Genomic DNA, 57,671 nt, shown 5'->3' with positions numbered 1-57,671 from the left:
CCGATCCTCAGGCACTGGCTGAATATGAGGCGGTGATCATGCCGTTTATCGTAGGTGAAATCAAGGAACGGTTTGATTACATTGACGATGCTACCGAGGATGAATATGCCGTGCTGGACGCTCCGCTGCTGTTTGCGGTAAGGGACTTCGATGTGTTTGATATTTCAATCACGGTGGAGATGCCCCGGGAGCTTCAGATCGAGCGCGCCATGGAACGTGACAGCCTGACCCGCACTGAAGTGGAAGACCGGCTGAACCGCCAGATGTCCAGGGAACAAAGAGAAGCCCTGGCTGACTATGTCATCATCAACGACGGCAGCCTGGAGGAATTAAAAGATAAAACGCTGGCCGTCTTTGAACTGATTAAGCAACGGGGGATGAATGGCCGGTAAGATGAAAAAAAGTTCCAGCAGGAGGATTGTTGAGCTGAGCATTCTGTTTCTGATCGGAACCTGGCTGCTCATCGCCGCTCTGAGAGCTGGATCAGAAATGGCGGTGCCATACGCCTATGATGACCTGATTGATACTTATGCTGAAAAATACGACCTGGACAAGTCTCTGGTGGCTGCTGTTATTTATCAGGAATCCCGTTTCCGGCCTCAGGTTGTCAGCCGAACCGGTGCCACCGGGCTCATGCAGATTATGCCGGATACCGGAAAATGGGTTGCCCAGCAGCTGGAAGTGCCATTTGATCCGAACCGGCTGAAAGAACCGGAGTACAACATTCGGATGGGCACATACTACCTGTCCTATCTCATGGATAAATACCAGGAAGATGAACAGCTGGTTCTTGCGGCCTACAACGCGGGCCCGGGCAATGTGGACAGCTGGCTGAAAAACAGCCGCTATTCAAAGTCCGGCCGACTTACGCAGATTCCTTTCCGTGAGACGCGCGAGTACGTACCCAACGTAATGAAGATGAAAGGAGTATACCGGTCCTTGTATGCCGGTAAATTTCGACAGCCATGAAACGAGATTTTCTGGAGGAGGATATGTATGACCTGGTCCGGGACCATTTCACGGACCTGGGCTACCGTGTCCAGGGTGAGGTGAAATCCTGTGATGTCACGGCTTTGAAAGAGGACCTGCTCATTATTCTGGAACTGAAAAAAAGTCTGTCCATGGAACTTCTGATTCAGGCTGTGAAACGCCAGCGGCTGGGGGATCTGACCTACATCTGCATTCCTAAGCCAAAGAACTATAAGAAAAACCGCAAATTTCAGGAGATCCTCTATCTGCTGAAGCGCTTGAGTCTTGGTTTGATATTCTGCGAGCCGGATCGTCAATTTATCGAAGTAATCCTGCATCCGGAGGATTATAACCTGGAACGATCAAAAAAGATCAATAAAAAGCACCGGGAACAGATCATCAGTGAAATGCAGGCGCGAACGACCAGTCTGAATAAAGGCGGATCCCGCGGGCGCAAGCTGATGACGGCATACCGGGAAGATGCCATCCGGTTATTATGGATCTGCTCCCGGCGAGAAACCATGGCTCCGCGAGACGGAGTGAAACTAGGCATCGTTAAGACGCCGGCGATTCTAAGGGACAATCATTACGGCTGGTTTCATAAAGTGGAACGAGGCTGTTATGGCTTGACAGAGTCCGGTCACAAGGCACTGGCAGATTATGATCAGATCCTGCCTGAACTGACTCAGGACCTGCTGCTTCAGGATCAGACGACTCAGGACCTGCCGCAGGATCAGATGACTCAGGATCAGACCATTCGGGACCTGCATCCGGATCAGACGACACAGGAAATCAGTTCGCGACAGCTGTCCTTGACGAAGTCGCCAGAGCAGGCGAGCGCAAAGCAAACCAGACGGACCAAAGCAAGCAAAGCCAACAAAGGTTAATCAAAGTAAGACCAGGGACTGCAGGGAGATTGTTTCTAGCAGGTTTGGTGAAGCCGTCAGGATTCTGGAAGCGGCTACAATGAACCAGATCGAGTTCAAATAAGAAATCAGCAGCAAAGCCGCTCCGGGAGCGGTTTTACTGCTGGATATGAAGGGAATATCAGTATGATCAGGTTAGAGAAAATAAACACCGGAAACGTTTGGGAAACCGTCAAATTATCCGTTCACGAAACACAAAAGTGCTTTGTGGCGACGAACACGCAGAGCATTCTGGAAGCCTATGTGACAGTCGCAGAAGGAAAAGTGGCTCAGCCGTTTTCTATTTATGCACAGGATACTCTGGCGGGTTTCCTCATGATTGGATATGACTACTTCGATGATGGGGAAGAACCTCAAGCAGCCCACGGGAACTATCTTGTGTGGCGACTGATGATTGATCAGAAGTACCAGGGACAGGGATTTGGGAAAGCGGCCTTGAACACTGCATTGGAGTACATCAGAACCAGACCGTTTGGAGATGCTGAGTATTGCTGGTTATCCTACGAACCAGAGAATATCGTGGCAAAGTCGCTCTATGCCTCAGTCGGGTTTGTCGAAAACGGAGAACGGTGCGGTGAGGAAACGGTCGCGGTTTTAAAACTGTAAAGGCCTTCACCGCAGACGGTTCAACGCAATACCATATAAGGCAATGGATGAATGGAAAACCTAGGGGATGCAGGATCTGGCCTGTTCAAAAGGACCGGAGCGCCTGAGATTCCGGAATGAATGATTCATTTGCACACTATTCAGACCTTATCCAATGCCGCATTCAGATCATTATGAATTCCTTTTGGCAAGCCATTTCTCAGGTTTTTGGCAGCAGCAGAAAAAAAGAAAAACCTGAAAAAAGTGGTTGCATTCTATCAAGTGGATGATATAATAGAGAAGTCAGAAAAAGCGGGAGTGCTGGAATCGGCAGACAGGCACGTCTCAGAAGCGTGTGTGCAACGCACGTGTGGGTTCAACTCCCATCTCCCGCACCATTTTTTCTGTTAACATCATATATTGGCGGGAGTGCTGGAATCGGCAGACAGGCACGTTTGAGGGGCGTGTGTGCTACGCACGTGTGGGTTCAAGTCCCATCTCCCGCACCAATATGATCATCTTGGACAGATTGCTGTCAGGATGGTTTATTTTATTTTTTGGGCAGTGATGAATTACAGCGCTTTCTCACCGGGGCTGAAGCATAAGGACAGCGGACGAATCTCCGGAAACAAAGGAAAACCCTGAATTCTTCAAGGCGAGTTGTAGAATAAAGTGAAATAAAGTGGCCCATAGCTATGCGGTATAATGTAGGTGACTAAACAAACATTAAGGAGCAAAGCTATGAGCCACCTCTATTCTAACACCTCGGTCTCCAGAAAGAAATACTCTCATTTATCCTACAAGGATCGTCAACAACTCGAGGGGATGGTTCGATCAAACCATCTTCTTGCGAAGCATAAACAAATGACCCAAAAACACATGGCGACGGTCTTACAATGCAGTGAGGCTACTGTAAGCCGGGAGTTGAAAAAAGGGCGAGTTGAACTCATGAACTCCGATTTGACCCTCTATGTGTCCTACTCCGCGGATATCGCACAGGAGGCATATGATTATGCCGCCACCAACAAGGGACCTGCCCTCAAAATTGGCGATGACCATGAGTTTGTTGCTTATGTAGCTCATAAGATCCTTGAAGAGCGCTGGTCTCCGGATGCTATTATCATGGACTTGAAGAAAAAGGAAATCATGCCATCCAAGACCCTTGTTTCAACCCGTACTCTGTATAACTACATCAGCAAGGGGTATATCACGGATGTTTCCAATCAAAATCTGCCCCGGGAAGGGAACCAGACCAGGCGTACGTATCGTCGGGTTAAACGTGCCAATAAGGTGTTGGATGCCCCTGGCATCACAGAGCGCCCAGTGGAAAGCACTGAACGAAGTGAACCCGGGCATTGGGAGATGGATTGCATCGTATCAGGCAAAGGCAAAGGGCTCGCAGCCCTTCTGACGCTGAATGATCGGATGACAAGGGAGAGCCTGGTCTTTAAGATTGCACGGCAAACCCAGGACGAAGTTTTGAAGGTACTTAACCGGCTGGAGCGTAGGATGGGGCGAGTCAAATTCAGTGAGATGTTTAAATCGATCACCGTGGATAACGGCTCTGAGTTTCTCGACTGGAAGGCACTGATTCGATCGGTGACAGGCAGTAAGAAGCCACGGACAAGAGTTTACTTTTGTCATCCGTACAGTTCTTGGGAGAGAGGAACCAATGAGCAGAACAATGGGCTGATCAGGTACCACATCCCAAAGGGGGCTGCCATTAAAGATTATAGCCATGCTCAGATACAGAAACTTCAGGAGTGGCTGAATAATTACCCAAGACGGGTATTGGGCGGATTGACAGCATACGAGGCAAAGGCCCTGTATCATTCTGGCAGGATGTAGCATCCCTCGACGGAGCCCACCGGTCAAGGTCAGGCCCAATCGGGTTAACAACCCTGACCGAAGGGCCCCGTCGAGGGGAAGGACACCATCCAGAATGAAACTACATTTATGTTTGCTTAGCTAAAAAAGTCTTTCACTTTAAGTTGCAATTCGGACCCTGAATTCTTCAAATAAATAGTTGTTGCAATCCGCCCAATGGATGATATAATAGAAAAGTCATAACAAGCGGGAGTGCTGGAATCGGCAGACAGGCACGTCTCAGAAGCGTGTGTGCAACGCACGTGTGGGTTCAACTCCCATCTCCCGCACCAACAGGATCATCTAAGACAATTTATTGTTTCAGATGATCTGTTTATTTTTTTTGGTTCATATTCTGATCTGCTTCGGGATATGGGCAAAAGTCGATGAGTGTGACGGCCTGGCAGTCTCCAGGTTCTCTCGGATGATTTCATGCAGTTTTTCAAGGAACAGTTTCTGATCTTCAAAGCTCAGATGGGCCAGATTCAGATAGATTGGCCGGCCGGTCTCCAGAATGATCTCCAGTTCTTCCTTCACGGCATACAGCCGTCGGATGTCGTGAAAGCATATGGTGAGGTTGCGCAGCAGGGAATAGTGAATTTTAAGATGATCTGAATACAGGTAAATATAGGGGCTGCCATGCTGTTCCCAGGAGTGAACTGCCAGAATCAGACATAGCAGTCCTGACAGGATCAGTGTTAGCCCCTTCGCACTGTTGATGGGATAACGGTAAAGCCAGATCAGCGCTGGCGTGCCGATGGCTGCCGCGCCCCACAGCAGGGTGAACAGAAGACTGGTTCGCAGCACGCGGTAACGCAGGATAAAAGGTTTTTCAATGGAGGATGATTTCGGTTGGTAATTCATGGTCGGGCCTCCTTTCTTGATTCTATTATACTATCTGAACCAGCCGAAGACATCGAAGGGAGTCCGTAAGGCGGCTGAAAGTGCCACACATGAGAGTTGACTGTAATGGTTCAGGCAGGGCGCCGTTCGGTGGCCTTTTTGGTTCTGGTATGCTTTCACTCGATATTGGTTGATAAGCTGTTCAATTCAGTTTATATTTTAGATAAGACTGTTCTGGAAAGCCCTTTGGCAAAGGCGCTCGCCGAGGCGTTAGCATAACCTCAGCCAACGCTTCTCACCTGACTGGAGAATTTGTACTGCCCGAAGGATCATCCTTCTGACCTTCACAGATAATCGGCTCAGACTGAAGAGCACGAGCAAGCCTCAGTGCAGTGATGAGCGGACTGACCTGCAGAGTAAGACTTCAACGCTAAACGGAACGTTACTTAAATTGACTGGGGTTCGTTCCATCGGATCAAGTTGCAACTCCGATGGAGTTTCAACCAGAATGATGGACCAGTAACCGCATTAGAACAATGGGCTGAATAACCGCATCAGACGAATGGAGTGAAAAATGGAAGACAAGAGAAAAATCCTGGTCGTAGAGGATGAACGCAAACTGGCACGATTCATCGAACTGGAATTAAAACACGCCGGTTATGATGTTGAAACCGCCAATGAAGGGCAGACCGCGATCATGAATATCATGAATAATCAATACGATGCCATCATTCTGGATCTGATGATCCCGATTATCGATGGCATCGAAGTTTGTCGCCGGGTCCGCAAGTTCTCCAATGTCCCGATTATTATTTTGACCGCCCGGGATGGGGTAAAGGATAAGGTGGAGGGGCTGGATCTTGGCGCCAATGATTACATGACCAAGCCTTTTGAAATGGAAGAACTCCTCGCCAGACTTCGGGTCATTTTCCGCAAGGAGGAGGAGGTGAAGGACAAATCCCTCATCCTGAGTGTGGGAGATCTGATGCTGAACAAGGAAACTTACGAGGTTCGGCGGGATAGTGACCGGAAGGAACTGACCAAGAAGGAATTTGATCTCCTGGCCTATCTGATGGAAAATCAGGGCATCGTGCTGTCCAGGGAAAAGATCCTCAATCAGGTATGGGGATTTGATTTTGAAGGGGAAACCAATGTGGTGGACGTCTATATCCGATTCCTGCGCAGCAAAATCGATGACAAGTATGACAAGAAACTGATCCATACCATGCGGGGAGCCGGGTACACGATCCGGGACATCGATGAAAATTAAGCTCCAGACGAAAATTTCCCTGAGCTATGCCCTGATCTTTACAATGGTGCTCCTGGCGATGAACGGAGCTGTGTTTTTAATCGTTCGGTTCTATACCGACAGCAGCGACAACATCCAGCTGGCGCGGACGCGCACCATCGTGGAATCGGTGCTCCGGGAGAAGGGCCAGTTCAACCAGGCCGATCTGAAAGAGCATGGGATTCGGTTTCCTCTGGTTGTCCAGGTAAAGACGGATGATCAGGAGTTCACTTCGTTGGATGGAGTGATGATCACAGAGGAGAAAGGCTTCAACTTCCTGCAGTTCGATTATCTGGGAGAGATGGCTTCTCATCGCGCCCGAGTGATCCAGACTGAATTCATCGGGCCTGACCAGGTCAGCCATCAACTGACAATCGCCAAAAGCATTGAAGAAACAGTATACAATCAGCGAGTGACCATTGTAACCTCAGCCATTGCCTCATTTCTTGGAATGCTGCTTTCACTGGCGGTGGGCAGCTATATGAGTCATGAAAGCTTCAAGCCCATCAACAACATGCGCCGATCGGTTGATTCCATCGGAGTGCGAAATATGGGGGACCGGATTCGGGTTCCGGATACAGGGGATGAGCTGACTGATTTGGGCAATACCTTCAACTCTCTGCTGGATCGAATGGAATCTGCTTATACCAAGCAAAGCAAGTTTGTATCGGACGCATCGCATGAACTGCGGACTCCGCTGACGGTCATCAAGGGATACGTCGAACTTCTTGACCGCTGGGGCAAGGATGATCCTGAGATTCTGAACGAGGCCATCGCCGCCATCAAGGAAGAAACCCACAATATGAACAACCTGGTAGAAAATCTACTGTTCATCGCCAAGGGGGAAAACAGGAAGCTCAATGTGGTCCCTGAGGAATTCGAACTGCTGGATGTGGTAGAGGAAGTCTGCCAGGAAACCCGGATGAGCCAGCCTCAGAAAAATATCGAATTCGAAGGACAGTCCATTCTGATCGAAGCTGATCGGAAAATGATCAAGCAGCTGCTGCGGGTGTTCATAGAAAACTCCGTAAAATTTACCCGGCCGGATGGAACAATACGAGTTGTCCTGGCCAAAACCAGTCATCAGGCTATTCTGAAGGTCTGGGACAACGGGGATGGAATTGCACCCAAGGACATCCCGCGGGTGTTTGAGCGGTTTTTTGTGGCAGACAAGGCGCGTACCAAGGATAAATCTGGTTCGGGGCTTGGACTGTCTATCGCGAAGTGGATTATTGATGTCCATCGGGGAAAAGTCAGCCTGGACTCAAAATTAGGCGAATTTACTGAATTTGCAGTCACGCTTCCTTTGAAATTCCAGGGCGATCTTCCGGATCTAACCCCTGCGCCGCCACCGGCTGAAGATCATTCAGGCAAACCGATTGGATAGATATGGATGAAAAGAATGCAGCATGAAAAAAAGCAAAGTCTGAGAAGTATCTCGGAGCTTTGCTTTTTTAATAGAAATGGTTCCAATCGCAAGCCAGCGTAAATGACACAAGAATCCAAAGAGCCGGTTTGATCAAGGGCGGTTCATCAGGTGAGGGATCTGTCTGATTCTGAAGACGACGGTGTTAGGCTTTTTTTAGCTTCTTGCGCTGCTGCTTCAGATGGTTGTATTGTTTTACCTTATAATATTTGCGGCCGCCGGTATAAAGTACCTGGAGCAGGAAGCCGATCAGAAGGCCAATGAAAATCAGGGAATACCAGGTGCCTTGCAGGGATGGCAGTTTCATGTCATAGATCAAATTGTCCCACTGGCGCAGGAAGTAGAGGTTCTGACCTCCCCAGGCTCCGAAAAATGTGCTGTAGGCCAGGAGTTTAAAGTCCATGGTCAAAAAGACCAGGATGATGACTCCGAGACTAAGATATAACCAGCTGTAATTCCCCAGAATCGACGGGATGGACATAGGATCCAGAAGTTCCAGAGGATCCAGAGTATATGTGTAAATTTCCCAGCCGATATGTGTCAGGACAAAGATTAAGATGGGAAGAGTCCGTAATATGGTCGACAAGATAATAAGCAGGGTTTTCCCCACATGTTTCAAATTGCCACCTCCTCGTAAATAAAAATTTGGATAAAAACTCGAAAAGGAAAGGGTTAAGACTACAAACATTATACTATATTCTCTTCAAAAAGCACGGACTGGAATAACAGAGGTTCACGCTCTATGGTTCAACCCCTGGAGGCTCCCTTTACCAGCGTGAGGAAATTTGCTAAAAAAAGTCGGGATAAGATATACTTGGTATGGCAGGATTCACTGGATTGGGTTTTCTAAAGACCGGGAACCTGCACAACTCTAACTTTGATTTGAGGAGACCATATACTGTATGAAACAACGAACCAATTTCGGACGGAGATCTCCGCTCCATCAGATATCCTTGCTGCAGCTCACTCTTTATGGGATGGCAGGAACCTTTGCTGTCGACTTTTCTTTCAGCATGCTCAAGATTCCCTTCACTCTTTTCAGTCTGTTCTATTTCGATCCGAGCCGAATCATCAACAGAGGCGAAGTGTGGCGACTGCCAGCCTTTCCCTTCCTTCACCACAGAACCGGTCTTGATTTCACATCCATCATCTGGTTTGCCTTCAGCATGCTGATTTACCAGGTAGTGATTCGCACTCTGGAAAATAGAGTAGGGCGGTATAAGGCTAATCTGTTCATGCTGATGTCCTGGGCAGTTCTGGCTGCCTATGGTTTCTTCACCGGAAACATCATTGATTTTTATCCGGTCGTTCTTGGCATCACTGCCTTGGCCGGACTGTACAACCCGAATTTCACCATCTACTTCTATTTTTTCATTCCGGTACGCGGGCTGGTTCTTGGAATCCTTGGCATGGCTTTGATGGTTTATAACGGAGTGACCGGACAGTATCAATACCTTCTGATTTTGGCGCTGCTGCTGATCCTGAACCGGGAGGCTGTCCGAGGTTTCATTTCCAGAAAAAAACGCAACCAGGAATTCACAAAGAAAATCAACCATGGACAGGCTCCATGGAAAGAAAGACATCGCTGTGAAGTCTGCGGCCGTACCGAACAGGATGTCCCGGATATGACATTCCGCTTCTGCAGCAAATGCGAGGGAAGCTTTGAGTACTGCGAAGACCACATTCAAAATCACCAGCATCGCACCAATCTTATTACCATGGATCGGTCGGCCCGCACCCCGGAAAGCATCCCGGTCCCTGACTCCGATCCAAATGGGAAACCTGAAGAATAAAGCTGAAATGAGGTGTGGCCAGGTGACGCACCTCTTTTTGTACTCGGATCGTTTGGCGTTTCATATAAGTCATGCTGCAACGTTCGGAGAAACCACTGACAGCCGCATCCAATAACCAGGACTCTGCTTACCGCTGATCAATGAACAGCAGCTCAATTCCAATGGGAATCAGCCTGTCTCCGGGGAAGTGAACCTGATTCCCTGAACCTGAATCTCATTTGGGGGTGGACTGAGTTGGATCGAGCTGAGAAGAGTTGGGTATGGTTTGTAAATAATCGGCCGATAGATGGTTACAGCCTCCTCAGGCGTACGTTATAATATAAGATAAGACTAACAAGCATTCATGAGAACATTATCGCAGGCTATGCCTGATCAATCGGCCGCAATGCGGCGGATTAGGCTCCATATCAGGAAACGCACAGGAGGAATATCATGAAAAAATACGGACTCTCCGCAAAAGACAAGGCAGTGAAATTAAATAAACTCCAGGTGTCCGGCAATGTTTGCGGGGAGTATATTGAATATACGATCGCTCAGCATTATCGCAATACCGGCAAGGACAATGTGCAGTGCACCTACTCCTTCCCAATTCCTGACACAGCCACGCTGACTGATTTTTCCATCAGTCTGGGGGGCAAGAACCTTTCGGCTTCGGTGGAATCCAGAGAAGAAGTGCTGAAAATCCTTGAAAATGCAAAAGAGGAGAATCTGAATCCCATTTCCCTTCTTTCCGATGAAGAGGATGATTTCCAAATTACGATCGGGGATGTCATGCCCAATGAGACGGTAGTCATAAAAATTACCTACATGGATCAGCTCATTTATGATGATAATCAGGTTCGCGTGATTATCCCATCGGTTGTTGACCCGACTTTTGTCAGCGCGCAGACCGATGAAGCCATCGATCAGCCATCCGAATTTTACCTGAGTCTTCTGATTGAGTCTTACGGTGAAGTTTCAATCAAGAGCAGCTCACATAAAATCAAGGTGGAACGCCATGATGAGACACTCAGAAAACTAACCATCGACAAGGGACAGACGCTGGATCGGGATTTTGTTCTTGAAATTGTGGAACGAAAACCCCGTCAGGCAGATGGCATCGCCTATACCTACTATGATCAGGAAGAGGAAGTAGACAAGGCGATTCTCATGCTTCGATTTTTCCCGATCCTGCCGGATAACGGGATGTCCGGGGCCAAAAATTATACATTCATCATCGATATGTCGGAATCCATGGCGGGCAGCAAGATCGAAGAGGCGAAGAACGCTCTGCTGATTGCCCTGCGCAGCCTGGATGAAGGGGATCGTTTCAATATCATTACCTTCTCAGGAGAAGTGACTCAATTCAGCCATCAGGGAAAGCTGGCCTACACCAAGGAAAATCTTGATGCGGCTACTGAATGGATCGAAGCGTTGGAGCTGGGGGAAGGTGCTGATGTTTATTCCGCTCTGCGCGAAGCTCTGATGGGGGTAGAGGATACTGATATCCCAGAGTACCTGTTCCTGTTCTCCGATGATATGGTCGAAAATGAAGATGAGATCATCGAATATGTCCGATCCAATATCGGAAATGCCCGGCTGTTCACGATTGGGATGGATACCGAAGTCAATTCATACTTCATCACCAAGCTGGCTGAGGCTGGCTATGGAATGTCGGAATTCGTGGAGGAAGGCCAGCGTGTGGATGATATTATTCTGCGGCACTTTCACCGGATCCATAATCCTCAGCTGGATGTCACGTCCATCGACTGGGGCAAGATGCAGGTGGAAAAAACCTATCCTGGCACCATTTCCTATCTGTATGACCGGGAACCCTTCACCATTTTCGCCAGTGTAATCGGCGAGATTGAAGGCAAAGTGACCTTGAAGGGGAAAATCATCGGGCGGGAAGGCGAACGCGAGCATAAGCTCGTTGCAGATCTGGATCGGCTGGAAATCGAGGAAAACTCGAAACTGATCGAAAAAGTCTGGGCAAAAAAGATGATTGAATCTCTGGAGGAACGAGAACGGAAAGCTCGTGGCCATGAGAAGGAACAGATCCGGGAACGGATCCTGGATTTGGCGAAAGAATATAATATGCTTTCCTCAGAGACCGCGTTCATCCTGACGGAGTCCATTGAGGATCCGGTATCCGGATATGCCATGCAGCGCATTGTGCCGCTGGACATGTCAGTCGAAACCATGAAGCTTCTCTCAGAGTCCTTCTTCCTGGATGATACTCGTTACTCCAAGGACATTACCATACGCGAAACTATGGCGCAAAAGGGCATCTCCAGACAGGAAGCTCTGAAGGCGATTCAGTTTGAACGGGAAAACCTGCTTCGAATCCTTGCGAAGAACCAGCAGGCTGACGGCTCCTTCCGCGATCTGGGGACCGTTCTCGAAGGGGATGTGCTGGAAACTACTCTGAAGAGTCTGCTGGCCTTTACAGCCGGCAAGGAACCTGCCACGATCTATCTGAACAGCATCAACAAAGCATTCAGCTTTGTCATGACAACGATTCGCGAAGATGAAGCGTTGTTGACCGAACGCAATCTGATGCTTTTGTCCATCGCATATGAAATGGCGGATGCCAAACGGCTGATCAAGGAAAAAACCAAAGAGGCACTGGATACTCTGTTTGACCGGATCGAGGAAGGTGAATTCTCACCGTCCCTGAAAGAAGTTGAAACCGTGGTGGAAAATACCTCACCCCTGCAGATGAAATACATCATGGCCGCGGCTTTGAATATTTCCTCGTCCCAGATCTCCGATCTGGAAGAAATCTTTGAGAAGGACATTAAATCAAACATCACCAGGATATCTGAAGTTGCCCTGGCGAAAGCCCTGTAAGAGATACGTATCCGCTCTCCCAGGAGAGTGGATACTATTTTTATGGGAATAAACTGTTCTCAGGCAGAAACGAAGGTCATTTGTCACCGGTTTGTAATCCCGTAGTAACCATACAGAAACCTAATAATAAGTGAAAGGCGATATATTGAAAGCTAGATTAGACAGAGGCAGGATAATTCCCATGAAAAAGCATGTTCCTTACAGCTTAATAATAATAATGGTTCTTCTGGTGACGATGTTGTTGCCGACGGCGAGCCTGGCGGCACAGTCAGATGATCAGATCAAAGTCGAAGTCTGCCTGATGGATGATTATGGGAATGTCCTCAAAGACTATACAACAAAGTATTTTCAGATCAGCAATGGTCGGTTTGTTTATCGAAAGGCACCCCTTGTTTCGGGATATGTCTTCGCCACCGCCAACGTGCTTAAACTGGAAACAGAAAAAGGCGATACCTATCGGGTTCAATATTTCTACACTCTGGAATCGAATGAGCCGGCACCGCTTCCCGAACCGGTGCCGATGGATGAAATGCCGCTGAAGCGAACTCCATTGGAAGAGCGGATCGTATGGGTATCCTGGACGGACTCGACCATGAAGGAACTGAGGGATTCCAAAACCCAGTCCTGGGATTTTTTCTGGGAAGCTTACGATATTCCTGCTCCTGCAAAGTTGGCTGGCTATGGATTCCAGCAGCTTTTAACCGGCGAGAAAACATATAAAGGGAGAAAAGTTCCCCATTTCGTATTTGTCTATGAAAAAGCTGAAGCCAGTGAACCCGCTCCGTCTTTAATCTTTGACCATCTCATTGAATCCCGTACCATTCGGACGCTTCAGGCTGAGCCCAACCCCCCGGAGCCAAAACCGGATCCGAATTCATCGGGAGCTGACACCAGGCCAATGACGCAGCCTGCGACCAGAGCGGATACCAGGACCGATGTGTCTGCAGAAGCACCGGGAACCAGGCCGGAATCGGAGGCACCAATCAGGACGACTACGACTCGGTCCGATGCGGCCACCGGTGATCGAGACACTTCTTCCACATCCGATGGAACAACTCGGCCAGGTGACAAGACGGGAAACGGAACTTCGGCTCCGGCACAAAGTCCGGGGCGAGCCGCCATCCCTCTACTGGTGGGCGGAATCATTCTGTCACTGGGAACAATTCTATACCGGTTTCTGAAACGATAAGGAGACCCCGGCCAAACCGGCGATCTGAAAACTGGATTAACTGAACCGATCAAGCCCAAGAAAGAGCCTTCCCGCGGGAAGGCTCTTTCTTGGGCTTGATCGGTTTAACTCGTTTGGCCGATTATGCCACGCGAGAAGTACTGGGGAGGATAGCATTCGTTTCACTGAAGCGACTTATTTCGCAAGACTATATTCGGAGTGGAGGGATTCAGCCTTGCATATTTTGAAATCGCTTCTGAATAATCAAAGAGGAAATTAATTGTGAGTTCGAGGGGGCGCGATCTGGATCAGGTTGTCCTTTCCGGGGGCGGTCAGGGCTTTATCGATTTCCGCTGCCAGTGACAGAGTGTTGATCAGACGTGGGGGAATCTGGTATTTGACAAAGCCGCCTGCAGGCTGTTCGAAGTAAAGATAAATATCCTGAAACTGATACCCCAGGGCACAGGTATCATTTAACAGACGGGCTGCTTCCTGACCAATCGGAAAGCTGGCGGGCTGATCTTTGAAGATATAGAGATCAAGGCTTTTGAGAAAGATCGAAGAGTTGGGCTCAAAGGGTTGATCCAGTTTCGTTTTCGGAATATTATCCGGATATTGTTCGTAGGAGACATCCAGATTCATTTGCTTAAGCGGGACCTGCTGAGTGGAGTGTTGATCGAGAAGGGCTTGAAATTCATAGCGCCAGCGGTTCATCGTACTGTGGCGCTCGATAACATCGCGATGGAAGGAGTCGAACACTTTGATTCCGTCATAATACAGTGAGAAAACCGTATCGGTGCTCTCCTTTGAATAGGCTTTGGCCTGTTTGAAGGTTTTGCCTTCTTTCTGATAATCCAGAATGTCCGCTACCCGGAAGGTGTACTCCGGATAGTTCTCCTGCAGGTATTTCTGAAAGACGGGCCGAAACGATTCATTGGCCTTAATCGTATTGTCAGTGAGGGTAGTCAAATCACTGGGAACAGGGACCAGGGGATGACTTTTGGGATTTTCCTTGCTGTAGTGTGCCGGATCACTGAGGATGCCGCTGGTTATGACCACAGGGGTTGTGGTCTTTGTCTGAGCGGTTTTCGGAGAGGTTCCCCTCGTCCCGGTGCTGCCGGAAGCAATGGAGGGGTTCGACTGCTCCGTAGCGGTTGAGGGAGCGGTATTTAAATTACATCCGGGCAGACTAAGCAGCAGCAGGAGAATCAGAGTCCAGGAATAAAGGTGTTTCATAGATTTTCTCTCCATCGTTCATCAATTATAGATTGCTTGCGATTTGCGCTTTGAACAGGACGGAATGCACAAAAAGGGTGAATGAGTTGCTGAACCGGCCGGTTGGAATGCATGAAATCGTTACAGGTACGATTTTACCACGAATCAGGGTCTTTCTGTAAGCAAAAGAGAATGGAACCATGAGAAGGTTGGGTTTTATTCATTTTTATGCACTGTCTATTAATATGTTATATAATAAACAATTAAATTTCTGATTGACAAAGTCTTGTTTATCGCGGGTTTTCGCCCCCTGAGGCAGTTCATCAATTATTAAATTTTGGCTACTGTATTTTAAATACCGTTAACAATTCATTTAAATATTATCCTGAAAACGTTCGTAAATGGCATGAACAGCCAATTCAGGCGATTGTATAATGTGTGACAAGCATTTTATATTAAATTGTGTCAAACCTATTGAAAATTGGCAAACAGACCACTCTTCAATATAATTGAAATGAGGCTTGTAAAAACCCGATTATTTATTCATCAATGGAGGTTAAAATGGAAGACGTAAAAAGAACGCCAGTCTACGAGTCCTACGCAAAGTACGGTGGCAAAAACGTAGCTTACGCAGGATGGGAAATGCCCGTGGAGTACATCGGCCTGGTGCCTGAGCACAACAAAGTGCGCACAGATGCAGGCATCTTCGATGTTTCCCACATGGGAGAGGTTACCGTGAAAGGTAAGGATGCGCTGGCTTATGTTGACCACCTTGTTACGAATGACGTAACGAAGCTGGTTGACGGACAGTGCCAGTACAACGTTTTATGCTATCCTGACGGCGGGGTTGTGGATGACCTGATCGTCTATCGGTTTGGACCGGAAGATTTCCTTCTGGTTATCAATGCCGGCAATACGGATAAAGACTATGTCTGGTTCAAGGAACACCTTGATGGCTATGACGTTGTCATTGAAAATGTCTCTCCGGAAACCGGACAGGTTGCTGTTCAGGGACCAAAAGCTGAGGAATATGTCCAAAAATTAACCGATACGGATTTATCCCAGATTGCCTTCTTCCATAACAAGAAAGATGTCAATATTGGCGGAATCAACTGCCTCGTTTCCAGAACCGGCTACACCGGCGAAGATGGCTTTGAAATCTACTGCCACAAAGACGAAGTTGCCAAGCTCTTTGAAATGATCGCTGATGCAGGGGTTCAGCCCATCGGTTTAGGCGCCAGAGATACACTGCGCTTCGAAGCCAACCTTCCCTTGTACGGTCAGGAATACGATGAGACGATCTCACCTCTGGAAGCCGGCTACGGATACTTCGTCAAGCTGGATAAGGAAGGAGACTTCATCGGCAAGGAAGCTTTGAAAAAGCAGAAAGCTGAAGGACTCAAGAGAAAGATTGTCGGATTTGAAATGGCAAAGGGCAGCCCGCGTCATGGTTACGATGTTTACAAGGGCGATAAGAAAATTGGTGTAGTCACTACCGGATACATTTCTCCGTCCCTGGGAAAAGCCATTGGAATGGCACTGGTTGATATCGAAGAGTCCGAAATGGGCAACACCTTTGACATCGCAGTCCGCAACAAGAGAATGCCGGCCACCGTTATCTCCAGAAAATTCCTCAAAAAAGATAAATAAATCTTAACATTTTTCTAGGTTTACAAGGCATCTGATGATGAGATAGAATCAAATTTATAAAAACATAAATAAAAGGAGAACTTGAATTATGGAAAACGTAAAAGAAAATCTTTATTACACGAAGGATCATGACTGGGTAAGAGTAGAGGGAGATAAGGCTTATGTTGGTCTGACCAACTATGCACAGCATCACCTCGGATCCATTGTTTACGCGGAAGCTCCGGAAGTTGACGCTGAATTCGCTAAAGGCGATGCTTACGGCGTTGTAGAATCCGTTAAGGCTGCTACCGATGTCAACATGCCAGTATCCGGCAAGATCGTTGAAGTGAATGAAGAAGTTGTTGACGCTCCGGAAAAATTCAATGAAGATCCATGGGGCAACTGGTTTGTTGCCGTAGAAATGAGCGATAAGGCAGAACTCGAAGAACTGCTGTCCGCTGAAGACTATCAGAAGCTGCTCGACGAGGAGGAATAAGATTTGAAGCATCCATATCTTCCGGGTACCGACAAAGACCTGGAGATTATGCTCGATCGAATCGGCGTATCCTCAGTAGATGCGCTCTTTAAGGCAGTGCCGGCAAACGTCAAGCTTCAGGAAGACCTGAAGCTTGACCCGGCAATGACCGAGATCGACGTAAGACGGAAAGTCGGTGCTATGGCTAATAAGAACAAGTCCATCGACGACCTGACCTGTTTCCTTGGAGCAGGTTCTTATGATCATTACATCCCATCAACCGTGAAACACATCATTTCCCGTTCTGAATTCTACACGGCGTACACGCCTTATCAGCCGGAAATTGCCCAGGGTACCCTTCAGGGTGTCTGGGAATATCAGTCCATGATGTGCATGCTCACGGGCATGGATGTATCCAATGTTTCCATGTACGACGGCCCGACCGCTGCGGCAGAGGCAGCCATGCTGGCTACGGGATCACAGCGCCGGAACAAGATCCTTGTTTCGGAAGGTGTTAACCCGGAAACCCGTCAGGTGCTGGAATCCTACCTGAGATCCCGTGATGTCGAAATCGCCTACGTTCCACTGACTGAAGACGGACAGACGGATTCCGCGAAACTGTCAGATCTTCTGGATAAGGAAATCGCCGGATTGGTGGTAGGCTATCCAAACTTCTATGGAATTGTTGAGGATTTCAGCGAAATCGTGGAAAAAGTTCACGCCAACAAGTCACTGTTCATCATGCAGATTGACCCGCTGGCAATGGGCTTATTGAAGACTCCAGGTGAAATCGGAGCCGATATCGTTGTCGGAGAAGGCCAGTCCCTGGGCCAGAACCTGAATTACGGCGGACCGGTCCTTGGTTTCATGAACATTACAGAAAAGCTGGTGCGTAAAGCTCCCGGCCGTATTATCGGACGTTCCATCGACGTGGATGGCAATCCCGCATATGTGCTGACTCTGCAGGCCAGAGAACAGCACATCAGAAGAGAAAAAGCCACTTCCAATATTTGCTCAGACCAGACTCTCAACTCCATTGCTGCCGCTGTGTATCTGGCCAGCATGGGACCAGAGGGAATGAAGGAAGCTGCCATTCAGTCTGCTCAGAAGGCACACTATCTGGCGAAAAAGCTGGAAGCCACCGGAAAGTTCAAAATGAAATTCGATGCTCCGTATTTCAAGGAATTTGTCATGGAAACGGATCTTGACGCTGGTAAAATGAATGAAGAACTCTTAAAGCAAGGCATGCTGGGCCCCCTGAGTCTGGATTCCTGCGGCCTGCCGGGAGCTGTTCTCTTCTGTGTGACGGAGAACCGGTCCAAAGAAGAGATGGATAAGCTCGTAGCAGCTTTGGAGGTGATCTAGATGTTTGATAAATACGGAAAAACAATATTTGACCTCTCTCAGGAAGGCAGACGCGCGACCACACTTCCGAAGCTGGATGTGGAAGAACTGGCACTGGATGATATGATTCCGGCCAATCTGCAGCGGAAAACAGAGCTGAACCTGCCCCAGGTCACTCAGCTGGATGTAATGCGCCACTATACGCTTCTGTCCAAGCTGAATTACTCCGTGGACGCCGGATTCTATCCGTTAGGCTCCTGCACCATGAAGTACAACCCTAAGATTAACGAAGACATGGCAGGACTTCCCGGATTTGCCAGACTTCATCCCTATCAGGATGAGTCCACGGTACAGGGAGCCCTGGAAGTTCAGTACAAACTGAGCAAAGCACTTTGTGAAATCGTCGGAATGGATGCAGTGACCCTGCAGCCGGCTGCCGGTGCTCACGGTGAAATGACCGGTCTGATGCTGATCAAGGAATACCATAAGAGACGCGGCGATACCAAGCGGACCAAGATCATTGTTCCCGATGCGGCTCACGGAACCAACCCGGCTTCCGTATCCGTGGTAGGGTTCGATGTTGTTGAAGTTCCTTCCACCAAGGAAGGCGATGTGGATCTGGATGCACTCAGAGCAGTAGCCAATGATGAAGTGGCCGGTCTGATGCTGACAAACCCCTCCACCCTGGGAGTTTTTGAATCCAACATCATGGAAATCGCTAAGATCATCCACGACTGCGGCGGACTGATTTACTATGATGGAGCCAACCTCAATGCCATCATGGGTAAAGTACGTCCTGGCGATATGGGCTTCGACGTTCTCCACATGAATCTCCACAAGACCATGTCAACGCCTCACGGCGGCGGCGGCCCCGGAGCTGGTCCGGTTGCCTGCAAGAAGGAGCTCGCTCCCTACCTGCCAGTGCCAATGGTCACCTACAATGAGGCGGAAGATAAGTACGGCTGGGATTATGACCGTCCTGAATCGATCGGCAAAATCAAGGGCTTCTTCGGAAACTTTGGTGTGCTGCTGAGAGCTTACGTCTACATCTTGTCCATGGGCAGAGATGGCCTCAGGAAAGCATCCGAAGATGCGGTTCTTAATGCCAACTACATCAAGTTCTCCCTGAAGGACGACTACAAGATCATTAATGAGAACCCGACCATGCACGAAGTTGTATTCGCCGGACTCAAGGACAAGTCCACCGGTGTCTCAACGCTCGAAGTTGCAAAACGTCTGATCGACTATGGATTCCATCCACCGACGATCTACTTCCCGCTCATCGTTGATCAGGCTCTGATGGTTGAACCGACTGAAACAGAATCCAGGGAAACCATGGATCACTTTATCGGCGCCATGAAGCTGATTGCCGAAGAAGCCAGAACCAACCCGCAGATCTTTAAGACGGCTCCTCACAACACCCCGGTTCGCCGGATCGATGAAGTTGCCGCTGTTAAGAATCCGATCCTGAAATGGACACCGGATCTTAAGAAGGAGCTCGGAGAGGATTATGCAACAAAGCCGGTCGCCTGTGCGCCGGACACTGAAGGTAAATAAATGGGTAAAAAGATCGCGATCATCGGAGCCGGTCCCGGCGGATACGTCTGTGCCATTCGGTTTGCTCAGCTGGGGGCTGATGTCACCCTGTTCGAGAAAGACCGCATTGGCGGGACCTGCTTGAATCGCGGCTGTATCCCAACCAAGGCGCTGCATCGCAGCGCCGAGGTTTTTCATGATACATTGCACGCGATGGAATACGGAATTGAAGTAGAAGGAACCCCGAAGCCCAATGGCGACAAGATCTTCGAACGCAAGGCCAATGTCGTGGAAACTCTTGTTTCCGGCGTGGAACATGTGGTCAAGGCAAATGGTGTCCGGGTGATCCTGGATCAGGCCAGACTGGGTGAGGGAATGAAAGTTCACTGGAGTGAAGGAGAAGAACAGTTTGACAATATTATTATTGCCACTGGTACCGTTCCCTCGACTCCGCCCATTGAAGGCGCAGACCTGCCTGGACTGCTGGATTCGGACAAATTGCTGGCAATGAAGGAAATTCCTGAATCCATGATCGTTCTTGGCGGATCGGTTGTGGCGATGGAGTTCGCCTCAATTTATGCGACACTGGGTACGAAAGTCACCCAGGCTGTAAGATCTCAGATCCTCCGTATGGTGGATACCGAGATCGTCAAGCGGGTCAAGCCCCTCTACAAAAAGCAGGGCATTGAGGTGAATGAAAAGACCACCCCGAAAAAAATCGAAAAGACGGAACAGGGCTTTAAAGTTTACTTTGATAAGAATGGCAAGGACTATGAAGTGGAAGCACAGCATGTCCTGGTCGCTCTGGGCCGGGAACCGGTTTCGAAGGGGCTTGGATTCGAAGAAGCCGGCGTTGAACTGGTAAAGGGCTCCATCAAGGTTGACCATAACCTGATGACTACCGCCCAAGGCATTTATGCCATCGGCGACATCAATGGCATTGCCTTGCTGGCTCACGCTGCCGAACACCAGGGTGTTGCGGTCGCGGAGTACATTATGGAAGGCAAGCCGGTGGAACATGTTCCGGTACCAAACTGTATTTTTACCTTGCCTGAAATCGCCACCATCGGAGCTTCCGAGGAAGAACTTAAGGCAGAAGGCATCGAGTATAAAACAAATAAGTTTATGATGGCTGCCAACGGGAAAGCCCTCGCGCTCGGTGAAACGGACGGTCTGGTTAAAATCATTACGGACATGAATAACAAACTTCTGGGTGTCCATATCTTTGGCCCGCACGCTTCTGATATGATCCATGAAGGCATCCTGGCCATCAATAAGGGGATGACAGTGGAAGACATCAAGGCCGTCATGCACGCTCATCCGACGCTTCCTGAGGCTTTCTATGAGGCAGTCTTGGGAATTGATGGCATGATGATCCACGCCCTGAATAAGAAGAAATAAGGCATCTGAGGATCGAGCGATCCGCCTGTTCGAAAAAAGTCTAAAAAAGGGATCACGGTTATTGCCGCGGTCCCTTTCCTATCTCTTGAAGTGAAAATCAGATGATGAGGAGTGCTGTTCCATGGCATGACTTTTCCCAGTTCATGCTGTTCAATGGCTTTGTTTATCCTATACATGGCGGGGCAAAGCCTGGCTGTATGACCAGCTTGTTCAAAACAGTGCCGTTCAAGGCAGTGGCGTTAAGGCGTAACTTTCCAGGGGATCCTGCTTTACAGAAGAACCTGATTAAGGTTATGCTGATTTTAGAACTTAAGCATCCATGAAAGTTCCTCTCAGTGTTGCATCAGAAGAGTACAATGATTATTGAGAGAAAAATCATTGTAAGTTTGAAGGACACGAGACGTTTTGTATCGAAGAGCCACAGCTGAATCCAACAGAATGTATAACCTCTGACATTTTTCCAGGGAGATGAAACTGCGGAGAAATCAGGCTGACATCAATAGATTTCGAGATTTGATCCGCGTCACTGAGTGTTTTTGGAACGGGGTTTGTCCATTGAAAGAAAGTTGAGGGTAATATTGTGATCATTCAAGGGAAAAAATTTCACTGGAACCATATACATTTGATCTTTGTCATGAGGTCTTTGAACAATATATCCCAGACCCGGCAATGACTGAGGATGACTTTCATTACGACAGAGACATAATCAACCGATATTATCAGGTAAAAGTGTTGAGATCTGATCGAGTTTACTTTGGGATCTGTGCTGCCGGGAAATGTATTGGAGAAATTCAGCTGAAGCAGATTGACAAGGCGAAAAAATGCGGGACGCTGAGTATTCTGATAGCGAATGATTCATACAAGGGAATGGGGTGTGGGTCGGAGGCTCAACGTTTACTGCTGGACTACGCCAAACACGCTCTGGATCTTCGGACCATCTATGCCGATGTTGTACTCAGAAATGAGCGGAGCAGGCATATTTTGACAAAACTTGGGTTTGAACATCTTTCCGATGATGAGCAGAAGGCGTATTACCGGTATCTTGTTACCTAGTCAGGTCACTCGGGATTTAGTCGATCTGATTTTTGCGCCTGCGCGACTATTTGGATATCAGGCTTAACAATTAATTATTTTTGCGACTATTGCAAGAATCATTCCAACATAGTAGAATAATATAAGACCTAGATGGGAAAGAGTACATTCATGGCAGATTCCTAGAGAGAGATGGCAGGTGGGAGCATCTTATGAAGCCCGAGTGGAAAACCAGTCCCGGAGTCTCCGGCAATTCAATGCCGGCGCAGGAACGTGCGTTACAATCATCTGAGTTCAAATTTAGGTGGAACCGCGAGTATGATCGCCCTATGGTGGGTGGATCATTTTTTTTATCAAAAAATCAGTTTGAGGAGGAGTTACCAATGATCAAGATTACTTTACCTGATGGATCAATTCGTGAATATGAAGATGGCGTAATGCTATTTGACGTAGCGCGCAGCATCTCGGAGGGTCTGGCCAGAAATACCCTGGGCGCAGTGGTAAACGGGCAGACCAGAGGGTTGCAGGAACGAGTGAATGAGGACAGCGAAGTTCGCTTTGTGGATTTCGAAGATAAGGAAGGAAAGGCGATATTCTGGCACACCAGTGCCCACATCATGGCCTTGGCCGTTCAGAGGCTTTATCCGGATGTTAAGTTTGCCATTGGACCTGCCATTGACGACGGATTCTATTATGACTTCGATACAGAGCATCGGTTTACTCCGGAAGATCTGGAAGCCATTGAAAATGAGATGAAGAAGATCGTCAAGGAAGGCCATGAACTGGTACGGACTGAAATGCAGCGGGAAGAAGCGATCACACACTTTGAGCCCATGGGAGAAGTGTATAAAGTCGACCTGATTCGGAATCTGCCGGAGGATTCTGTCATCAGCTTCTATACCCTGGGTGAATTCATCGACCTTTGCAGAGGTCCTCATCTGAAGGATATCTCCAAGGTCAAGGCGGTCAAGCTCATGTCCATTGCCGGAGCTTACTGGCGCGGTGATGAAAAGAATAAAATGCTGCAGCGGATTTATGGCACAACCTTTGAAAAGGCCAAGGATCTGGAAGCGTATCTCCATCGGCTGGAAGAAGCCAAGCGCCGGGATCACCGGAAGATCGGCCGAGAGATGAACCTCTTCTCGATTCAGGAAGAAGGACCTGGTTTCCCGTTCTTCCATGAAAAAGGCATGATCATCCGCAATAAACTGGAAGAGTACTGGCGCCAGGAGCACATTAAAGCAGGATATGGCGAGATCAAGACTCCGATGATCCTGAATGAAGCCCTCTGGCATCAGAGCGGACACTGGGATCATTATAAGGAAAATATGTACTTTACCGAGATTGACGAGGCGGATTATGCCATTAAGCCGATGAACTGCCCCGGATCTATTCTGATCTACAAGAATGGGATGTACAGCTACCGCGATTTCCCGATGCGCTGGGCAGAACTGGGACTGGTTCATCGTCACGAGCTCTCCGGAGCACTGCATGGACTCATGCGGGTTCGGGCGTTCACTCAGGATGATGCCCATCTCTTCATGACTCCGGCCATGATCAAAAATGAGATTAAGGGTGTCATTGAGCTGTGTGACCGCATCTACAAAACCTTTGGCTTCGAATACCATATGGAGCTGTCCACTCGTCCGGAAAACTCCATGGGAACGGAAGAACAGTGGAACCTGGCTACCGACCAGCTGCGCGAAGCGCTGGAAGAACTGGGTGCAAAGTATCAGCTCAATGAAGGCGACGGCGCATTCTACGGCCCGAAAATCGACTTCCATCTGGCCGATGCCATTGGCCGGACCTGGCAGTGTGGAACCATTCAGCTGGACTTCCAGATGCCGGAACGCTTCGACATGTACTATGTAGACGACAACAGCAACCGGGTTCGTCCGGTTATGGTTCATCGGACCGTCCTCGGATCCATGGAACGGTTCATGGGCATTCTGATTGAGCAGTTCGCTGGAAAATTCCCGCTTTGGATCGCTCCCGAGCAGGTTCGTCTGATCCCGGTCACAGAACGGCATCAGGAATTTGCCGCCGGCGTTGCCGCTCAGCTTCGTGAGAAAGGATTCCGGGTAAACCTGGATTCCCGCAATGAAAAAGTCGGCTATAAGATCCGGGCTGCGCAGATGGAAAAGGTTCCTTATATGCTGGTTATCGGCGATAAGGAAATCGAGGAGAATATCTTCACGGTTCGTCATTTCATTACGGATGAGCAAGGGAATAACTTCCAGTACGAACTGTCTCTGGAAGATCTGTCGAATAAACTTCAGCAGGAGATTGACTCCAAGCAGTACTTCCTCTAAATACCAAATAGGTTAATATCACGTTGCTGCAGGCCGGATCGATCATGATTCGGCCTGTTTTCATTGGCAGTTCACCCCAAAGGTTCGACCGATGCCAGCCAGATACTTAAGTGTTGCAAAACTAATTTCGAAAGGTGCAGGCTGGCGGTCGAGGAGGTGTTGGCCTGAACTGATTCTTCCTGTTCGGCACGGGCTGAGGAACTGCGGCGAAAGTTCCACCGGAGGAGAAGAATTATCTGATATAATAAGAAAGTGATAAAATCAACCATTAAGCAGGAGAAAGCAATGATTAAAGCGGTACTGTTTGACCTGGATGGGACCATCGCAGATACGAATAGCCTGATCTTCGAATCCTTCCGGCATACCTTTCGCACTCACTCGATTCAAGGAGTAAGCGATCAGGAAATCTATTCCTTTTTCGGTGAACCACTTATTCAATCGATGCGTCGATATGCCCCGGACCAGGCGGAAGAACTGGTAGAAACCTATCGACAGTATAATCAGATGGTTCATGACGACATGATCCGTCATTTTCCGGGAGTCCGGGAAATGCTGACCGAATTACAGGACATGGGGTTGGCATTAGCGATTGTAACCTCCAAACGGAGTGAAGCCGCGCTGCGCAGCTTGAATGCGCTGGAACTGAAGCGTCATTTTGAAGTGGTGGTGACACCGGAAGCTACCTTGCTTCACAAACCGAATCCCGAACCGGTGCTTCACGGAGTGAAGTTATTGGGCGTTGAACCGCGACAGGCCATCATGGTGGGAGATTCCCCGTACGATCTGCTGGCTGGGCGCTCGGCCGGAACCTGGACCTGCGGGGTCGAGTACACCAGACTGAATCTTGAGATCCTGCGGCAGGCGAAGCCTGATTTTATGATTGCGGCAGCGCAGGACCTGATCCCGATTATTAACCAGTTAAACCAGGAGGAGACCAATCGATGAGAACAACTCTGCAATTGCCTGAACGGTATGAATCAACCGGAGAGCTTGATCTGTCCAAGAACCGAAGTCTGAAATGGAAGCTCAATGCTGCCGCCCTTGTCCTGATGGCAGCTTTATTTTTTATTGGGAACCAGGTTTTCTCCGTGTTTTCGCTGCTATTTGATTCAGACGCTGAACCAGCGTCCATTCCTTACATCCTGGCAAAGCTGGGAGCCATTCTGCTGATCGCGGCGTTCTATCTTCTGATCCATGAAAAGATCCATGCCATGGCCATGGAGCGTCTTTCTGCTGCCAAGGCTTCTCTCGGATTTCAGGGGACTACGGCATATGCCAGCTCCAGGGCTTATTTTTCTAAGCGGGATCACCGCATTGTCTTGCTGGCCCCGGCATTTTTCCTGACACTCCTGATCACGCTTCTTACTTTGATTCTGCCGGTTGACTGGTTCTGGGTCGGACTGTCGGCCCTGATTCTAAACCTGGCTGGTTCTGTAACCGACTTTTATGCAGCCTGGCGAGTAGGCAGAGAACCCTACAATGTCCTGGTTTTGGATTCCGGATCGAGCCAAACTTATTTTGCACCGGTTAAAACAGCAGCGGCAACTGTTCCGGTCCAACGGAAACGAGTGGTATCAGAAGCCAAGCAAAAACAGATGGAACGAATTTACGGCAAAAAGCGAAAAAAATGATGATTAATTCGTCAATATGAACAAAGCGAGGTTGAAGCCCCTGGGTGGGGTCAACCTCGCTTTGTTTCTTTATCGACTCTCTTTCGAGTGATATCGGTCCATGCCGATTGTATCCCTGGAAGTTTTTTTCTAAGGGAGGAACCTTCTCAGGGAGGAACCTTCTCAGGAATCTTCGTTCCATGGAAGAAAGATTCCTGGGAATTCTCCTTGTTGATTTCTACGCTGGTTAATCAGCGGGAGGATCATTGATTTCCTTCAGCTCGTCTGGAAGGGAATAGCACCGGTTATCAAACTCCAGATCATCCGGCCGACAGGCACCCGAAAGATCGGGCGATGTCACAGGAACGGACGGTTCGGGTTCTTTCAGCTCAGGCCGGAGGTGGGATCTTCTTTGAATTTTAACTCCTTGTCCGGATTCTGAAGCCAGAATAGAATCTTCCAGCGGGACAATGGGAGACAGCACCTGCGGATTTACCGGGAGTATCAGTTTATGAGTCCGGCGGCGCCAGACATCATAGCCAACCAGGGCAATTAATGTTAGCAGGGTAATGATTAAGCCCGGGATAAAGCCATAGGAACGGAACTGGAAGATCAGTTCATGGGTTCCCGGTTCCAGTGCAATGCCGGACAGAATCCCGTTCATTCGTTCAATCGGCAGAGGCTTGCCGTTATCCTTTACTGTCCAGCCTTTGTTGTAGGGGATATTCAGTACCAGGATGCCTTTCTCTGTGTTGGTAATGGTTCCGGTAATGTGATTTCCCGATACCACCAGGTTTTCCATGTTGTACTTGTTGCGCTGCTCGATGAGTTGTTCATAATCACTCAGATCAACCCGGTGCAGATAGAAATCCTTGATTTCATAAGATTTCTTGGCAGCGGTCCAACGGATGGATGGTTCATTGCCGTTCAGAGCCCAAGTCCAATTATTGGTGTAGTAAACATAAGGATTGGATTCGTAGGATTTAAAAACGGTTTTTTTGTTGACGGTCTGGTCAAATTCTTTCTGGTCTTCGGGGCGAAGATAGTTATGCAGGTACAGCTGAGAGGTATCATAAGGTTCAGGGATGGTAAAAGTAACTGCGCCGCCTTCGTCAAATTCAATGCGCTGACCGTTGAAATAGACTTTGTCAAAGGTCATGACGGAATCGGTCAGTGGAATTTCTTCCGAGCGGACAGGGGTGCCTTGAGGCAGGATTGGTTTCCCTTCCGTGATCGCGAAATGCATCAGGTTCATATCCATGTCGGGTTTGATCATCTGATAGACTTCGGTGACCGGAAGTTCTTCCTCAAACCATAAGTCCATTCCGACGGTATACTCGTTTACGTACAGGGTGTATTTCTGGTTGGAGTAGACTTTTTTGTAATAGGGGACTGGCTCGTAGCTGCCATTTTCCGTGATGAGATATTTGACGCCCAGGAGACCTTCCAGGTAGAGCCGATCATCCAGGTTGTTGAACGAGGAAAGATAGACAATATCATGGCGGATATTCAGGATCCGCTTGATCCAGTCATGCACGTTGCCATCGGTCATGGAGGAAAATGTCGATATACCATAGTAATCATAATAGGTAGTCGCATTTTCCATGCGGTTATTCCGGAAAACGGTACGGAAAAATTCATTTTCCGACGGGACAACCCGACTCATGATATCAATCAGTTCGGGGCTTTTCATTTTCTCGGTTTCCATTTTGGCTGAATTCAGGTTCAAATTCTGATCCCCGGCATAGGCCAGGTTATTTCCAACCATAATGCCGAAAATGAGCAGAACAACGACCGCGTCACTAACCTTGCGCCATTTGATTTGCCTGATCTGCTGACGCAGGGCAATCAGCAGGAACGCAGCCAGATTAAAGAGAAGAACCGCCACATATTTGTCCTTGTCATCAAATCCTTTGATAACGTCCCAGCGCAGATAGATCAGAACCGAGGAACCAATGAAGATGAGCCCGAGCCAGAACAGATTGAAATGGTGGGGCTTTTTCATTTCATCCAGGATATCGGCCAGGACATAACTGAATACAAAGAGCAGCAGATAGAACCATCGTTCCGAGTGGTAATTCATCCCGTTGAGGAAATAACCGGTAAACGGAAGCATATACAGGATCAGGAAGGTCAGCAGAAGGAAAATTTTTCGGTCGGTGAGCTCTGAAGTCCTGCGATAATTTATGAATAAGGCAAGGATTATGAGCATCGGGATCCCCAGGGTTGAGTTGTTGAAGAACAGGTTGATCGGCATGTTCATATAGAAATCCTGGGAATAGAACAAGGAAACGGGATTCACCGTATCGAATCGGTCGATCCGCAGGAAAGCGAATGCTGCCGGAAGAAACGCGAACATGGACAGCAGCAGCGCTGCGATGCCCTGCCAGGCATAGCCCCCGACTTCCCGGAACCAGTTTGCAGCTTTCTCCCGAAGGCTGCGGCCGTAATTTGGAGACTTCGCCATGATCAATACAAAGAGAATAAAAAACAGATAAGTATGGTAGGCGAAGTAATAATTATTGATTGCAGCCAGGGCAGCTGATATGACCAGCGGCCAGAAGTTTCGTCTCCTTTCCCAAATCCGATAGCCCAGGACCATGAGAGGAACCCAGAGATAAGCATCCGTCATGAAATCAAAGAAATTGGCGTTCCACATGTAATAAATGCCGCCGCCATAAACCAATGCTGCCGCGAAGGACGAGCCCCTGCTGCGTTTTTCGTAGCGCAGGAGTCCATACATGAGGGCCATGATCCAGACTTGCTTATAAATGGAAATAAAAAGCTTGAGGTTGAGAGAATTTTCCAGGGTATACCAGGACTCCGGCAATGTTTTAAACAAAGGCAGCAAGGACCAGATAATCGGTGCTGTCGTATAATAGTAGGAGAACTCAGAGAAGATATCACCGCCCATGCCATAGGTCCAGGCCCAGAAATGTCCCTTGATCAGCACTTCTTTAATAAGGTAAGGCAGGAAAAAGATCATTTGAACCGTTGAGTCGGTATGATCATCACCATACAGGAAGCCTGATTTGAAGATGTAGCGATGAAGCAGGAGAGAGAACAGGATCAGGCCAGCCAGAATGAGCAGGTCCTTGGTATCCAGCCAGCGCATCTTCTCGCCTAATTTCCGGGCTTGAAGCTGATAAGGGCTGTCATATTTGGAGGCTGAAGAAACAGGTGTTCCTTCTTCCCTGGTGAGAATCAGACGGGTGACCAGATAGGTTACCGGTATGGCGGCTAGTGAAGCCAGCAAGCCGGAGATGTTTTTGGCCAGGTGAAGCTGTTCTACCAGGAGCCAGAGTCCGGCTTGACTGATCAGGTAATTTGGCAGTGTAGTAAGCGGGAATCGGATGAACTTCTTGAGCGTTGGCTTTGTTTTGAAGGTGAAATAGGTATTAAGAAAAAAAGAGCCGATCATGGAGAGCACAAAACCCAGGGTGAAGGCAACGGGGTAGGCGATGCTCAGTTTGAGGAAGAGATTATACCAGAGCCAGAAATGAAAGGTGTTGAAAACTCCGATCAGGATAAAACGAAGCAGGGAATGGTTCCAAATGGAACCATCCCTGACAGAGCGGATCAAATTGTTAAACTGTTGCTGCATTTGTTCTTTCATGGTGCGTTGTTTCCTTTATGGTTCGCCTCGCTGCGTTCTGTAAGGTCAGGAATATTGGATTCCTGAACCAGAAAATGAGGGCGCCCTTTCACTTCATAATAAATTTTTCCAATGTATTCACCCAGCACTCCGACGGAGACAAGCTGTACGCCGCCCATGATCAGGATGGCTGAAATCATCGTGAAATAGCCTGGTTCTTCAATTCCTACCACCAGAACCCGGACCAGGGAGTAAAGGATGTATAAAAGTCCAAAAAACATGGTGATGGCGCCGATGTAGAAGCTGACTCGAAGCGGCTTGTCGTTGAAACTCATGATTCCATCCGCTGCGTAGCGCAGCAGGGCTTTGAGGCTCCATTTCGTTTCTCCGGCTTCCCGCTGAACATTCTCATATTCAATCACGGTGGAGCGGAAACCGATCCAGGCGAACAGACCTTTGGAGAAACGGGTGTATTCGCGCATGGACACCAGCGCATCGATGGCTTTACGGGAGAGCAGTCGGAAGTCGCCGACGCCATCTTCCAATTTCACATCAATCAGGTGATTCACCAGGCGGTAGTAAAGTTTCGACAGAAATGTCCGGCCTTTCTTATCACCGCTGCGAGTTCTTTTTGCAATGACCTGATCGAAACCGGCCCGGCCCTGATCCATCATTGCCGGAATCATCTCCGGCGGATGCTGCAGATCGCTGTCCATGATAATGCCAAAATCACCGGAACAAAAACTCAAACCAGCCAGCATGGCAGCTTCCTTGCCGAAATTGCGGGAAAAACTGATGTATCTGACACGGGGATCTGATGCCGCAACCTGCTTGATCTCCTCCAGCGTCCGGTCGCGGCTTCCGTCATTTACAAAAACCAGCTCATATTCATAACCGGTTTCGAAGCTGTCCCGGGACAGAATCGAGGTGAGTCGTTGATGAAGTTTTCGGATTGATTCCTGCTCGTTGTAAGCTGGCGTGATGACTGAAAGCAGCATGGTCGATTCTCCTGAAGGCAGAAGCCTGTTTTATAGTGAGGCAATGAAAAGGTTTCTTTATTATTATACCAGTCTATTTTACCTTACAAAGGCAATCCCTTCAATTTCAAAGCGGTAACGAAAGAGGTAAGGCCTTTCATTCGCCTTGCAGCAGAGTGTTACTGCTATTGTTCCTTGTCCAGAAGTTGATGGTATTTCTTGTCCGGGAATTGCTGGAAAGAATGGCAAGTTGAGAGAAATTTCAACTTGCCATTTTGTTTAGCTCAGTTCACCATTGATGACCAGTTTGACCATGTGGTCGTCAATGATTCGCTTTCCACTTTGGTAACCAAAAATCAGGGTGCTGGTACACACTTGGTTGACTAGCCTGGCGGATCCACCGGAATATCGATAGATTGCCTCAGTAGCCTCATCTGAGAAGAGCTCATGGTCGATCCCGGCATATTCCAGGTGGCGTTTCATGTATCCCTTCACCTGTGAGTGGTCCATCAATTGCATTTTGCACTGGATGTCGATCCGTTGCCGGATCGCCGTATAGGACTGCATCTGGAGCTTCTCCCATAGCTCGACCTGGCCCACCAGTACCAGTGCCATGGGACTGACGGCATCCATCCGGAAGTTGAGGAGAAAACGTACCTCTTCAAGCATTTCTCGATCCAGCAGATGCGCCTCATCGACAACGACCACCGGACGCTTATTGTGGAGCCCTTTCATCAGCTCGATCTCTTTATGCAGCTGGCGTTTGGCATCCCCTCGATAGAATCTTGATTCGGCCCCCAGCTGATCCAGCATCCCTTTGTAGAAATTTCTCGGCGTCATTTTCGAGTCTGCCAGATAGATAAGGGTGTATCTGGTGTCATCCAGTTGATCGCCGAATCGGCGAATGGTGGTCGTCTTACCAGTGCCGCACTCTCCGGTGAGTACACAGAAGAGTTGCCGTTCGGCGACATAGGATAATCTGCTCAGGGACTCCTCCAGCGTATTGGAAGGGAATAGTTCCGTTGTCGGCAGATCCCGACAGAAAGGAGTTTTCTTGAAGCCATAAAACGCTTCAAACATCACTGCCACCCCCTTTTCTTATGTCTTTGAAAGAGATGGCCGTAGACTGCTGTTTGTCTTTTCGCTTCTGATTCTGCTTTTGGGCACCATCGAGTAACCTGGAAGAGGTTGGCTTGACTGGAGTCAGGAACTCCGGCAGCTGAGGCTTGGGCGCCACACGCTCCCCAATGACCAGCTTTCTCACCACAAAGGGTTTGTCATCCTGATACTCAATGCTCAATTCCTCGGTGTTACTGGGGTCATAGACCACTTCCACGCTGCGAGCCACATAGGGTAGCCCAACTTCATACTTCGCGCCGCCAAAGCTGATGCAGCCACTCTTATCGACTTTTCTGGTCTCAGCGTGCAAAAAGGCGTTGGCGACCTTCTCCGCTGGCAGATATTTCAAGGGCCTGGGATCCAGATTATACGCCTGATGCGGGGTCGTTCCATTGAGTGCGGTATGCGGTTTGTTCTGGTAGCATTCTTCCAACCAGATCCAGAACCGCTCATTCATAACCTCGAGGGATCGTTCCGAGTTATCGAATTTATACTCATCGAGAAACCGATCGATATTCTGATTGAATTTTTCTATTTTTCCGGTGCCTTCCGGAGAGTAGGGCTTTGCGAAGATCAGCCGGATGCCAAGCTTTGCGCAGGCTCTGGACATCCACTTATTTTTAAACTGGCGGCCGTTATCGAAGTATGCCTGCTCTGGAATTCCCCACTTGAGGATGGCTTTGCGGAAGCAATCCTCAACGATGCTCTGCTCCAGGTTCGAGTAGAACTGGGCATGGAGGATCATCCGGGTAGCGTCGTCCAAAAACGCCACCAGATAGACCTGCTGCGGCTTGTTTCCAGGACCGATCGGCAGGTAACAGCCATACTTGATATCCGAATGCCACAGTTTGTTGCGGGTGCGTTTTTGAAATCGGCGGGTAGCTACCCCGCCAGCGGCATAGATGGCCATATGCTTCCCGCTGTAGCCCTTCTCCTGCAATTTCTCCTGCAGGCTGCTTCGCTTGATCGAGCCAGCTTCGGTGAGGCCTTCCCATTCCATGATTCGAATGATCTCAGCCACACTTCTGGACGGGATCTCTTTGCGCAGCCGCACGGCTTCGTCCAACACCAGCGCCGGGATGGCTCTTGAATCCTGCGATACCCTCGCCTGCGGTATCAGTCCGGAAAATCCCTTCTGCTGATAACTATTCAGATATCGCCGTAAGGTCCGCTCGGAAATCCCAGCCTCGCGGCAGATCTGCTCCTTAAGCACCCGGATCTGCCCCTTGTCCAAGTCATGGGAAAGAAGGGGCGCCAGTAGAATCGCCCGTTGCGTCGCTATTTCCTGTGCTTTTTCCTTGTCCTTCATGTCATGCCTCCATTCAATTTCGAGTGATGACATGATTTTAGAGGACTCCTCGGTGGACACCTATGCCAACTGGGTATGTGGCCATCGGTGATTGTTGACTAAAATCCGGACAACCTTTTTCAGCCAGCCCGCAGGCTCGCCTACAAAGAAGAAAATCCTCTCGAGTATGGACTGAGGCAGATCGGAAAAGTCGACCCCATAGTCCTGAGTGACTGTAGCATATGTACTGAGCAGAGCACCGACTAAAGCGTGGGCTCTGGAGTTGAACCAGGCTCGGACCCGCCGAATGGTCGAATTCTCAACGGGCACCGCTTCATGTTGACCGGTGATGATCTGCTCCAGGATCGTTGTGGTCTGCCGCTTATAGGGAGTTAAGAGATCCGGAAGTTCGTGATGGATCTTCCCGCAACCGGGGTTGGTACAGCGCAGGCGACGAAGCACCAGGATCATGACATCCCCATTCTCGTTGATCACTAATCTCCTGCGGGAGCCAATGACCTTAAGCGACTGATGACAGATGGGACATATGCTTTTCTCCATACTCCGAACAAAAAACACGCTGATCGGGATTCCATTCTAAAACGTATTTTGATATACTGATCATGCTAATAACTTAGTAAGGATCCTCCCTGATGACTCGGCGCGAACCATAGAGTCAGGGAGGATCTCTTTTTGTCCTCCACAATATTATTAGGGACATTATATCCGTCTATTTACGGACAGGCAAGGCTGGCTACTATAGGACGATTGGTTCCGGCATAAACAGCAGAGAAACTGGTCTTCTCTGAAGGGACTCATTACAAACTAACGTCAGACCAGCAGATCAGCAGACCAACAGACCAACATATTTATATACAGACATAGGACATCCGGGATCTGAGATCTGAGCCGTAAAAAAAGACTTCCAGCGGAAGTCTTTTTGAAACGTATTATATTCGATCTGTGAAGTTGGTTCGGGCTGTTTTTCTGCGTTTGGTCTGGCGTTTTGATCGGATTTTGTGCTGGGTAGATTTTCTCGATCGCAGACCTCGAATGATGAGGAAAAGAATGAGCGCCGCCGCGAGGAGGCCGCCCACTGCCAGTCCGGCATAAGGGACTGCATTTGGCATGATAATGGAGTCGAAGGTATTTGTCTGGGAGAGCGCTTTGGTGGTCAGGGTCGTTTCCCCTTTGACCAGGGTGATATCTGCCACCGGGAGTCCCTCGTTCAGTTCGAACACATCCAGGTTGGATAGGGGCTTAACTGACGGAGTGAGACCTTCCGAGTCATTGTTGATGGTGTTGTTGTACAGCATGAGATCGTCCTGAATCTGAGCCTTGATCTGAACTTTTTTAATGGGTCCGAACCAGCGGAACAGCTTGTATTCAGCGGTAATGCTGTCAACCGGTGTGCCTTTGGTCACCATGGCAACCTTTTCCATGGCATAGGCTTCATCTGCCATGGCGGCCATATCAGTGAACACCAGGGTGCTTTTGCTGGTGGTTCCGTCATTCAGTAGTACCTGAATCACTTCCCGGCCATCCCGCACATAAATACCGATCAGGCAGCGGCCGGCTTCCGGTGTAAAGCCGGTTTTTCCTCCGACATTACCGTTGATGCCCAAGAGCTGATTTGAATTTTTGATGTCACCGATCTTCTGATTCTTGGTTCGGATATTGGCAGTCTGGGTGGCAATGATTTCTCGAACCCAGTCGTTGGCATAAGCTGCTTTCGCCAGTTTTACCAGATCATAGGCTGTCGTGTAGTGCTCCGGATCGTGCAGTCCAGACGGATTGACAAAGTGAGTGCTGGCCATGCCGAGTTCCTTGGCCTTTTCATTCATCATCTGGACGAAGCCTTCAATCGTAGTGCCAACATGTTCCGCGGCCACAACAGCCATATCATTGGCAGAGGGCAGGAGGATGGCTTTCATGGCGGCATCTGCCGTGATCGTGTCGCCTTTATAGAGCTTGTACATATTCTTATTAATGGCAAAGGAAGGCTGTTTCAGCGGTTCTGTGCCAATCTTCAGGGCATCTTCGCGATTTGAGTGTTCTGCCAGAAGCAGTGCAGTCATAAGCTTCGTGATGGATGCCGGAAACATCTTCTCATTCATATTCTTTTCTAAAATGATTTCATTATTCGTCAAATCATAGGAAATGGCGGCCTTAGCCTTCACTCGGGGCTCTACCGGCAGCAGTTTCTTCGACGTGGTTGCTCCCAAAGCCGGGACACTGAGGCTGAAAAGAATCAACAGCGACAAAATAAAAGAACTAATTTTCTTCATAAATCTCCTCTTGTACGATAAGTTCATAATTTAACAAAAATTAAATGGGAGCGATGGCGGAAATGGTATATTATTATAAAGGAAGAGCGCTTGTGCTACATTTATGTTAACACAGGACCATTTTTCAGTAAATGACAGGAGTTTTTTATTTTGCTTGACTTGGACATCTTCCGTCAGTGGGAATGCCGTCCCTTTGGCAATCGTCGCCAAAGTGCCGTCCTTTTGCTGATTCAAACGATAGGAGAAGAACAATATTTAATTCTGGAAAAGAGGGCTCTGACACTGCGTACGCAGCCAGGTGACATCAGCTTTCCCGGGGGGCGAATTGAATCCGAGGAGACCCCCAGCCAGGCGGCGGTAAGGGAAACCTGTGAAGAAGTTGGGCTGAAACCTTCTGAGATTACGTTGATTGGACCCATGGAGTTCTACGTCACCCACTATGGAGCAGTACTATACCCGTTTGTGGGGATAACCACGGTGCAGGATTTCGTGCCCAGCCCAGACGAAGTGGACCGGATCATTCGGGTGCCGCTGGCCTGGCTGATGGATCAGGAGCCGGAGATATATACCTTGAGTGTGAATCCTGTCCCTGCGGAAGATTTTCCGTATGACCGGATTCAGGGCGGCAGAAATTACCGCTTTTCGGATGTCACAATCGACGAGTATTTTTATCGCTTTGAGAACCACCATATCTGGGGCACGACGGCTCGGATTCTGCATCACTTTCTGGAGCGCCTGAAACAAGGGCAGTGACGGATGACCATGGATCCGCAAGTACTCATTAAATGGTGCGGCCTGATAGGGGTTCTTTACGAAACCAGCCCCTGAATTTATAATTTATAGTAGACATAAGGAGATCATTTTCCCATGGACATCATGTACATCTTAAAAGGCATTATCATCGCCATTGTAGAAGGAATCACTGAATTTCTCCCCATCTCATCCACCGGTCATCTGATTATCGCCAACGACCTGATTGGATTTGGCAATGGCGGTTTCGAAAAAATGTTTATGGTTGTGATTCAGCTGGGAGCCATCCTGGCAATCATCGTACTGTACTGGGAGAAGCTGGTAGGACTTCTGGTTTCTCTGCTTCGCCGGGAACCCAGGGGAATCCGCTTTACCATCGCTTTGCTGGTCGGAGTCATTCCTGCTGCCATCCTCGGGTTTTCCCTGGAGGATCTCATCGACGAGAAGCTGTTCAGTATCCCGACCGTCATCCTTGCTCTCATTGTGGGTGCGCTCATGATGATCTGGTTTGAGAAGAAATACCGCAATCAGGCCGCGATCACAGAGGTGGACCAGATTACACCTTCTGCGGCATTAAAAATCGGACTGTTTCAGTGCCTGTCCCTGTGGCCGGGGTTCTCCCGGTCAGCATCCACCATCATGGGCGGGTGGCACCAGGGGCTGGCTCCCGAAGTTGCCGCTGAGTTCTCTTTTTTTCTGGCGATCCCCATCATGTTTGGGGCTTCCGGACTAAAACTGGCGAAATTTGGAATGGACGGAGGCTTCGCTGCCATAACATCCACCCAGATCGTTACCCTGATCGTTGGGTTTGCTGTAGCCTTTGCCGTGGCACTGATCTGCGTGCGGGCCTTTATGTCCTACATTAAAAACCAGCCGATGAAGGTGTTTGCATGGTATCGGCTGATCCTGGCCGCTGCTTTAACCGTGAAAATTCTGTTCTAAGACGTTTCTGTCCGGAACCTTGGTGGAATCCATTCACTGATTTTGAAAATCCTGTAGGAGGATGCAATATGAAAGATATTAAAAAGTACCTTGACGAAGAAAGAGACGGGAAATACAGCTTCTATTTTGAAGACTTGGATGGAGCCTATACCTATGGCTATAATCAGGATGTCCCGCAGACCAGTGCAGGCTGCATGAAATTAATGCTTGCCGTCGCGTTTCTCAAAAAAGTTGAAGAAGGCATGTTCTCCATGGATGAACTGGTCCCGATTAAAGATGAGGATAAAAAACCCGGATCTGGAATCCTCTATGAATTCATCGAGCGAACCTACACCATCCGTGAGCTGATTTCATCCATGCTTGTAGTAGGTGATAATACAGCAACCTATAAGCTGATGACATTGCTTGGAGTGGATCAGATCAACATTATGTTCCGGGAAATGGGGCTCACCCATACTCACATCAGTAATTTGCCTGGAAATGAGTCAAATACTACGACTGCATCGGATATGGCGAAAATCATTAAGCTGCTCTACAAGAAAATTTATCTGACGGAGAAGCATTCAGACTACATCATTGACCTGATCCGACGTCGGGTAAAATCCAAAATCGCTTTCTATCTTCCGAACAAAGTTCGCAACCAATTCGCCAGCAAGACCGGCGATGCTCCGGGCATTGAGAATGAAGTAGCATTAATTAACACCGAATCGGGTAATTTCGTCTTCTCCATCATGTCCCATGACCTGCCCAACTCGGTTTATGGCATGATTTCCCTGGCTAAAGCCGGCATGATGATCTGGAACAGCGTTCATGAGAACTGGGAAACTGTTCAGAAGGAAACGATGGAGTAACTGACTGGACAATCAAAAGCATTTAATGAAGAAGCGCCATCAGCCCGTCTTGGTATGCTCCCTTTAAGAGAGACAGTGAAAAAAGAAAATCACTGTTGATCATAAAGGGGGCATTTTTATGTCGTACCGATCAAAACGAAGTCCTGAGGAAATAATACAAATCCTAACGGATTATCTATCCGGTAAACTGTCCATGATCGATGCAGCCAATATGGCTGGAGTGGATAAGAGCACAATACGCGGCTGGGTGAGCCTTTATCAGCAAGAAGGTTCGTTGGGACTGTTGAATACAGGCTCTCAGCGAAGCTACACTGCGGCCTTGAAACTGGCAGCAGTCAAGGCCTATTTGTCAGGAAAAGGAAGTTTGCGAGACATTTGTATAGAGTATAAAATTCGCTCCGAAAGACAGCTCAGAGATTGGATTAAGGTTTATAATAGCGGCAAAGACTTCAATAATCGAACAAGAGGAAGCCGCATGAAATCAAGTCGCAAGACTACCCAGGAGGAACGACTCAAAATTGTTCGGGAGTGTCTGGAGTTAGGTCGGAATTACACAGAAATTGCACAAAAGTATCAAGTCAGCTATCAGCAAGTCTACGGATGGGTGGAAAAATACATTGCACTTGGAGAAGCCGGACTGGAAGATCGACGAGGGAAGCGAACAGCCCAGCAGGAAGCCAGGACCCCCTAGGAAGAGTTAAAGATCGAGAATGACCTGCTGTTGAAAGTATAATTCTGTGAAATTCTTATTCTTTTTCGTTGTCCTATTGACGGGATGCACACCAGCCCGTCTGGGAATGATGGTGGTTCTTCATTTTAAACAAATGATTAATGTATGTAGTTATAATGAATTTTTCGGGATTTTCTTGTCAGGCTGCGGCTTACAGAGTATGATTGATTGGTACAGAAACTGTACCAATCAAATAACTTGTCGGAGGTGTATTATGCAAATAAGTAACAAGTTAAACACAGCTGATTTTGTAGAGCTCCAAAAAATATTGATGGAACACTACAAGCCGGGTGGCGGTTTTATCTTTGTGATGAAATACCTGGTGAATTTTCTCTATGCCCTGGTAGTTTTCCTGGGATTCTATTTCATTTTGCAGCGAATTGCTCAAGTGGACAATCTCATCGTTCCTGCCATCGCCGGACTCATTGTGTTTGTACTGTTGCTCTATTATCATCCCAGAATTTTAAAAAGCCGTCTGATGCGGGCGATTGAAAAAGCCTATGCCAAGTCAGACATCCGGGTGGAACGGGATCTGACCCTGACCAAAGAAGGATTTCTCAGCAGGGATGAGAAAGAAGAAAAGTCATACCAATGGACAGATTTTGATCGCTATGTTCGCAGCGCCAACAACTACTTTTTAAAGTTGAAGAATGCGGATGAAGGGTTCATTATTAAAGGCGATCATTTAACGAAAGAAGAAACGATGATGCTGGAAGATTTTATGTCCGGCAGCGGATTAGCCATCGAGGAGAGAAATCATGCAAAATAGTGAAAACAAAAGACAAGTCAGTCGAGTAAGAGAAATCGTGTTTATGGGTATAATGATTGCCCTGGATGTACTGGCCGTACGCTTTCTTAGCGTAGAAACACCAGTGATGCGGGTCGGACTGGGATTTTTGGCGAACATTATCGCCGGAATGTATCTGGGTCCGGCAAGAGCAGGCATTGTGGGACTGTTGGCCGATCTGGTTGGATTCTTCATGTTCCCGAAAGGAACCTTCTTCCCAGGATTTACGATCTCAGCCGCTGTGAATGGAATTCTGGCGGGATATTTCCTTGAAGGCAGGAAATCCGCTAATTTCAAGTGGTTTGTGTCATATGCCATCCTGTCCACGTTGCTGGTGGATACGCTGATGAACACGATCTGGCTGGTCATGATGCTTCATAATGGCGATATGTCCTTCTTCTGGACCCGCCTCAGCATCCGGATTCCCAATCAGGTGGTCGTCACCGCGTTGAAGATCATCATGGTTCCCCTGTTGTACAACACAGTATTTAAACGGCTGCGTGCTGTCGGGGTTGAACGTCCCGGCATCCGCGAGGGTTCAGCAAAATCGATCAATTAATGGGATGAAATCCCTGAAACTTTCCTCAAAGTCTGCCTGGCTTTCTTGTCAGGAAAAAAGTTGCATGGCCTAAATCAAGGCTGATGCAACTTTTTTCGATTTTAGAACACTATAAATAGAACACCTGTGCTCATTTACGAATAAAAATTGTTAGTTATGCCAAAAGTAGGTATAATAAAAGAAGCGAAAAGCAAGTCAAATAAAGGTTGGGAGCGTTTTTATGCCAATCACTGAAATAGAAAAAACCTCATATAACGTGACGGATCTGACCAGTCTGGATAAACTGGAACCGGTTCGGATCCGTCCGGGAATGTACATTGGAAATACCGGCAGTCGAGGCCTGCATCATTGCCTCTGGGAAATTCTGGATAATGCCATTGATGAAATAACCAATGGCTATGGCGACACAGCCACAGTCATACTACACAAGGACCGATCCTGCACGGTCATGGACAACGGCCGGGGAGTACCAACGGGGATCCATCCGACCAAGAAAATCAGCGGGGTCGAGATGGTCTATACCGAACTTCATACCGGGGGAAAGTTCAATAACAAGAATTACAAAACTGCGGGCGGCCTCCATGGTGTTGGGGGGTCGGTTGTAAATGCATTGTCGGAATGGTTTGAGGTAGAGGTGCATCAGAATGGGAAAATCCATTTCATGCGGTTTGAACACGCCTTTGACAAGAAGTTTGGCCGTCTGATGCCGGGAACTCCGGTTACGAAACTGGAAGTGACCGGTAAGACACAGGAATCCGGTACCAGAGTTCATTTTCTGCTGGATAAAGCGGTCTTTGGGGATCATCAGTTCAAGCTGGAACCCATTGATGAGCGCATGAAGGAGCTGTCGTTCCAGAACAAGGGAATTACCCTGAAACTGATCGATGAGCGGGGACCGGAAGTGATTGAAAAAACCTATCATTCCGAAAACGGTCTTCTGGATTTCATTGCCTATCTGAATGAGAGCAAATCACCGATTCACGACAAGCCAATTCTGTTCGAAGGTGAACGAAAAATCAATGAGCAGAATCTGGTGGGAGAAGTTTGCATCCAGTTTACGGACAGTGCGTTGGAGACGATCGCATCGTATGTCAATAACATTCCAACGTCAGAAGCCGGTACTCACGAAACCGGTTTTAAAACCGGCATGACCCGTGCGTTCAAAGAAATGGGCAAACGGTTGGGTCTGCTGGCACCAAAGGATGATTTTGAAGGGGATGACCTGCGCGAAGGCATGACGGCGATTGTCAAGGTACGGCTCACCAATCCGATTTTTGAAGGCCAGACCAAGAACAAGCTGGGAAACCAGGAGGCACAGACTCTGATGGCGGACCTCACTTACACCAAGCTGTCCGAGTGGATCGAGGATAACAAGGACGTGGCGGCCCTGATCGTAAATAATGCCGTTGAAGCGGCCAAGCGGCGGGAGAAGATCAAGAAAATCGCCGATCTGGAACGTAAGAAGATTGGAAAGGGAACCAGTCCGCTGGCCGGAAAAGTCATGGTCTGCAACGGCCGGAATCGGGCCATCAATGAATTCATCGTGGTAGAAGGGGACTCCGCCGGCGGGACGGCCAAAAAAGCCCGGGATGCCAGTTTCCAGGCGATCATGCCATCCAAGGGCAAGATCATGAATACGGAGAAGCAGAAACTCGAGAATGTCCTGGCATCGGAGGAGCTGAAAATCTTCAATGCCGCCATTGGCACGGGTACTCTGGATAATTACCGGGAAGAAGATTTAAAGTACAGCAAAATCATCATCATGAGCGACGCCGATGTCGACGGATATCACATCCGCACCCTGTGGATGACCTATATTTACCGCTACATGCGCCCCCTCATCACCAACGGCCACCTCTTCCTGGCTCAGCCTCCCTTATTCAAGGTGTATAAGAAAGTCAGGGAAAAGGGCAAGGAAAAAGAAATCAGCAAATACTGCTTCAACACGGATGAACTGGAACAGGTCAAGAAAGAAATTGGTTCCGGATATCAGATTCAGCGCTATAAAGGACTGGGGGAAATGAATGAGGATCAGCTTTGGGACACAACCCTGAACCCTGCAACCCGCACCCTCTACAAGGTCACCATCGAGGATGCGGCCAAGGCCGAACGGATGGTGTCTCTGCTGATGGGAGATGTGGTGGAACCCAGAAAGAATTATATGTACGCCTACGCAGAATTTTAAGGAGATCACAGCATGTCGAAAAGCATAATACCTAAGGATCAAAATATCATCGATCTCCCGCTGGAAGAGGCGATGCCTGACAATTACCTGCCCTACGCCGTAGAGGTAGCCAAGGACCGTGCTCTGCCAGATGTGCGGGACGGACTCAAGCCGGTTCATCGGCGGATTCTATATGGAGCCTATCTGCTGAAAGCCTACCCGGATCGAGCATACATGAAGTCAGCTCGAATTGTCGGTGACATCATGGGTAAGTTCCATCCCCATGGCGACTCATCCGTCTATGATGCCATGACGATTCTGGCACAGGACTTTTCTACCCGTATTCCCTTAATCGAAGGCCAGGGCAACTGGGGTTCCATGGACGGAGACTCAGCCGCAGCCATGCGTTACACCGAGGCCCGCTTGTCCAAAGCGGCCATGGCCCTGATCGGAGATATTGATTCCAATACAGTGGACTTCGTCAATAACTACTCAGATACCGAGACCGAACCGGTCGTCATGCCCGCCAAATTCCCCAACCTACTGGTCAACGGGTCCTTTGGCATCGCGGTGGGTCTGTCCACCAACATTCCACCCCATAACCTGGGAGAAATCATCGATGCCACCTGTGCGCTCATTGAAAACCCTGAGCTCACAGTGGAAGGGCTGATGAAGTACGTACCCGGTCCGGATCTGCCCACCGGCGGAACCGTTATTGGGCGAGACGGGCTGAAGGCGGCGTATGAAACCGGAGAGGGCAAAGCGGTTCTGCGGGCTAAAACCCAGATCGAAAAGTTGGACAACGGACGTCTGGGCATTGTTATTACTGAGTTTCCCTATCGCAAGAACAAAGCCCGCATTCTTCAGACCATCTCCGAAATGACCGGCGATAAAAAGCATCAGAAGGCCCTGGAGGCCATTACTGACATCCGGGATGAATCCGGCCGGGCTGGTGTCCGGGGAGTCATTGAGCTGCGCAAGAGTGCCGGGGAAGAGGAAGCGGATCGGGTCCTGAAGTACCTTTTAAAGAAAACGGATCTGCAGAGCAATCTGAACTTCAACATGGTAGCCATCGATAAAGGCAAACCAGTCACCTTTGGCATGAAAGGAATTCTTTCAGCTTATATCGAGCATCAGCGGGAGGTTATCACCCGACGCACTCAGAATGAGCTGGAAATCGCCGAACGTCGGTTCCACATCGTCGAGGGCTTTATGCACGCCATTGATGTCATGGATGAACTGATTATCACAATCCGGGCATCAAAAAACAAAGCGGATGCCAATTCCAACATTCAAAAACAGTTCGGTTTTACCGAGATGCAGGCGACTGCCATCCTCGAATTAATGCTGTACCGACTCACCGGACTGGAAATGAGTGCCTTCCTAAAGGAACACGAGCAGCTGGCCAAACTGATCAAGAAGCTGAAGGGAATCCTGGCGGTTCGGCGCAAGCTGGACGATCTCATCGTGGCGGAGCTGAAGGAGACCAAGGAACAGTTTTCGAATGAGCGCAGAACTCTGCTCATCGATGATGAAGGGGAAGCAGCCATACACGTTGAAGAACTGATTGTAGTGGAAGACTCCATGGTGACCCTGTCGCTGGAGGGATTCATCAAGCAGATGCCGTTGAAGAGCTATCACCGCTCATCAGCCGATCCGGCTTCCATTGAGTACCGGGAAGGTGATCAGCTGATCGCTCACTTTGTGACGAATACCCTGGATCAGGTGTATTTGTTTACGAATCTGGGCAATCTCTTTCAGCTGGAATCCAAACGAATTCCCGAAGCCAAATGGAAAGACAAGGGCACCCGCTTTGATGAATTCCTTCGCACCAAGCTGGATGATGAGGAGAAGGTCGTAGCGGCTTTCAGTCTGCCCCGGATCAGTGAGGCCATGATTTTTAAGTTCCTCACCGACAAGGGCCGGATTAAGCGAACCCTGGGCGAAACCTATAATTCGAAATATACGAAGCTGGTTGCCCTGAAACTGGCACCTGGCGAGCGATTATACGGAGTTCTGATTGAAGAGGGTCAAAAGCTCATCGATCACCGTACTCAGCCGCTTGTTCCCACGGCGTCAGGCCAGATGCAGGAAGAGGATTCCATGATCCTGACACAGATCAATCCGGAAGAAGACTGGTCTGGAGAAAACGGGGCAGTGTCCGTTGAGTATCAGCGATTCCCAGAATTCTTAAGCATAACCACGGAACAAGGACTCACATTCAGCGTGCCGGAGGGCGAATGCGAGGTGCGGGATAAGATGGTTCTGCCAGATCGCTTTGCTGTTATACCGGAAAAAGATCGAATCGTGCAAATCCGCTATGTATTTGACTATGAGATCAAACCCTACGAGCTGGAAGTAACCGACCGTGGAGAAATCAAGCCGATTCAGGGAAAACGCAAGACGGCAGGATTCGTTTTAAGAGGCGATTCATATTCTGAACTGATTTTCCTGACAGCAGACGGCATGGGACACAAGCTTCCGGGCTACCTGTTTGAGAACCTGAAAAGTCCGGTGCATTTATCCAGCCTATTCGATTTTGAACCGAGAAAACGACGCATTGTGGGAGCATTCACCGGAGACAGCAGCCAGTTGATCGAGGAAGAAATCATCCTGGCCACAGCCAGGGGACTTATCAAGAGAACTCTGCTTCACGAATTCCTGTCTGCTCAGGACAGTTTTCCAGTGGTGAAGTTCAGGCATCCGAAGGATCAGCTGGTATTTGCCCAGGTACTCTCCAATCCCTCGGAGGTGGTTATTCTGCTGACGGAGCGCGGCATGGCCATCAAGTTCTCGGCGGAAGGAGTATCCCAGATGGGACGCACCGCCGGCGGCGTACAAGGCATGTCACTAAAGGAAGAGGATCAGATTGTCTGGGGAAGTTTGGAAATGGGCTATAAGACGCTGGAGCTTGAAACAAACCGGGGCGGGAAATCAGAGGTCAAAGTAACCTCCATTAAAAATCAAAACCGGGCGGGAAAGGGTTCCAACATCATGAAAATGGTGCTGGATGAAACGATCAGCAAGGTGACGCCAAAATAAGGTCCGATGCTTTGAGGCTGAATCCGCTCATCGAAAACAATGAATGATGGATCATTCCCGTCATGATTCACGGAAACGCCCAGGATTCGTCCTCGATCCGTTCGGGATCCGTTCATGAATTGTCCGGGATTTTTTGGGGGTATTTCCGGGATGTTTCCGGCTTACTTCCGGGATATATTAACAGTCGAAAGAGCTCAAGAACATAAAAACAATCTATGGCAGGAGGTGCAGTATGAAAAAAGTAGCATGTTTCTTTGCAGATGGATCAGAGGAGCTGGAACTTATTGCGGTCGTCGATGTTTTGCGCAGAGGTGGTGTGAAAGCGGATTTAATATCAATTTCTGGTCCTATGCCGGTGTCGGCTCATGGAATCTCAATCAAGGCGGATTATCAGATGGATGCCATTCAAATCGAAGACTATGATGCGATCTTCATTCCTGGAGGTTCCAAGGGGGCGGAGAATTTAAGCAATCATCCCGAAGTGTTGAAAGCGATCCGTTTGTTCCACACTCAGGCCAAGCTGGTGAGCGCGATTTGCGCAGGACCGGTCGTGCTGGAAAAGGCTGGAATCCTGGCAGGGCATCATGGCACGTCCTATCCAGGATTTGAGGGTGAACTCAGTTTTAAGGTCTATGAAGAGAAGCTGGTTGTGGCATCGGAAGGGGTGGTTACTTCCAGAGGGCCGGCTACTGCACTGCTGCTGGGATTTGAGCTGCTCAGGCAGTTGGATCTGACAGAGGATGCTCAAAGAATCTGGAAGGGCATGCTGATGCCGCAGTTGGCGCAATCGATCAAGGATCCGGAAATCAGATCATGAGTTTAAAGCCTGGTACAAAAGGAAAACGAATTGGCTGGTTTTGTACTCGGAGCCGTTTTATTGGCAGTTGCCGTGTTCTTTGGCGGAAGTCAGATGGCGAAGGGAATCTCGGTGGGTTCTGTTGACCTGAATAAAATAAACGATGGAACTTACACGGGGGAAGCCACCTGGAACCCGGTTAAAGTTCGAGTGCAGGTTACAGTCGAGAATCATCGAATGACCAGAATCGACATATTGGAGCATACCAATGGGATAGGATTTCGTGCGGAAGAACCGGTTCGTCAAAGCATCTTGGATCGTCAACAGCCCAGCGTGGATCATGTGAGCGGTGCAACCATCAGTTCCAAGATTATCATGAAAGCGGTAGAAAATGCATTAAAACCATAACATTAGAGACATTGATACAGGATATACTGTGTCAATGTCTCTTTTTTGTGCGCCCGGCATGGGCGATAACTTGGTGGTGAAAGTCCACTACGCGCTCGGTAGCAGGAAGCGTTAGCCGAAGGCAAGGGTGTCCATCGCGAGGTGGAATCTGAAGGCAGCCGGATGTCAGGGCGAGGAGTTCTGGCGGGCAAAGTTCTGGGCCGACGAACAGAAATCTCATATAAGGCCACAACCGGAGGACGACTCTGCAAGACAAGAAGAAGTCCAATGCTACCCGGATCCGGACATTATGTTTAAATTGTGGTAAATGGGACGGCTACATGGAATGAAGGTTATCGTTCTTACCCGGGGAGGTCTCACAGACATCCATCAGGAAATCCGAAGGATGGAGTAAAGCTTGCTGTGAGAAGTCAGCCGAGGCCATAGTACCAGGATTTTTTTTTCTGGGAAGGGCTGAACAATCGTAAGTCTTAAGTAACGACTCAGAAGGAGGTCGACGTGTGAAAGCAGAATACCGAAAGGGCTGCCTGCAAAGGGATAGTGCGGAACACAAAGAGTATGCAGGAGCGCAGAGCGTCGAGGCTCGGAAAAGGAGCGAACAAGGCGGTGCTAAGGACCTGTTGGAGGAAATTCTGGATAAGAGAAATCTGTTCGAAGCCTACAAAAGGGTCAAGGACAACCGCGGAGCACCTGGCATCGATGGAATGACCGTCGAGGCGGTACTGCCATGGTTGCAGGAGAATGTGGAAGAGCTCAGGCAGAAGATCCGGGAAGGGAAGTATAAACCCGACCCGGTTCGACGCGCAGTGATTCCCAAACCAGATGGAAGCGGCGAACGCATGCTGGGGATTCCCACGGTCATTGACCGAATACTCCAGCAAGCCATTGCCCTCAAACTGACCCCGATCTTCGAATCGGTGTTCGCGGATGAAAGTTATGGTTACCGACCGGACCGGAATTGTCAGAAGGCCATGGCGAGAGTCAAGGAGTATGCAGACGAAGGCTACATCCATGTTGCAGAAGTAGACTTGTCCAAATACTTCGATACACTCAACCACGAACTGCTGATGAATCTTGTTCGTCAGCAGATCCAGGACAAACGAGTGACACAGCTCATAAAGAGTTATTTGAAAAGCGGAGTCATGGAAAAAGGGGTGGTCACCGAAACGGAGGAAGGTTCACCGCAAGGCGGGCCGCTCTCCCCCCTGCTGGCTAATATCTACCTGAATCAATATGACTGGGAGATGAAGCGCAGAGGGGTGGCCATTGTTCGGTATGCCGATGACATCGTGGTACTGGCAAGGAGCCAGCGAGCCGCCGAGCGTCTGTTGGAATCCAGCAGAAAGTACCTGGAAGAGAAGCTGAAGCTAAAACTGAATCAGGAAAAGAGCCGGGCCATCAGTATCTATTCGAGGAAGTTCAAGTTTCTGGGCTACGCCATGGGCAAGAATAAGAATGGAAACTACATACGAGCCCATAAAAGCTCCCTGAAGAAAGCCAGGCAGAAGTTGAAGGAGAAAACCAGGCGCAACCGGGGAAAGAACGTACGAGAAGTCATGAAAGAGGTCAAAGCCTATATCACAGGCTGGCTGAACCACTACTACATCGCTTCAATCAAGAACACGCTGATTGAGTGGGATAAATGGCTTCGAAGACGACTGAGAATGTACATCTGGAAGCAGTGGAAGAAACCCAGAACAAGGGTGGATAACTTGCGGAAACTGGGAATCCCGGCATGGCAAGCCTACCAGTGGGGAAATTCCAGGCTGGGATATTGGCGTATTGCCGGAAGTCCGGTCTTGGCACGCTCCATAACAAACGAAAAGCTCGTACAGGCAGGATACTTTGAAATCCTTAATCAGTACGAGCGAATGCGTAAGCACTAAAGCGATTGAACCGCCGTATACCGAACGGTACGTACGGTGGTGTGAGAGGTCGGTAGCTGAATTAATCAGCTACCTCCTACTCGATTCAATTAATCAGTTAAAATGTCACTGGATCGGAGAAGAAAAGTCGAAGTTTAGCAACGCTTATGAATAATTTATGAACATATATGAACGAAAATGAACGAGATTATGTTAATTGATAACGCTTCTCATTAAGAGGTTGATAATTCATTCGCCTGAAACTATCTTTCATTTCAACTCGGATGGTTATGTCAATCAGGAAAATAAAAGGTGGAGAAAATTAATTGCAGCCGAACATCGGAATAACCAGCAAAGAAAAAACCTTGTTCAAATATATTATTCAAGAAATGTCATGATAAGGAAGGAGATTATAAATAATCCATTGCATTATAATTATATTTTAATTTTAATTTCTTAAGAAGGTTACTTCCTACTTTGACAATATGGCGAAAGTAAAATTGCGGATACTCCTATAATACTTATTATGAAAAATTGAGAATTTAACATTTCGTTAAAAATGAAGGTGTTAAGATTGAACGAATAAAATTAATAATTAGACTAAAATAGTTAACGAGTTTCATGGTTAATCACAACTATTAATATAGTATAATCAAATTAAGCAATTAACTTTCTCTCATACTGCTGTCGGACCCACCCAATCAGAGGTTCTGATTTTGCCATCACTAACGGATAAATATTGAATAAAAGGAGAAAACTTATGAAAAAGATGTCTCGCAAAGGGTTTCTTTCTCTGGTTCTTCTTTTCGCTTTTCTTCTCACAAACTTTTCTCCAGTCTTTGCAGAGGTAAATGATGTTCAAACTGCCCCGGAAACCGAGATTACGGAAACGATCTCGTCCGACGCAGCAACAGAAGTGCCTGCAGAAGAAAATCAAAGACTAAGAGCAATGTAAGTGAATAATCCATTCAAGTGCAAAGAAAAACAAACCTTGTCCACACATACTGATAGATTATAAATATCTTAGATCTTGGAAGATATGACCGTTATTCACCTGGATATAAAAAAAGAAGTATATGAAAATCACAATGGTCAAGTATAAGACTGCGTGAAGTTTACATCATTTTATTAAGCATTCGATTAATAACATGCCTGATAATTGCTTTGATTTCATTGAATAATGTAATTTTAATAAAACGTTCAACTTGCCTATACTTAAATCTAATAGGAGTCTATAATCAAATCAAACGGAAAATCATAAAAAATAGAGCGTGTCAACCCCCTTTAAGTATTGATTATTTCGACGGCTCAATGTGTTTTTGATTTTCTTTCGACATGAGATGGAATAAACTCAACTTTAATTCGTGCAACAGCATATTTATTGAGGGCGTCAAAGCATCACCAGGAGATCAAAGGTAAAAAAAAATTAGTTCGTTTCGAAAACGTATACAGAATGGCTTCGGATTCTCACATTTGGATATATTCTGAACGCCATCCTGAGAAAATAGATATTGGAGGTGGGTACTCTGGTTTCTTTGAAAAATGGATTCATGGTTGAATCAAAGAATCAAGGAAATGTGACAATTTAACTGAAAGGAGTTGAGGTTATGAGTGTAGATTTCAGAAAAACCGGAAAAAATCTGCTGTCACTCTTTCTGCTGTTTACCTTCTTAATGGGCTTCCTGCCATTCGGGATGACATTAAGAGCAGAAGAGTCAGGCGGAGAGATTGAGCCTGCAATGAAGGTTCAAATTACAGCCGATGTGAAATGGGTCGACGTCCCGGATGGGGTGGATGTTCCTGATATCAGCATTCAGTTGAAGAAAGGTTCAGAAGTCCTGGAAGAAAAGATTCTTTCATCCGGAAATACGACTGTCCATTTCGCGGAGGTCGACAAGTTTGACTCCGAGGGCAATGAGATTGCATATTCCCTGGCTTTGGATAATGTGGAAGGGTTTGAAACCGAAATCAATGGTTATACGGTTCAGAACACTTACATTAAACCTGCCGTGCCAGAGCCCGCAGAGGAAAACCCGCCTGCAGATGAAGTAGCTCCCGGAGATGAGGAACCTCCCGGAGCGGAAGACCCTCCCGGAGCGGAAGACCCTCCTGTCGAACCACCGACTGAACCGGAGCCTCCTCCGGTAGAAGACCCCCCAGCTGTGGAAGAACCTCCGGCAGAAGAACCACCGGCAGTTGAAGAACCACCGGCAGATGATCCACCAGCTGTTGTAGAACCACCGGTCGAGAATCCACCGGCAGAAGATCCGCCGGCAGTGGAAGAACCACCGGTTGAGAATCCGCCGGCAGAAGTCCCTTCGACAGAAGAAGTACCAGAAAATCCTGGAACAGATCAAATTGGCCAACCGGTTGGACCGGATCGACTGATTCTTGGAACGATCGTATCCGATATTCCGGTTTACGAAACCGTACCATTGCTGAATAAATCCACTACAAATTCAACAACATCACTACCATCAGCATCGGTATCAGCCACCATGGTATCTCCGACAATTCCTGGACAGGTTACGATCGACAAGTACGCTGTACCGGTTCCTGGACTGGTCAATACCTGGGATGTCACACTCCGGATTGAGGGTATGGAGACAGCCAAATCTTCGGATATTGTGCTTGTAATCGACCGCTCCGGCAGTATGCTTGGGACAAAGCTTTCAGGAGCCAAGACCGCTGCGAAAGCCTTTGTCAGTGCTCTTGCCGATGATCCTAATACAAGAATCTCATTAGTGTCCTTTGCTTCAGCTTACAATGGAGCAACAACAGTCACCACTCATACCGGTTTGCTGAATGTCAACGTTGCGGCCAACCGGACAACACTGAACAATGCGATTGACAGTCTGGTTGCTTTGGGAGGAACCAATACCCAGGCAAGTATTCGAGCCGCCTCTCAAGTTCTTGCAACCAGCACAGCCGACTATAAGAATATCGTATTGCTGTCCGATGGAGAACCAACCCAAAGCTATCAGATTAACAATGTGCTGACAAAACTTGAAGCCTATGGACAAAATGAAACAGTTGAGTCTGGTGGCGGAACCTACACCGCATATGTAGCTAATCGTACGAGAAGCAATCTGCTGGCAGCAGATTATGACTATACTGCTATGAGAGGTTACGGATCGGCTGCCTATACCAGAATCGGCGATTCGGGTCAAAATTACTACAGTCACGGCAACAGTGCCATTGCGCAGGCCGCCATGTTCAAGTCGTTGGGTGCAGATCGTATCTTATGGACCATTGCACTGGAGACTACAGCGTACGGTAATTCGGTTCTGGAAAGCATTGCTTCGCCTGGCAAGGACTTCACCGCCCAAACCAGTGATCTGAACACGATCTTCCTGCAGATTGCCGGATCGATCAATGCTGCCGCCCGCGATATCACAGTCGACGACCCGATGGGGCTGGGCTTCGAAATCCCGGCAGCCAATGTGGGCGATATTGTGGTTTCCCAGGGCAGTGCAACTTATATCGGCGGTGTGATCAGCTGGAACGTAGGAGATCTGTTCAAACCGATCTCCGCTGGCTCGAATATCAAGTATGCCGAAATGACATACAGGGTATCCATCACCGATGACATTCTCTTGTTGCTGGTTCCGCCCGATGGCAGGTATCCCACGAACGGAGATGCGGATGTGACGTTTAAGGATTCCAACGGGGCGACACAAACCGTCGACTTCCCGATTCCAAAAGTCAATCCGATTTTCCTGAAAGTGAAGAAGACTTTGCTGGACGCAGCTGGCACTGAGATTCTGGATCCCGCCCGTTCATTTGATATCAGAATCAAGAGTGACAATACCGACGGCGACGTCATTTATCCGGAATACGACCACATCTATACCTTGATTCCAGGACAGTCGATCATCAAGACGAACTTGCGACTGGCAGACATCTATACCGTCAGTGAGACGGCGGCAGATTATGACATCACAATCAAGGTAAACGGAACGGTTGTCAGTACATTTGAGGTACTGCCTCCGGCAGGCACCCCACTGGCTGATACGGGACAGAATGACATCGAAGTGGAAGTCATCAACAAGGAAAAACCCTTAGGCAAACTGATTTTGAAGAAAGTCCTGGTGGACGAAAATGATGTTCCGATCATGAATGATACCAGAGAGTTTACTTTCACCATCACCGGACCTGCGATCCCCGGCGTTTTTGACGGCGAGGAAACCAGGACGCTGAAAGGCGGAGATACAGTTACCATCGAAGGCTTGAGATACGGCACCTATACGGTCGTTGAAACAGACCCCGGACTTGGATTCACGGTAACCTCTGTGCCGATGGATGGAAAAGCTACACTGGCCTGGAACAGTAAGGAAGGAACCGTCACAATCACGAATAAATATGTCAGCCCGCCCCGAGATGTTGTGGCGAAAAAGATTTGGGAAAATGGTCCTGAAGAGGATCATGTGCCTGTCACCCTGACGCTGTATCGTCAGATCGGACTGAATCCCAAGGAAGAAGTCACTGGCGTGACACCGGTCATCGTTCCGGCAGCGGGTCCGGCCACTGAATTTGTCTACACCTGGTCGAATCTGCCCAAAACGGATGTTCATGGCGTCGAGTATATCTACACCGTAGATGAGCTTGTCATTCCAACAGGATATGATAAGTCAATCAGTGATGACGGACTGACCGTGACAAACAAACGAAAAGTCAGCTCACTCCAGCTCCTGAAACTGAATGTTGCCGGAGCACCGCTGCAAGGAGCTGAATTTGAACTTTACCGCAAAGTAACCGAGACGGAACCGGGAGCGATTCTGTTTGAAGATGAAAACGGAGACCCGCTGTACGGTATTAAGGTGAACGGCACCCTGATTACGGGACCGGATGGAAAATCCCAGATTATAGCTGATCTGGAAATCGGAGAGTACTTCGTGATTGAAACAAAAGCTCCGGTTGGCTACTACATCCACAAGCATCCGATTGAATTCAGAATTGTCGCAACGCTCACCTTAAATGTCATCGAAATCACGAACGAATTAGCCCCCATCATCCCGCTGACCGGTGGAATGGGAACCTGGCTGTTCACCATTCTTGGTGTGGGACTCATGGGCGGTGCCTTGTTCGGGATCACAAAATCCACGAATAAATCCAAAGGAAAGGAAGAGAGCAAGATGAAAGGACGTAAACTTTTCAGCATCCTAATGACATTCCTGATGTTGTTCGTATATGTACTGCCTGTCACTGCTTCAGCTGACCCGGCACCTGTCAATACGACGGACGTTACCATCCATAAACTGGAACTGTTCAGCGATTTCACACCGGTTAAGCATAATGGAACAGAACTGGATGAGACTGCATTGAATGGGATCTTCGGTTCCGGCAACTACAAGATGCTCCCAGGCGTTGTATTCAGTTACTGGATTGTCACTGAATCAGATACACTCGAAGAACTCAATGACAAATTCGCAGCCAATTTACTGGGTCCTCCTGTTGGTGTATTGGCGGCAACCGATAACAACGGTGAAGTATTCATTGACAATCTTCCAGATGGTTACTACTATTTCCGCGAGACATTTACTCCGGCTAATGTAACCAAGCAGATTGCAGTGCCTTTTATTCTGGGACTGCCGGTCATGAATGCAGCCGGAACAGATTACATTTCGGACCTTCACATTTATCCCAAGAACCTTACTGTCCGCGGTGCGGTTGTACTGACGAAGTATGCCGGACAGATGAGAGTGCCTGGCGCAAAGTTTAGATTATATAAAGGTGTAGCACCAGGTGGAGGTGAGTATGATCCGGAAGGAACGGCTCCTCCTGTTGAATTTATCACCGATGAGAATGGATGGATTATTGTAAATAACCTGCCGGTTGGAGACTACTATTTTGTTGAAACCTTTGCTCCGGATCCGTACCTGCTCAATGATACACCGATTCCATTCACGATTACTGCAAATGGTAAGGTCGAAATAACTCAGGGAGACCCTGATGTCCTGGTTACGACGGGCGATGTTAAGCGCGTGAGCCTCGATAACTTTGAGGGACCTTACATTGATAAATCTGTTATCGAGATTGGAACAACCGAAGGTTCCGGTGACTTCAATGAGCCGCTCGATTTCTTCCTGACAATTGAACTGCCTGCAGACATCCTCAGTTACGACAGCTTGAAGGTTAGTGATACTTTAGAAGCCATGTTAGATTACAAGGATTCGCTGGTTATTTCCGGAAGTACTAATGGAAGTACCTATAATCCGCTCGCTCCGACGATGTACACTATTCTGAGTCAGCCGGCACCGGATGGCCATGGACTGCTGGAAATCTCTTTTGATCCTGATGAACTCTTCATCATGGATGATGATGTCAAAGTTCCAATGATTAATCTGAGAATCTCTTTCAAAGCAGCCATTAATGAAACGGCCATTATGGGACAGGGCATTCCGAATGATGCAACCGTATCATACAATAACGGATCCACGGACGGCCATGATGATTCCAATGAAGTCAAAGTTTACACCGGAGGCAAGAACTTCATCAAACGGGACAGCAAAACGGAAGCTCCTCTGGCAGGAGCAGAGTTCGCGGTGCAGAATGGAGCCGGTCAGTTCCTGAAGATTGGTGTCAATGGAGAATACATCTGGGTAGCTACTAAAGACGATACGACCTTCCGTCTGATCTCAGGTGCCGATGGAAAATTTGAGATTAAAGGCCTGCAGTATGACCTTGAACATGGTACTACCTACTATCTGGTTGAGACCAAGGCGCCAATGTCTGCGATGGGATATCCTTACAACCTGATTAAGGATCCAATTCCTTTCGTGGTCAACGCAACGAGCTACTACTTAGACCCAACCATGATTGAGTTAGGCAGCGATCCAGCTAAAGCAACTCCAATGACCGTGCTCAATATCCTTGGACCGCAGATTCCGCAGACGGGTGGAATCGGAACCATGCTCTTCACCCTGATCGGTGGAGGTCTGATGGGTTCGGCTGTTCTTCTGAACAAGAAGAGAACCAGAAAATAGCCTGACAGTTCAGTAACGGAACGGGCGAATGCATTGCATTCGCCTCTTCCATACAGTTCCCAGCACTGGAAGCTGTATGGAGGAGAACTCTGACCATGGACACAGAATTTGACGAATTCCGGAAGGAGCTGATGAAATGAGCCGAGAACCGAACAACAACCATTCATCCTCACGGCGCAAAATTCTTTTGATTCTTGTGTTCGTTCTGGGTCTGTCCATCTTTTTGTATCCTACCATCAGCAATTTCATAGTGGATCGGAAACAGGAACAGATCATTAAGGGATATCAGGCAGATGTCGAACGATTGAAGGCAGAAGAAAAGAAGCGACTGAGAGAGGAAGCCGAAGCCTATAACCGTCGCCTGATGCACGGTACCGTCATTGAGGATCCCTTTGCGATTAACCGTCCTCAGGAATCCGGCATCAGTTATATGGACATGCTGAACATTGGAGAGGTCATGGCCTATCTGGAAATTCCGGACATTGATGTTTATCTGCCGATTTATCACGGAACAAGCGACGATGTTCTCAACAACGGTCTGGGTCACATCGAGCAAACCTCTCTGCCGGTGGGAGGCATTGGCACCAACTCCGTGATTACAGGACACCGGGGACTGCCGACTGCGCTGATGTTTCGAAATCTCAATGAGCTGAAAGCAGGGGAGATCTTCTATCTTCACAGTCTGGATGAAGTATTGGCATATCGAATCTTTGAGACAGTCATTGTCCCACCGAATGATATCGAAAGACTTCGGATCGATGAGGACCGCGATCTGGTAACCCTGGTAACCTGCGATCCCTATATGATCAACACCAACCGGCTGCTCGTCCGGGGAGAGCGAACCGATTATGTACCACCTCCGACCGCAGGGGAGGGAACCAGCACAACGACTGGCGTGGCCAGTGTCCCTTCACAAACAATGGTTCAGGCAACCATTCCGCCACAAAGCAGCACCGTGACTCCGCAGCCAACTGCCGGAACACCGTCAGCTCCGGGAACTCAACCTCTGCTGATTGGATTGGCAGCTACCGGTGTGGCAGCCATTCTGGGCTGGCTCTTCTGGAACCGGCGAAAACAGGAAGAAGGTGAGGAGCCATGATGAAGAAGCGGTTGTCTTACATCATTTTTCTGGTTGGACTGACCGTATTTATGTATCCTCATGTGTATAACATTCTCTTTGAGGTTCAGAGCATCGAAGCCTACCAGGAATATGAAGAAGCGGTTCAGGAGATCAGCGAATCGGAAGAGCAGGGGTATCTGCAGCAATTCCGGGAATATAATGAGAAACTGGCGCAGGGATACTTCAATGAGGATTTCGCAGATCCGTTTCTGCAAAACCTCCCGGTGGAAGTGACGGGCATTCAGCAACCCGGTCCCGCGGTGACAGGACCATCCGGCCAGACCCTGCCGGGCAACCCGTCGAGCGGCGGAACCGGCGGGAATCAGACCCCAGCGAAAGACCCGCAATGGAGTGATCCCTATCCGATTCTTTCGACCAGCTCCTATCTCCCCAATGGGGCGTTTGGTTATTTGGATATTCCGAAGCTGGGGGAGAAACTCCCAATCTACCTGGGAGCAACATTCTCCCATTTGGAACGGGGCGTAGCCCAGCTGGAAGGGACTTCACTCCCGGTTGGTGGAATTGGTACCAATTCTGTTATTGCGGGACATCGCAGTCTGGCCAGAGGAGCGCTGCTGTTCAAGCATCTGGACAAGCTTCGGCCCGGGGATCGTTTCTACATCCAGATCTTCAACCAGACACTCACCTATGAAGTGATAGGTTCGGAAGTGATTCTGCCTTATCAGAGAGATAAACTGACCATCCAGCCTGGGCGCGATCTGGTGACGCTTTTAACCTGTACCCCCTACGGCCAGGTCACACACCGACTGCTGGTTTATGGAATGAGGGCGGAATGAGAGGAGAGAAATCATGAATTCTGAAGTTTTCAACGAAAAGATGATCAGTTATCTGGTCGTGGGAATCGGTTCCCTGCTTTGGATTATTGTGTTTATTCTGCTCATCCGAACTTTCCGCAAGAAATAGAGAATGCCCTGCCGGTTTTCCGGCAGGGCATTCTCTATTTTCACTATCTGGTTTTTGTATTATCTATTCTACCGTGACTGATTTTGCCAGGTTTCTTGGCTTATCGACATCGAAGCCCTTGAGCAGAGATACATGGTAAGCCAGGAGCTGGAGCGGGATGATTGCCAGCACCGGGGTGATCAGATCATGGGTATCCGGCAGAATGAAGACTTCATCGGCTGCGTCCCGGA

At 48.5% G+C, this 57,671-nt stretch carries 44 protein-coding genes and 3 tRNA genes (2 of these 47 cut by a window edge); 37 read left to right on the top strand and 10 right to left on the bottom strand.

Going from position 1 to position 57,671, the window contains the following annotated elements; all coding sequences use genetic code 11:
* The 8 genes from coaE to NQU17_08000 form a co-directional block, all read left to right on the top strand.
* Positions 1–392: the 3' portion of a dephospho-CoA kinase gene (gene coaE, locus NQU17_08035; GenBank protein ID UUM10634.1), read on the top strand. Its footprint begins 238 nt before the window's first position; only the last 392 of its 630 coding nucleotides appear in the window; its start codon lies off the left edge, out of view; it ends in the stop codon at positions 390–392.
* Entirely contained in the window at positions 382–969 is a 588-nt protein-coding gene (locus NQU17_08030) for a lytic transglycosylase domain-containing protein (GenBank protein UUM10633.1), read from the top strand. The genes coaE and NQU17_08030 overlap by 11 nt, the downstream gene beginning before the upstream one ends.
* Entirely contained in the window at positions 966–1,856 is an 891-nt protein-coding gene (locus NQU17_08025) for a DUF2161 family putative PD-(D/E)XK-type phosphodiesterase (protein UUM10632.1), read from the top strand. Before NQU17_08030 ends, NQU17_08025 begins: the two co-directional genes overlap by 4 nt.
* Before the next feature lie 165 nt (positions 1,857–2,021).
* The gene (locus NQU17_08020; GenBank protein ID UUM10631.1) at positions 2,022–2,501 is read left to right on the top strand and encodes a GNAT family N-acetyltransferase; all 480 of its coding nucleotides are present in this window, start codon (positions 2,022–2,024) and stop codon (positions 2,499–2,501) included.
* A gap of 291 nt (positions 2,502–2,792) precedes the next feature.
* Positions 2,793–2,878, top strand: a tRNA-Leu gene (locus NQU17_08015).
* A gap of 25 nt (positions 2,879–2,903) precedes the next feature.
* Positions 2,904–2,989 (top strand) — tRNA-Leu (locus NQU17_08010).
* Positions 2,990–3,221: 232 nt separating this feature from the next.
* Positions 3,222–4,328 carry an IS30 family transposase gene (locus NQU17_08005; protein UUM10630.1) on the top strand — a complete coding sequence of 369 codons (1,107 nt, stop codon included), beginning with the start codon at positions 3,222–3,224 and terminating at the stop codon, positions 4,326–4,328.
* Between the two features lie 225 nt (positions 4,329–4,553).
* Positions 4,554–4,639 (top strand) — tRNA-Leu (locus NQU17_08000).
* Between the two features lie 55 nt (positions 4,640–4,694).
* Here NQU17_08000 and NQU17_07995 read toward each other — a convergent pair.
* On the bottom strand, positions 4,695–5,210 hold the full coding sequence (locus NQU17_07995; GenBank protein UUM10629.1) for a hypothetical protein: 516 nt from the start codon (positions 5,208–5,210) through the stop codon (positions 4,695–4,697).
* A 553-nt stretch (positions 5,211–5,763) separates the two neighbouring features.
* Here NQU17_07995 and NQU17_07990 point away from each other — a divergent pair.
* Both NQU17_07990 and NQU17_07985 read left to right on the top strand, forming a co-directional pair.
* Entirely contained in the window at positions 5,764–6,459 is a 696-nt protein-coding gene (locus NQU17_07990) for a response regulator transcription factor (protein ID UUM10628.1), read from the top strand.
* Positions 6,449–7,864, top strand: a complete 1,416-nt coding sequence (locus tag NQU17_07985) for a HAMP domain-containing histidine kinase (GenBank protein ID UUM10627.1) — start codon at positions 6,449–6,451, stop codon at positions 7,862–7,864. Before NQU17_07990 ends, NQU17_07985 begins: the two co-directional genes overlap by 11 nt.
* 184 nt (positions 7,865–8,048) lie before the next feature.
* Here NQU17_07985 and NQU17_07980 read toward each other — a convergent pair whose 3' ends face one another.
* The gene (locus tag NQU17_07980) at positions 8,049–8,522 is read right to left on the bottom strand and encodes a hypothetical protein (protein ID UUM10626.1); all 474 of its coding nucleotides are present in this window, start codon (positions 8,520–8,522) and stop codon (positions 8,049–8,051) included.
* 283 nt (positions 8,523–8,805) lie between these two features.
* Here NQU17_07980 and NQU17_07975 point away from each other — a divergent pair, with 283 nt between their 5' ends.
* The 3 genes from NQU17_07975 (at position 8,806) to NQU17_07965 (ending at position 13,717) form a co-directional block, all read left to right on the top strand.
* On the top strand, positions 8,806–9,696 hold the full coding sequence (locus NQU17_07975) for a hypothetical protein (GenBank protein UUM10625.1): 891 nt from the start codon (positions 8,806–8,808) through the stop codon (positions 9,694–9,696).
* Between the two features lie 432 nt (positions 9,697–10,128).
* On the top strand, positions 10,129–12,528 hold the full coding sequence (locus NQU17_07970; GenBank protein UUM10624.1) for a VIT and VWA domain-containing protein: 2,400 nt from the start codon (positions 10,129–10,131) through the stop codon (positions 12,526–12,528).
* Positions 12,529–12,709: 181 nt separating this feature from the next.
* Positions 12,710–13,717 carry a hypothetical protein gene (locus NQU17_07965; protein UUM10623.1) on the top strand — a complete coding sequence of 336 codons (1,008 nt, stop codon included), beginning with the start codon at positions 12,710–12,712 and terminating at the stop codon, positions 13,715–13,717.
* 255 nt (positions 13,718–13,972) lie between these two features.
* Here NQU17_07965 and NQU17_07960 read toward each other — a convergent pair whose 3' ends face one another.
* Entirely contained in the window at positions 13,973–14,932 is a 960-nt protein-coding gene (locus NQU17_07960) for a hypothetical protein (GenBank protein ID UUM10622.1), read from the bottom strand.
* Between the two features lie 540 nt (positions 14,933–15,472).
* On the opposite strand from NQU17_07960, the gene gcvT reads away from it, so the two are divergent.
* The 9 genes from gcvT to NQU17_07915 all read left to right on the top strand — a co-directional run bounded on the left by gcvT (position 15,473) and on the right by NQU17_07915 (position 26,271).
* Positions 15,473–16,561, top strand: coding sequence for a glycine cleavage system aminomethyltransferase GcvT (gene gcvT, locus NQU17_07955; GenBank protein UUM10621.1), 1,089 nt, complete (start codon positions 15,473–15,475; stop codon positions 16,559–16,561).
* Positions 16,562–16,649: 88 nt separating this feature from the next.
* On the top strand, positions 16,650–17,036 hold the full coding sequence (gene gcvH, locus NQU17_07950) for a glycine cleavage system protein GcvH (GenBank protein UUM10620.1): 387 nt from the start codon (positions 16,650–16,652) through the stop codon (positions 17,034–17,036).
* A gap of 3 nt (positions 17,037–17,039) precedes the next feature.
* Positions 17,040–18,380, top strand: coding sequence for an aminomethyl-transferring glycine dehydrogenase subunit GcvPA (gene gcvPA, locus NQU17_07945; protein ID UUM10619.1), 1,341 nt, complete (start codon positions 17,040–17,042; stop codon positions 18,378–18,380).
* Positions 18,381–19,916, top strand: a complete 1,536-nt coding sequence (gcvPB, locus tag NQU17_07940) for an aminomethyl-transferring glycine dehydrogenase subunit GcvPB (protein ID UUM10618.1) — start codon at positions 18,381–18,383, stop codon at positions 19,914–19,916. It abuts the gene before it with no gap.
* Complete coding sequence (gene lpdA, locus NQU17_07935; protein ID UUM10617.1) at positions 19,917–21,296, top strand: dihydrolipoyl dehydrogenase; 1,380 nt, start codon at positions 19,917–19,919, stop codon at positions 21,294–21,296.
* Positions 21,297–21,902: 606 nt separating this feature from the next.
* The gene (locus tag NQU17_07930; protein ID UUM13487.1) at positions 21,903–22,349 is read left to right on the top strand and encodes a GNAT family N-acetyltransferase; all 447 of its coding nucleotides are present in this window, start codon (positions 21,903–21,905) and stop codon (positions 22,347–22,349) included.
* Between the two features lie 362 nt (positions 22,350–22,711).
* Positions 22,712–24,640 (top strand): threonine--tRNA ligase, encoded by a 1,929-nt coding sequence (gene thrS / locus NQU17_07925; protein UUM10616.1) that lies wholly within the window; start codon positions 22,712–22,714, stop codon positions 24,638–24,640.
* Between the two features lie 285 nt (positions 24,641–24,925).
* Complete coding sequence (ppaX, locus tag NQU17_07920) at positions 24,926–25,585, top strand: pyrophosphatase PpaX (GenBank protein ID UUM10615.1); 660 nt, start codon at positions 24,926–24,928, stop codon at positions 25,583–25,585.
* Entirely contained in the window at positions 25,582–26,271 is a 690-nt protein-coding gene (locus NQU17_07915; protein UUM10614.1) for a DUF3267 domain-containing protein, read from the top strand. The genes ppaX and NQU17_07915 overlap by 4 nt, the downstream gene beginning before the upstream one ends.
* Before the next feature lie 226 nt (positions 26,272–26,497).
* On the opposite strand, the gene NQU17_07910 is transcribed toward NQU17_07915, so the two are convergent.
* The 6 genes from NQU17_07910 to NQU17_07885 form a co-directional block, all read right to left on the bottom strand.
* A complete protein-coding gene (locus NQU17_07910) occupies positions 26,498–29,866 on the bottom strand; it encodes a YfhO family protein (protein ID UUM10613.1) in 3,369 nt (1,122 codons plus the stop codon).
* A complete protein-coding gene (locus NQU17_07905) occupies positions 29,863–30,843 on the bottom strand; it encodes a glycosyltransferase family 2 protein (GenBank protein UUM10612.1) in 981 nt (326 codons plus the stop codon). Before NQU17_07905 ends, NQU17_07910 begins: the two co-directional genes overlap by 4 nt.
* Positions 30,844–31,101: 258 nt before the next feature.
* Positions 31,102–31,902 carry an AAA family ATPase gene (locus NQU17_07900; GenBank protein UUM10611.1) on the bottom strand — a complete coding sequence of 267 codons (801 nt, stop codon included), beginning with the start codon at positions 31,900–31,902 and terminating at the stop codon, positions 31,102–31,104.
* A complete protein-coding gene (locus tag NQU17_07895) occupies positions 31,895–33,283 on the bottom strand; it encodes a DDE-type integrase/transposase/recombinase (GenBank protein UUM10610.1) in 1,389 nt (462 codons plus the stop codon). Before NQU17_07895 ends, NQU17_07900 begins: the two co-directional genes overlap by 8 nt.
* A 27-nt stretch (positions 33,284–33,310) precedes the next feature.
* Positions 33,311–33,790, bottom strand: coding sequence for a DUF6431 domain-containing protein (locus NQU17_07890; protein ID UUM10609.1), 480 nt, complete (start codon positions 33,788–33,790; stop codon positions 33,311–33,313).
* 389 nt (positions 33,791–34,179) lie between these two features.
* Positions 34,180–35,517 (bottom strand): D-alanyl-D-alanine carboxypeptidase, encoded by a 1,338-nt coding sequence (locus NQU17_07885; protein ID UUM10608.1) that lies wholly within the window; start codon positions 35,515–35,517, stop codon positions 34,180–34,182.
* 150 nt (positions 35,518–35,667) lie between these two features.
* Between NQU17_07885 and NQU17_07880 the strand changes: the two genes are divergently transcribed.
* The 15 genes from NQU17_07880 to NQU17_07810 all read left to right on the top strand — a co-directional run bounded on the left by NQU17_07880 (position 35,668) and on the right by NQU17_07810 (position 57,314).
* Positions 35,668–36,270, top strand: coding sequence for a CoA pyrophosphatase (locus NQU17_07880; GenBank protein ID UUM10607.1), 603 nt, complete (start codon positions 35,668–35,670; stop codon positions 36,268–36,270).
* 114 nt (positions 36,271–36,384) lie between these two features.
* Complete coding sequence (locus NQU17_07875; GenBank protein ID UUM10606.1) at positions 36,385–37,209, top strand: undecaprenyl-diphosphate phosphatase; 825 nt, start codon at positions 36,385–36,387, stop codon at positions 37,207–37,209.
* A gap of 68 nt (positions 37,210–37,277) precedes the next feature.
* Positions 37,278–38,060, top strand: a complete 783-nt coding sequence (locus NQU17_07870) for a class A beta-lactamase-related serine hydrolase (protein ID UUM10605.1) — start codon at positions 37,278–37,280, stop codon at positions 38,058–38,060.
* Positions 38,061–38,178: 118 nt separating this feature from the next.
* On the top strand, positions 38,179–38,751 hold the full coding sequence (locus tag NQU17_07865; GenBank protein UUM10604.1) for a helix-turn-helix domain containing protein: 573 nt from the start codon (positions 38,179–38,181) through the stop codon (positions 38,749–38,751).
* Positions 38,752–39,004: 253 nt separating this feature from the next.
* Complete coding sequence (locus NQU17_07860) at positions 39,005–39,559, top strand: hypothetical protein (GenBank protein UUM10603.1); 555 nt, start codon at positions 39,005–39,007, stop codon at positions 39,557–39,559.
* Positions 39,549–40,136, top strand: coding sequence for a folate family ECF transporter S component (locus NQU17_07855; GenBank protein ID UUM10602.1), 588 nt, complete (start codon positions 39,549–39,551; stop codon positions 40,134–40,136). The genes NQU17_07860 and NQU17_07855 overlap by 11 nt, the downstream gene beginning before the upstream one ends.
* A 220-nt stretch (positions 40,137–40,356) precedes the next feature.
* A complete protein-coding gene (locus NQU17_07850; protein UUM10601.1) occupies positions 40,357–42,321 on the top strand; it encodes a type IIA DNA topoisomerase subunit B in 1,965 nt (654 codons plus the stop codon).
* 12 nt (positions 42,322–42,333) lie between these two features.
* A complete protein-coding gene (locus NQU17_07845) occupies positions 42,334–45,342 on the top strand; it encodes a DNA topoisomerase 4 subunit A (GenBank protein UUM10600.1) in 3,009 nt (1,002 codons plus the stop codon).
* Between the two features lie 232 nt (positions 45,343–45,574).
* Entirely contained in the window at positions 45,575–46,159 is a 585-nt protein-coding gene (locus tag NQU17_07840; protein UUM10599.1) for a DJ-1/PfpI family protein, read from the top strand.
* A 30-nt stretch (positions 46,160–46,189) separates the two neighbouring features.
* Positions 46,190–46,546 (top strand): FMN-binding protein, encoded by a 357-nt coding sequence (locus NQU17_07835; GenBank protein ID UUM10598.1) that lies wholly within the window; start codon positions 46,190–46,192, stop codon positions 46,544–46,546.
* Positions 46,547–47,046: 500 nt separating this feature from the next.
* On the top strand, positions 47,047–48,432 hold the full coding sequence (gene ltrA, locus NQU17_07830) for a group II intron reverse transcriptase/maturase (protein UUM10597.1): 1,386 nt from the start codon (positions 47,047–47,049) through the stop codon (positions 48,430–48,432).
* 739 nt (positions 48,433–49,171) lie between these two features.
* Positions 49,172–49,366, top strand: a complete 195-nt coding sequence (locus NQU17_07825) for a hypothetical protein (GenBank protein ID UUM10596.1) — start codon at positions 49,172–49,174, stop codon at positions 49,364–49,366.
* A 652-nt stretch (positions 49,367–50,018) separates the two neighbouring features.
* Entirely contained in the window at positions 50,019–55,397 is a 5,379-nt protein-coding gene (locus NQU17_07820) for a SpaA isopeptide-forming pilin-related protein (GenBank protein UUM10595.1), read from the top strand.
* Positions 55,398–55,533: 136 nt separating this feature from the next.
* Complete coding sequence (locus NQU17_07815; GenBank protein ID UUM10594.1) at positions 55,534–56,496, top strand: class C sortase; 963 nt, start codon at positions 55,534–55,536, stop codon at positions 56,494–56,496.
* Entirely contained in the window at positions 56,493–57,314 is an 822-nt protein-coding gene (locus NQU17_07810) for a class C sortase (protein UUM10593.1), read from the top strand. Before NQU17_07815 ends, NQU17_07810 begins: the two co-directional genes overlap by 4 nt.
* Positions 57,315–57,504: 190 nt before the next feature.
* Here NQU17_07810 and glmS read toward each other — a convergent pair whose 3' ends face one another.
* Positions 57,505–57,671, bottom strand: partial view of a glutamine--fructose-6-phosphate transaminase (isomerizing) gene (glmS, locus tag NQU17_07805; GenBank protein ID UUM10592.1) — the final stretch only. The gene runs 1,669 nt beyond the window's last position; only the last 167 of its 1,836 coding nucleotides appear in the window; the start codon falls outside the window, past its right edge; the stop codon is at positions 57,505–57,507.

The organism is Clostridiaceae bacterium HFYG-1003 (assembly GCA_024579835.1).
Taxonomy (GTDB): Bacteria; Bacillota; Clostridia; order Clostridiales; family Clostridiaceae; genus JG1575.
Note: the sequence above shows the minus strand (reverse complement) of the source record. Positions and strands in the feature narration are given on the sequence as shown.

What these genes read in the sequence shown, in the direction of transcription:
- NQU17_08030 (UUM10633.1), top strand. Translation starts at nt 382, where the DNA reads ATGGCCGGTAAGATGAAAAAAAGTTCCAGCAGGAGGATTGTTGAGCTG.
- NQU17_08025 (UUM10632.1), top strand. Translation starts at nt 966, where the DNA reads ATGAAACGAGATTTTCTGGAGGAGGATATGTATGACCTGGTCCGGGAC.
- NQU17_08020 (UUM10631.1), top strand. Translation starts at nt 2,022, where the DNA reads ATGATCAGGTTAGAGAAAATAAACACCGGAAACGTTTGGGAAACCGTC.
- NQU17_08005 (UUM10630.1), top strand. Translation starts at nt 3,222, where the DNA reads ATGAGCCACCTCTATTCTAACACCTCGGTCTCCAGAAAGAAATACTCT.
- NQU17_07995 (UUM10629.1), bottom strand. Translation starts at nt 5,210, where the DNA reads ATGAATTACCAACCGAAATCATCCTCCATTGAAAAACCTTTTATCCTG.
- NQU17_07990 (UUM10628.1), top strand. Translation starts at nt 5,764, where the DNA reads ATGGAAGACAAGAGAAAAATCCTGGTCGTAGAGGATGAACGCAAACTG.
- NQU17_07985 (UUM10627.1), top strand. Translation starts at nt 6,449, where the DNA reads ATGAAAATTAAGCTCCAGACGAAAATTTCCCTGAGCTATGCCCTGATC.
- NQU17_07975 (UUM10625.1), top strand. Translation starts at nt 8,806, where the DNA reads ATGAAACAACGAACCAATTTCGGACGGAGATCTCCGCTCCATCAGATA.
- NQU17_07970 (UUM10624.1), top strand. Translation starts at nt 10,129, where the DNA reads ATGAAAAAATACGGACTCTCCGCAAAAGACAAGGCAGTGAAATTAAAT.
- NQU17_07965 (UUM10623.1), top strand. Translation starts at nt 12,710, where the DNA reads ATGAAAAAGCATGTTCCTTACAGCTTAATAATAATAATGGTTCTTCTG.
- NQU17_07960 (UUM10622.1), bottom strand. Translation starts at nt 14,932, where the DNA reads ATGAAACACCTTTATTCCTGGACTCTGATTCTCCTGCTGCTGCTTAGT.
- gcvT (UUM10621.1), top strand. Translation starts at nt 15,473, where the DNA reads ATGGAAGACGTAAAAAGAACGCCAGTCTACGAGTCCTACGCAAAGTAC.
- gcvH (UUM10620.1), top strand. Translation starts at nt 16,650, where the DNA reads ATGGAAAACGTAAAAGAAAATCTTTATTACACGAAGGATCATGACTGG.
- gcvPB (UUM10618.1), top strand. Translation starts at nt 18,381, where the DNA reads ATGTTTGATAAATACGGAAAAACAATATTTGACCTCTCTCAGGAAGGC.
- lpdA (UUM10617.1), top strand. Translation starts at nt 19,917, where the DNA reads ATGGGTAAAAAGATCGCGATCATCGGAGCCGGTCCCGGCGGATACGTC.
- thrS (UUM10616.1), top strand. Translation starts at nt 22,712, where the DNA reads ATGATCAAGATTACTTTACCTGATGGATCAATTCGTGAATATGAAGAT.
- ppaX (UUM10615.1), top strand. Translation starts at nt 24,926, where the DNA reads ATGATTAAAGCGGTACTGTTTGACCTGGATGGGACCATCGCAGATACG.
- NQU17_07915 (UUM10614.1), top strand. Translation starts at nt 25,582, where the DNA reads ATGAGAACAACTCTGCAATTGCCTGAACGGTATGAATCAACCGGAGAG.
- NQU17_07910 (UUM10613.1), bottom strand. Translation starts at nt 29,866, where the DNA reads ATGAAAGAACAAATGCAGCAACAGTTTAACAATTTGATCCGCTCTGTC.
- NQU17_07905 (UUM10612.1), bottom strand. Translation starts at nt 30,843, where the DNA reads ATGCTGCTTTCAGTCATCACGCCAGCTTACAACGAGCAGGAATCAATC.
- NQU17_07900 (UUM10611.1), bottom strand. Translation starts at nt 31,902, where the DNA reads ATGTTTGAAGCGTTTTATGGCTTCAAGAAAACTCCTTTCTGTCGGGAT.
- NQU17_07895 (UUM10610.1), bottom strand. Translation starts at nt 33,283, where the DNA reads ATGTCATCACTCGAAATTGAATGGAGGCATGACATGAAGGACAAGGAA.
- NQU17_07890 (UUM10609.1), bottom strand. Translation starts at nt 33,790, where the DNA reads ATGGAGAAAAGCATATGTCCCATCTGTCATCAGTCGCTTAAGGTCATT.
- NQU17_07885 (UUM10608.1), bottom strand. Translation starts at nt 35,517, where the DNA reads ATGAAGAAAATTAGTTCTTTTATTTTGTCGCTGTTGATTCTTTTCAGC.
- NQU17_07875 (UUM10606.1), top strand. Translation starts at nt 36,385, where the DNA reads ATGGACATCATGTACATCTTAAAAGGCATTATCATCGCCATTGTAGAA.
- NQU17_07870 (UUM10605.1), top strand. Translation starts at nt 37,278, where the DNA reads ATGAAAGATATTAAAAAGTACCTTGACGAAGAAAGAGACGGGAAATAC.
- NQU17_07865 (UUM10604.1), top strand. Translation starts at nt 38,179, where the DNA reads ATGTCGTACCGATCAAAACGAAGTCCTGAGGAAATAATACAAATCCTA.
- NQU17_07860 (UUM10603.1), top strand. Translation starts at nt 39,005, where the DNA reads ATGCAAATAAGTAACAAGTTAAACACAGCTGATTTTGTAGAGCTCCAA.
- NQU17_07855 (UUM10602.1), top strand. Translation starts at nt 39,549, where the DNA reads ATGCAAAATAGTGAAAACAAAAGACAAGTCAGTCGAGTAAGAGAAATC.
- NQU17_07850 (UUM10601.1), top strand. Translation starts at nt 40,357, where the DNA reads ATGCCAATCACTGAAATAGAAAAAACCTCATATAACGTGACGGATCTG.
- NQU17_07845 (UUM10600.1), top strand. Translation starts at nt 42,334, where the DNA reads ATGTCGAAAAGCATAATACCTAAGGATCAAAATATCATCGATCTCCCG.
- NQU17_07840 (UUM10599.1), top strand. Translation starts at nt 45,575, where the DNA reads ATGAAAAAAGTAGCATGTTTCTTTGCAGATGGATCAGAGGAGCTGGAA.
- NQU17_07825 (UUM10596.1), top strand. Translation starts at nt 49,172, where the DNA reads ATGAAAAAGATGTCTCGCAAAGGGTTTCTTTCTCTGGTTCTTCTTTTC.
- NQU17_07820 (UUM10595.1), top strand. Translation starts at nt 50,019, where the DNA reads ATGAGTGTAGATTTCAGAAAAACCGGAAAAAATCTGCTGTCACTCTTT.
- NQU17_07815 (UUM10594.1), top strand. Translation starts at nt 55,534, where the DNA reads ATGAGCCGAGAACCGAACAACAACCATTCATCCTCACGGCGCAAAATT.
- NQU17_07810 (UUM10593.1), top strand. Translation starts at nt 56,493, where the DNA reads ATGATGAAGAAGCGGTTGTCTTACATCATTTTTCTGGTTGGACTGACC.